This is a genomic window from Streptomyces sp. CB02261 (assembly GCF_001905665.1).
Classification (GTDB): domain Bacteria; phylum Actinomycetota; class Actinomycetes; order Streptomycetales; family Streptomycetaceae; genus Streptomyces.
In genome coordinates this window covers 384042-440827 of the sequence record NZ_LIVX01000005.1, presented here as the reverse complement: position 1 = coordinate 440827, position 56786 = coordinate 384042, and the positions used below count along the sequence as shown (strand labels likewise).

The following is a 56786-nucleotide window of genomic DNA, read 5'->3' as shown; positions in this document are numbered from 1 at the left end:
CGCCTGCCGCCGAAGGCGCAGCCTCTGTTGCGGCTGCGCCCAGCCTCGTCCTCCCCGCGGCCTCGGTCAGCGGTGTCACGATCACGCCGCGGCAGGCCGGCGACAGGTGGACCATCACCATCGAGTACACCTTGCGTTTCAGCTCATTCGAGACGCGAAACCAGTTCCCATTCGAGACGTGGGTCGACCTGTGGGAGCAGGACAGCGATGATGACGACCTCATCCTTCGCGGCAGACACGTCAATATCAGCCCCTCAGCACAAACCCGCACCGCGACGTTCACGACAAGCAGTGAAAGGCTCCACACCGAACTGGGCGCCGAGGAAATCTACGCGAGAGCCTTCGTCAAGAACAAGGAGACCGGCCAGCAATTCCAGACGAACAGCCTTCGCGTTCAGATCGGGGTCTGAACAGGGGCATGATGGTGCAGGGCCGGAGCGCAGCCAAGAGCCACGGCGCTGCACCACTTGCTGTCCTCTGACCGACTGATGGCGGGGGCCAACCGTCCTGCGCCCGGTGAGCCGACCGGTGCACTGATGTCCGGGCGGGACACATGGGACATGGCCCGGCACCCGGCTCAGGTTCCGGGGAGGATACGGCGCGTCTCGTAGGCCCACATCGCGATCTCGACCCGGTTGCGGGCGCCGAGCTTGGCCATCAGGCTGGCCAGATGCGTCTTCACCGTGCTGAGGCTGATGTGCAGTGCATCGGCGATCTCGGTGTTGGTCAGCCCACGAGCGACGGCGAGGAGCACCTGCTCCTCGCGGGCGGTGACGGGAGAGACCGGCTGGGCCACGGGCCGGCCGGCGGGCAGGTCCGCGAATGTCTGGAGCAGACGGACGGTGACGCTGGGCGCGATGAGCGCCTCACCGTGGGACGCCGACCGTACGGCCTGCGCCAGAAGGTCCGGTCCCGTGTCCTTGAGGAGGAATCCGCGGGCGCCGGCACGCAGTGAGCCGTAGACGTACTCGTCGAGGTCGAACGTGGTGATGACGACCACGACCAGCGGGTCGACGACGCCCGGGCCGGCGACAAGCCGGGTGGCCTCGAGCCCGTCGAGTACGGGCATGCGGATGTCGAACAGGCAGACGTCGGGGCGCAGTTCCCGGGCCAGACGCACCGCTTCCCGCCCGTCGGCGGCCTCGCCGACCACCTCGATGCCGGGCTGGGCGTTCAGCATGATCCGCAATCCGGTGCGGATGATCGTCTGGTCGTCAGCGACGAGGACGCGAATGGACACCGCTCTCGCTCCTCGCTCTCGGCAGTTCGGCTTCGACACACCAGCCCCGGTCGGTACCCGGGCCGGCTCGTAGTGTGCCGCCGAGCAGGGTCGCGCGCTCGCGCAGTCCGGTAAGTCCGTATCCGTCACGACCGCGACCGGTGCGCCGGCCGTTGTCGCGCACGCTCACCCGTACCGTGTGCGTTTCCGCTGCGACCCGAACGACGAGCTCGGTCGCGTCGACCGCATGACGCAGCGCGTTGGTCACCGACTCCTGCACGATCCGGTAGACGGCCGCGTCCACGGCCGGTGGCAGCGCGTCCAGTTCGCCGTCGAGCCCCAGGTCGACCCTGAGGCGACCCCCCGGAGTGCGCACCAGGCGCTCCAGATCCGCGACTCCGGCAGGGGGCGCCAGCTCGGCGCCGACCCCGCGGTCGCGGAGCCCGGCGACCATGGCGCGCATTTCCTCCAGCGTGCGCGCCCCTTCCTCCTCGACCCCCTCCAGCGCCTCGACGGCGGCGGACGAGTCGGTGCCCGCGAGCACCCGGCCCGCCTGGGCGATGATCACCATGGCCGACACGTGGTGGGCCACCGTGTCGTGCAGTTCCCGGGCGAGCTGCTCGCGCTCGCGGGAGCGCACCTGCTCCAACTGCCGCTCGCGAGCGGTCACCCGGAACCGCACGGCAGCCCCGACCACGCCGGGCAGCAGCAGGAAGACGAAGCCCACGACCTTTTCGACGACCGGGGTGTCGTCCGTGACGACACACAGCGCGCCGGTAGCGAGGATCACCGCGCCGCCCAGCACGATCTCGCGTCCCGATCCCCACCGGGGCAGCGCGTACACCAGCACGAGCACGACCGCGCCGGTGTTCAGGCCGACGGGTTCGGGCGGTGCGGCGACGAGCGAGGCCACCGGAAGCACGATCACCGAGCCGAAGGCCAGTGTCACCATCGCCAGCGGGCGGGTCCGGCGCCACAAGAGCAGCAGGCACAGCCATACGGCGAGCACCACCGCCACCGGCCGCCACACGACGTTCTCGCGCAGGGTGGCCTCCAGGGCCACACCGGCAAGGCCCGCTGCGAGCAGCGCCCAGTCCCGCCGCACGCGGGCGGGCGCGTCGGGCGGCCGGGGTTCGGTCCACAGGGTTCGCAGGTCGTCTCGGAGCACGGTTCTCAGCCTAGGGATTGCGGCGCGCAGCGCATCGGCCGAAAGGACGGGGCGTCACTCCGCCCCGAGGCCGATGGATCCGCGGCCTGCGGGCCGATGCCTCGGAGAGCCGTAGCGACGAGTCTCGGCATCGGCGGCCGTACAAGGACGGCCGACGAGGTGGTTGGAGGACCCGATGCTCTCGAAAGCCCTGTTGCGCCTGGGCGCAAGCGCCGCCCGCCATCCCTGGCGGGTGATCGCGGCATGGCTGGTCGCCGCCACGCTCGCCGTCCTCGCCGCCGTCGCCTTCGGCGGACGGAATGTGGATTCGATGACCGCTCCGGGACTGGACTCCCAGCGGGCCGCGGAACTGATCGAGCGGGCCGGCACCGGCCAGGAGGGGATGACCGCCCAAGTGGTCGTCACCCCCCTCGACGGCACTGCGACGTTTTTCGGCGACGACGGCGCGCGCGCCGCTCTCACGCGGCTGCAGACCGAGGTGAAGCGGCTGCCGCACGTCCTCGGCACGAGCGATCCGGCGGGGGCACTCGACGCGGGCGGGGACACGGCCGTGCGCGGCGGCCTCGTCTCGGCCGACGGGCGGATCGCCGTCGTCCGGGTGCAGTACCCCGACCAGAGCCGGCTGTCGGCCGAAGACCTCGACGCCCTCGTCGATCTCGGCGACCGGCTCCGCGCCGAGCTGCCGTTGCGCATCGAGATGGGCGGGAACCTCTTCTACGCCTTCTCCGATCCCAACGGCGGCACGAGCGAGCTGATCGGTCTCCTCGCCGCGGCCGCGATCCTGTTCCTGGCGTTCGGTTCGCTCGTCGCCGCCGCGCTGCCGATCGGTATGGCGGTCTTCGGGCTGACCGTCGGGGTCGCCACGATGACGGTACTGGCGGGGGTGACAGAGGTCCCCACCTTCGCGCCGGTCCTGGGCAGCATGGTCGGGCTCGGAGTGGGCATCGACTACGCGCTGTTCGTGCTCGCCAGGCACCGGGAGTACCTCGCGCGCGGGCTCGATCCACAGACGGCGGCCGGACGAGCGGTGGCAACGGCGGGGCGGCCGGTGGTCTTCGCCGGCGGCACCGTCGTCGTGTCGATCCTCGGCCTGGCGGTCGCGAACGTGCCGTTCATGACGGTGGGCGGGGTCGCCGTCTCGATCGTCGTCCTGACGATGGTGCTCGCGTCGGTGACGCTGCTTCCGGCCTTCCTCGGCGCGGCGGGCCCGCGGCTGGCCCGGGCCGGCCGGATCGGCCGGGCTCTGCAGACCAGGAAGCCGGGCCGACTCGCACGGCGGCGGGACCCGGCGGCAGGCGCCGCCCACGCCGCCGGGTGGCGTCGCTGGATCGGGCACGTCAGCCGGCACCCGGTGCCGTACGCGGTCGGCGCGGCGGGGCTGCTGCTGATCGCGACGCTGCCCGTGCTCGGCCTGCGCGTCGGCCTGCCCGACGACGGCTCACTGCCCCACAGCCGTACCGAGCGCCGGGCCTACGACCTCGTCGCCGAGGGGTTCGGCCCGGGCACCAACGGTCCCCTCGTCATCGTCGCGGACCCCACCGGTGATCCGGGAGTGCTGGACCGACTCGTCGCGACGGTCGCGGCGGATCCGGGCATCGCGTCCGTCGCGCCGACGCACATCGATCGGGCCACCGGCATCGCGACCGTCGTGGTGTTCCCGACCACCAGTCCTCAGGACAAGGCCACGGCCGACACCATCGCCCGGCTGCGCAGCGACGTGCTGCCCACGGCGATCGGGCACGGCCCGGCCAGGGCCCACGTCGGCGGCGCCGCCGCGAGCCTGTCCGATGTGGGCCGACGCACCAGCGACCGCCTGCCGCTGTTCGTCGCCGCCGTGCTGGCGCTCTCGTTCCTGCTGCTGATGCTGGTCTTCCGCTCGATACTCGTACCGCTCAAGGCGGTACTGCTGAATCTGCTGAGCATCGGCGCGGCCTACGGCGTCATGGTCGCGGTCTTCCAGTGGGGCTGGGGAGCCGCACTCATCGGGCTGGAAGCGACGGTTCCGATCGTGTCGTTCATCCCGATGTTCCTCTTCGCCATCCTGTTCGGCCTGTCGATGGACTACGAGGTGTTCCTCCTCTCCCGCGTACGCGAGGAGTACCTGCGCACCGGCGACAACGGCACGGCGATCGTCGAGGGCGTATCGCGCACCGCCCGGATCATCACCTCGGCCGCCCTCATCATGGTGGCGGTCTTCCTGTCCTTCGCCGTCGCCGAGGACCCCTCCACGAAGATGTTCGGGCTCGGCCTGGCCACCGCCATCTTCATCGACGCCACGGTCGTACGCATGGTGCTGGTACCGGCGACCATGACCCTCCTCGGCCGGACCAACTGGTGGCTGCCGAAGTGGCTGGACCGGATGCTGCCCCGCGGCCCGGTGGGCACCGACGACACCGAGGGCACCGAGGGCACCGACGGGGACTCCATGGGTGAGGCCCCGCGTCCACGCCCGGTTGCCCGTTGACTCAACTCCTGCCCGCCCTTGGCGTCCGGCACCTGCGCGTGTCGCCTGGGGCGCTTTCCCGCGACTCAGCCGCCGTGGCCGAGGTGGGCGTCCGGGTGCGGGCAGTACGGACTCGTGCGACGTTTCGTTGCGGCGCTCCTCGGCCCAGACGCCACAGCGCATCCCCTTGGCCGCGGGTCCGTCGGCACACACTCGGCGGTCGGACGTCCGACCTGGCACCGCCGGGCCGCCACCGCAACGCCGCCGCACCGTCTCTTACGGCGCAGTACACGAGGTAGACGGCGACCCGGACGTCCTCAATGCGGCCTGGCGTTCCCGTGTACGGGTGCTGGACGCCGCCCGTCGCGGTGTCCTCCCTCGGATCATGCGCCCAGGAAGCGTAGATCGTTCCCGCAGGAAAGCACATCGGGGGCGGGTGGCCACCCGGGCAGGGCGGTCACCCGCGCATGCTGCTACAGGCTGAGGTAGAAGCGCACGGTGGTGCCCTCATCGCTGGTGTGCACGCGCACCAGATCGGACACGTAATGGACCAGCATCAGCCCCCGCCCGCCGAGCTGCGCGTGCGTCCGCGGGCGGCGGCCGGCCAGAGGATCGGTCAGTCGGCCCGCGTCACGGACCTCGCACACCAGCTGTCGCTGCTCGGCCCAGATGGCCAGCGTCCCGCGGCCGCCGCCGTGCACCACGCTGTTGGTCGTCAGCTCCGCGACCGCCAGCTCCGCATCCATCAGCCGCTCTCCGCTCAGGCCCAGCCGCAAGGCCTCATCGACGGCGAACTTCCGGACCGCGGGAAGCTCCTTCTTCCCGAAGGAGAAGAGCGACGCATCTGGGGCGGGCGCCAGCGCCTGGTTGTACCGGCCGACGACCGCTTTCCAGTCGTAGGCGTCGCTGACCGCCTGGCGGCCGTCATGGCTGATGACCGTCGGGTGAGTGGCCTTCGCGTCGGCGATCACCGTCTCGTCCAGGCGCGTCTCGTCGTACGGGCACAGGATCGTCGCCGCCCTGCCCTCGAACGCGGCGTTGATCAGCGCCTCGTGCTGCGCGCACGCCGGGTACTCCACTGCGCTGCGTCCGGCCCAGATCGGCTCGCCGATGATCCGTACTCGATCCTTCGGGTGGGCGTCGGCGAATCCGCGCAGCACCTTGGGGATGATCCGTCCCGGGTTGCGGCCGGCTTCGGTCATGTCCAGGAACAGGATGCCCTCGGCGTCCGCGCCCAGCCCGGACTTGATCAGTTCCAGGTTGGGGCCGGGTACCGCGACGGCCATCGGCTCGCCATGGGCCAAGCCCTCGCGCAGGAACGAAACCGTCTGCTGAACGTAGTCCTGTTCGGTGCGGTAGAACAGGGCCGGGTGCACGAACCCCTCGGGGGTGGCCACCGTACTCATCGCGACGCCACCTCGATCCGGTCCAGGCCCGGCCAGAACATCTCCAGGACCCGCGGCAGCTGCGGCGGGGGATGCTCGACCACGACCCGCCCGTCGGGCAGGTTCATGGCGGTGACCGCCAACGCGCTCACGCCGGCCACGTCGACGAACGCCACATCCGACAACTCCACGTACGACACGTCCGCGTGCAGCCGGGTCAGCTCGGACAGAGCCTGTTCCCACGACGGACGAGTGAGGGCACTGATCTCACCGCGGACACGTATCCCGCAACGACCGGACAACGAGCTCACCTCCAACGCAGCTCTCCCGGGCAGCGCATGTGGGGCATCCACGCGCGGACTCCTTCACATCAAGCCACCTGCCGGCGTCCCCGTCACATCCCGGCCAGGAGGAGGGCTCTTCCCGACGGGGCAGTCTATCGGCTCGATCGGGCGGCACGGGACGGCCGATGTGTCGCACGGCACGTCGCGGGCCTGGGGGGCCGATGGGCCGCTCTACGTCACCACCCCCTGCTCTCCGTCACCACGCCCCGCCCTACGTCATCCCCCGCCGTCGTCGCACTCGTCACCGCGCTCGTCACCGCGCGTCCAGGGGAATGCGGGCCGTGATGCGCTTGCCGACCGGTTCCTGCTCGATGAAGAGTTCCTCGGTGACCGCCTTGATGATCTCCATGCCGTGCTGACCTACACGGCCCGGGTCCGCGGCCCGGGCCGCCGGAACGGCGGGGGCGCTGTCCCACACCACGACGTCCACACGGCTGGCGCTGATGCGCAGCTCCATCAGTACGGGGCCGGGGGCGTACTTGTGGGCGTTGGTGACCAGCTCACTGACGACCAGTTCGGTGAGGTCCTTCGCGCGTTCGGAGACCGGTAGCTGATGCTCGGTGCGGGCCGCCTCAAGGAAGGCTGTGGCATGGTGGCGGGCATGGGCGATGCAGGCGCCGTCGCCGTCCAGCGTGTAGCCGACGCGCATCAGGTGCCCGTCCGGACGGGGTTGGGCCCTGTCGTCACCGTCGGCATGAGATCGCACTGGACTCGCCCTCGTTTCCGTTCATAGGGGCCGATTACCCCCTTTGGGATCACTGAAGCGACGAGGGCTGAACCTGCCGCCGGCCGGGTGTGTCCTGCCCGGGCGGTGGGGCAGAATTGCCCTTGCACGCCTGACCCCCGGGGCGAGCCTGAGCGCAGTCGAGGAGACAATGACCGTCAACGATAGAGCGGACCTGCCGGACCGGCTGTCCGTTGTGCACCGTACGGTCGATGGTGTCCGTGTCGCCAGCCTGCGAGGCGAGATCGACCACACCACCAAGGACCTCCTGTATGACGCCCTGCTGCCTCAGGACGAGGCAGCGCCACCACGCGTCGTTGCGGACCTGGGCGGCGTGACCTTCCTGGACTCCAGCGGCATCAACGTCTTCATCACCGCCCACCAGCACGTGACAGCCGCACAGGGCTGGCTGCGCATCGCCGCAGCCCAGGAGTCCGTCCAGCGTGTCCTGGCACTGGTCGGAGTCGACACCGTCATCCCTTGCCACCCCGATACCGAACAGGCCCTGAGCGCCTGACGCGCACCTCCTCTACGCACCAAGCGGAGCGGCCACCTCACTTGGCTTGGACTCCAGATATGCCGACCGCGACGAGGCCCTGTCGAGCGGCAACCGCGCGTATCCTCGCCGACCTGCTCGGCTGAGCTAGAGGGGACCGGGCTCGTCGTGGACGGTCAGTGCTCCGGCGAGGTCGAGGTCGGCGACGGTGCCGTGTGCGCCGGCGCGGACGAGCAGCACTGCACCGAGCGCGGTGCTCCAGAACGTCCTGGCTTCCACGTTGAGCGGTCGACGGGCCTTCCAGCCGCGACTGTCGATGAGCCGGCTGACGAAGCGCTCGGATTGCCGGAACAGCAACTGGAGGTGCTGGTCGACCACGGGGGCGAGTTCGGGCTTGGAGATCCCGGCGGCGAGTGCTCGCGCGACTGACGGGAGCGAGGGCATGGCCAGAACGGCGCGGGCGATGTTGCGCCGAAAGGTCTCCGCATCGGGGGCTTGGCGACCGATGCGCTCAATTCGCCGGGCATCGTGCAGCAAGCCGAGAAAGGCGGCGTGCACGAGGAGCGCGTCCTTGGAGCCGAAGTGGTAGGTGACCTGGTTGGGGAAGACGCCTGCCGCGTTCGCGATCTCCGCGACGCTCACCTCGGCGCCGGGCCGTTCCATGCAGAGTCGTGCGGTCGCCTCGATCAGCCGGTGCCTCGTCGCGCGACCGCGATCACGCGACCTGGTCGTGGTCACTCGGGCTTCGGTTCGCTTCTTCTCCACCCCGAGATTGTATGTGATACAACAACGACATGCGCTTGTATCGCATACAAGAAAGGTGGAAGGGCATGGACCGGACTGAAGTCGTCGTGACCGGACTCGGCGCGATCACACCGTTGGGGCCAGACGTGCCGTCCACGTGGGACGCACTGCTTGCCGGCGAATCCGGCATTCGTGGCGGCATCAATGGCGGCATCCTGCGCGGCCACGAAGATGCCGGTCTTCCCGAGACGGTCGCGGGGACGATGGCGATCGACCCCGCCGAGTTGTTGCCGCGGGTGCAGGCAAGGCGGCTCGACCGCTCACAGCAGGCGGCCTTGGTCGCAGCAGCTGAAGCCTGGGCCGATGCCGGTGCCCCGGAGGTGGACCCGGACCGGCTCGCAGCGGCGGTCGGCACGGGGATCGGCGGCGTACAGACGCTCTTGAAAGAGGACGACGTGCTGGAGGCGACCGGGTCTCGGCGCGTCTCGCCACGCACGGTCCCGATGCTCATGCCCAATGCGGCGGCGGCGCTGATCAGCATCGAGTACGGTGCGCAGGCCGGTGTCTACACGCCCGTCTCGGCCTGCTCTTCCGGGGCCGAGGCGATCGCCCTCGGAGCCAGGCTCATCCGCGCGGGCGAGGCGGACGTGGTCATCGCGGGCGGGACCGAGGCCGCGATCACACCGATCACCGTTGCCGGCTTCGCCCAGGCACAGGCACTGTCGCGGCACACCGGCGAACCCGCCTCCGCGTCCCGGCCGTTCGCCGCGGACCGCAGCGGATTCGTGCTCAGCGAAGGCGCGGCCGTCGTGGTGCTGGAAAGCGCCGAGCATGCGCGCGCCCGGGGCGCGCGCGTCCACGCGGTGCTCGCCGGCGCCGGCATCGCCGCCGACGCTCACCACATCACAGCGCCCGCCGCAGACGGCTCCGGTCAGATCTCCGCGATGCGGAAGGCCCTCGCGCAAGCCGGTTCGACTCCCGAGCGGATCAGCCACATCAACGCGCATGCCACCGGCACTCCGGTCGGCGACATCGCCGAGGCGCGTGCGATCAGGCAGGTCTTCGGCCGCGCCACCGTGACAGCCCCCAAGGCGGCACTCGGCCACCTCTTCGGCGCCGCCGGCGCGATCGAAGCACTCATCGCCATTCTCAGCGTGGAGCACGGCGTCATCCCACCGACCCGGAACCTCACCTCGGCGGGTGTCGATCCCGACATCGATCTCGACATCGTCGCAGAGCGCCGAGACGACCCCCAGGAGGCGGTGCTCAGCAATTCCTTCGGCTTCGGTGGGCAGAACGTCTCTCTCATCGTCACCTGCGCACGACCCCATGCGTCCCGTCCCGCCTCGACGACCCCATGACTGAGGCGCACACGAACGCACCGTGCCCTGGTGCTCCACGGCCGCAGCCGCCGACGGTACGCAGTGACGGGACGGCCTGCTGCGCAGTTCACCCTCATGCAGGCCGCTCGAGCCGAGGCGGTGCTCCCAGCCCGCCGGGCCAGGCGACCGATGCGGGTGGCCCGAGCGGCCGTGATGGCGGTCGGAGAGGTCGGATGCCTCGAACCGGCTGACGTGACCGCCCTCGGGGAGTCCGGGGTGGGTGATGGGAAGCCTGCCGGATCTGGCCGGTGCGGGCCGATGGACTCCGCCGCTCGGACCGCGGACCATACTGGTCGAGCACTGATCACCCACCTGGACGGTTCCATGGCCAAGAGCAGCTCTTCATCGACCACTGTCCCCGACACCGTGTGGCTCGGGCGTGGGCGTCACCTCGGGCCCGAGGCCGAGCGGGACGTGCGGCGCAACCTGCTCGCCCTCAAGGCCGCGGGGGTGATCGATGACTTCCTGGACCTCGACCCGGTCGAGGCGGCCCGCTCGACCGATCTGTTCCCTCGGGACGAGTCCGCCGATGCGGGCCCGTCTGCCCGGCGCATCTTCGAGGCCCGCTGGCGCGTGGCCGACGGTGTCACCGTGCGCGCTCAACTGACCACGTACGAGCCGGAGTCCCGCCGCGTCCAGGCCGAGGGCGTCACCTGGGTGCTCGCCGCCGAGGCGGAGCGGGCATGGGAAGCGAACTGGCCCTCACCCGCCACCGTGTTCTGGCCCGACAGTGACCAGGTCGCCTGGGATCACGAGTGGGTGCCGGGCGTGCGTCTGCGGAGGACGAACCACCTTCCGAAGGAAGACGGCGAGTTGCGGCGGCTGCTGCGGGAATGCACCCGGCAGAGCTGGTCCATCCATGTCGTGGTGCACGAGGCGATGACGCCGGACGCGCGGGGGCGGCGGCCGATCACGGCGTTCCTGCCACCGAGCCTGCGGCACCAGGTGGTCGAGCACCGGGCCACGCCGGAGCAGGCGCTGATCGTCGACTTCGCGATGAAGCGTGAGCTGGGCGTGGGGCTACCGCGCGGAGGGGCCGTCGTTCTGCCCTCGATGCCGCAGGTCCCGGGCTACGACGCGGAGCGCTTCACCGTACGCGATGTCTTCCTGGACGGTACGGAGCCGACCGAACTCCTCCAGACGATCGTGCAGTTCGCCTCGCTGCCGCGACCGCTGTCGCCCGACGCCGAACAGGTCCTGACGCGACTGCGCCAAGGCTGGCACCTGCTCACCCCGGACGAGGAGCTCGTCCACGCACGGGCCATGGTCACCAGGTACGCCAAGGCGCTTGAGGCCATGACGGAATCCTGTGACCTGTACCGTGAAGCGGCCGAGTCGGCGCTCGCCGCGCTCGCCGAGACGACCAGCGGCAGCGACGCGGGCCGGACACCGACGCCGGCTGCGGCCGAGCAGGGGACCTCACCCCTGAAAGGCCTCACGAAGACGCTCGCCTTCTTCCGCAGTCCGAACCGATAAAGGACCGGACATCTCGCGGATGCCACCACCGGAGTAGAGGGCTAGAGAGGCTTCGTGCCGGTACGCGGCCAGGCCGCGCCGGGAACGCGCGACGCCGACCCGATCGCGTTGCCGTCGGCCTCCACCCACCCCGTCCGCACTCCTCGGCTTCTTCCTGATCCCGCCGACGCCGTCTCGCGCGTTCCGCGCCTTCCGGCGCCTTTCCGCGCCGACTCAGGGAAGGATCGGGGTATGGGCCGGCCTGGCAGGGCCCTCGTGGGGCTGGAGGGTTTCGGCCGTGGCGACGACGATCAGGGTGTCCTCGCACGACCAACGGCGCGCTCCGGTCTTCGGCGGGTTGAGGAGCGGGACCCGGGAATCGCCGGGGCGGTAGCCGAGGGCGGTGGCACCCTGCCGTCCGGCGGCCTCGATGAGCATGGCGAAGGGCGCCTCGGTCCCCTCGGGGACGTAGTCGGTGGCGGGGCGGAGGCGGACCGCGTTGCCCGCCGGGGAGAAGAGCTCGTCGAAGGCTGCCGCGAGTTCGGCGGTCTGGGAGACCTGCGCCATGAGCAGGCCGACGAGCCATCCGCCGACCACGAGGTCCGTGTGCGGGCCGGCCGGGGCGAGGGGGCGGTGGTGGGCGTCCGTCAGTTCGGCGACGGTGAGGGTCCGGCGGCCCGCCTCATGCTCGGCGGCGCGGAGCCGGAGAAGGGTGACCAGGGTGTACTCGTCGGGGTCGGGGTGGTCGTCGGGACCGCCGAGGACGAGGACGCGGTGGGCGGGATCAGGGGCGGGAAGGCTCTCCTCACGGACCGTCTCCCAGCCGTTGCGGGCGAGGCCGTCGACGATCTCCGGGCCGCGCCGGTTCCAGCCGAGGACGAGGACGCGGCGGGGGGCGGCGCGGATGTCGGCGGCGGTCGGGGCCTTCGCGGGCGAGGGCGGCGGGAGCGGTGGCGCCGGGGGTGCGTTCCAGGTCGGTGGGGTCTCGTCCTGGGTCGGAGGGGTCGCGTTCCAGGTCGGTGGGGTCTCGTGCCAGGTCGGTGGGGTCTCGTCCTCGGCCAGGACGATCACGGCGTCGCCGGGGCCGAGGACGGTTCGCGGCGGCGGGTTGAGGAGCGGCGAGCCGTCCGGGCGTACGAGGCCCACCACGCATGCGTCCGCGCAGGCCGCCCGCAGCTCCGCGAAGGTGCGGCCGCAGAGCCCGGGGACGCGGTGGACGTGCAGCTCGGCACCGGCGAAGTCGAGCAGATCCTCCAGGACGCGCGACAGTCCGGGTTCGAGGACGCACTGGACGAGAATCCGGGCCGCGATGCCGTCGACGTCGAGGACGACCGCGCCGGGCCCGGCCGCGAGCCGGGCGGTGGCGACGTGCCGGGTCTGCCGGACCGCCGCCACGACCCGTACCGGGCGCACGTCACCGACCACGGCCCGCAGCGCGAGCAGCGTCTTGACGACCTGGGTGTCGGCCTCGGGGGTGTCCGGCGGCAGCACCACGACGGCCCCGGCGGCGGCCGGGCTGACGCGGGCGAGAGCCGCCGGGTCGGCGGGGCGGCCCCGGCGGCAGAGCAGCCGGACGCGCCGGACGCCAGCGGCGGTGACGACCGCCCGCAGCTCCCGCTCCATGTCGAGCTTGTCGCGGTCGGCGAGGACCACGACCGCGCTGTTCCGCCGCTGGGCGTGAGCGGCGAGCAGCTCGGCGACGAGCGTCGGGGTCTGCTCGGACCAACCGAGGACCAGTGAGTGGCCGCGCTCCACGACCGTCGACTGGCCGCGCTGGAGCTCGGACAACCGGTCGGTGATCGCGGTGGTGACGAGGCCGACGAGGGTGGAGACGTAGAGGAGGGAGACGAGGGCCAGCAGGACGGAGAGGACGATCCGCAACGGCGGGCCGACCTCGCCACCGAGCCGGAGGGTCTGGCCGACGGTCCGCCAGACGGTCGCCATCTTGCCCTGGACGGTGTCGGGCGAGCGGCTGTCGGTCCAGACGAGGAGTGCGCTCGCCGGTGCCACCACAGCCAGGCAGACCAGTGCGAGCCAGCCCGCGACCGTGGTCATGCCCTTCACCACGGTCCGGTCGACCCAGTACCGCGTCCGGTCCCGCAGCGACGGCGCGGGCCGGTGCCGGGGCGGGCCGGGGGTAGGCGGGGCCGGGACGGCCACGGGATGGGACGGCCGCTGGGGCGGGACCCTGTATTCGAGCTCCTTGCGCACGTCAGCAGGGTGACGGCAGCACCGGGGCGAAACGCCGTCGACGGGCGCCGTTCATCCTTTCGGGCAGGCGGCCGGGAGTCAGGCGTTCGACCCACGGGCGCCGCCGCGCTCCCCCGTACGCCCGGCGGCGGGTCGGGCCGCGGTTCCTCAGGTGCCAGGGTACGAGGCCCCTCCGAGGCCGAGGACGATGCTGGGCTTGTTCGGCGGCGGGTGAGGCGAGCCGGACGCCAGGGCAGCCTCCTCGGGCTCGGCGACCAGGCGACAGCTGTCGTGCGTCGGCTCACTGGGCCGTCTCCCTGAAGACGTCTGGGCGTCGACTGCAGCTCGAACTCGACGTGCCTGCTCGATGTCGGTCAGCTCGGCCGTGAACGCGTCGGCCGCCTCGCTGGAAGGAGTCCCCTCCCAGGACGTCGGCCGCCGTCTGCTGGAGTTCGCGGTCGATGGCGCCGGTGTCCCGGGCGTCGAGGAGGCGGGCGTTGCGCTCGGGCGGGAGGGCGAGGGTGAGGTGGCGCGGGAGGGCGCCGGCGGTCGTGTCCGGCGCCACGGCAAATCCAACCGGACCCGGACGTCCGCCAGGAAGCCGGCCGTCGCGGCGGCGGCCTTTCGTGCCTTGGCCCGAATCTGCGGCTACCACCGCCGCCGTATCTCGGATGCCATCCGGTCGGCCCGCGACGCTCGGGCAGATTCAGCGTGTGCCGCTCAGGTCGGGCAGGTGCCCGAGCCGAGGAACTGGCGTGTACGGGTGTACTCGTCGTCGATGGCGAGCGGAGCGTGGCGCAGAACGGCCGCTCTCCTGTGACGCGAGCCCCTCGCCGAGCCGGCATCCGGCTTTCGGGGGCGTCTCCGGTTCGCCCTGCCTTTGCCCGCCCTAGGCTGTGGGGGTGATCATCGAACGCGGCTTCCACCCGGCCGTCATGGCTCGGCCCGCCCTCACCTCCCGCGATCCCGAGCGGGGCTGACCTGTGGAGCGCGCGCCGACCCCCGTACACGCCCTCGCTCACTGGCCGCTGACCGCGGCGGCTGTCGCCGAGCTTCTGGCTCTGCCTGCTGAGCCGCAGGTTCCCGACGACGTAGTCGAGGCGGTGGTCCGGCAGCGCGGGTGGAGCTGGGAGCACTATCTGGTCTGTGACTCCCTGCGCACCGGGCACGGGCATGTGCTGTGCACCGAGGGCTACATCCCGTTCGGCCACCCGGACGTCCGGCACTTCCTGGTCTTCGGCGAGGTCTACCCCGTCGATCCGGATGACGACGACGGGCACACGGGCAACGGGCCGTGGCTGTACGGCCTCATGGACGACTGGCAGAAGCTGCCCGGCTGGAGCGGCTGCCGGCCGGGCACCGACCTGGACTGCGAGGGCGTGCTCGCCCGAGCGGCTCAGGCCGTGACCGAGTGCCTCGGTTCAGGTCCGGAGCGCACGATCGTGTCCACCGCGGCCGTGGTCACCGGCCCCGCGCTGACACACCGTGTCTGGCGCACCCCTACCCACGCGCTGGTCCTCGGACCGGCGTCGGACAACGGCCCGTACGGCTACCTCACCCACCTCCAGCTGTCCTTGACCCCGCTCAGCTGCGGACCTGAGCTGCCGCCCGAGGAAGACGAAGACGGCCTCGCGAGATGGATCACCGCGCACGTCGACTGGTGATCCACGCGCGCCGGTACGCCTCGCAGGAGGGGGTCCTGCGAGGGCAGGACCGCGACCTGTTGACGCAACCCCCGGCGTCGAACTCCCCCGTATGCGACCTCCAGCCCGCCGACACCCGCGCAGTCGACCTCGGGAGCCTCGACTGCACGAGCCACGAAGGCCAAGGGTGACAACCGTCATGACGGAGCGTCGCATTCGCACCATGCCATGCCCACGGGCACCTGCCCCACAGCGTCCTCGCGCCGCGCGCCCACACCAGCAGTGGTGGGGGCGCGCGGGTCCCGGGCCGTACGGGAGGTCGTCAGCCGGCGATCCTGCCGAAGAGGTGATTGGCAGGAGCGTCCGGGTCGTTGCCGTAGAAGAACTCCGTCACGGCCTGGTGGAATTCGGCGCGGTCCAGCGCACCGGAGCCGTCCCGGTCCAGTGCGGCGAAGACCGCGGCGCAGTCCTCACCGGGAACGCCGGCGACCGAGTCGAACATCTGCTGGAACTCCGCCTGGTCGATCTTGCCGTCTTCGTTGAGATCGACGAGGTCGAAGAAGCAGTTGGTCACCGGTTCGATCTGTTCCGGGTACTGGGCGGGGTCGATCAGGACCCGCATGAACCCTTCGGTCATCTCCCGCAGATCGACCTTCCCATCCCCGTCCTGATCCATCGGGGCGATCACGTTCGTCCAGAACCCGTCCATCCCCTCGGTGAGCATGCGGGCGGTCGCGGAGTCCGGCGCGCTGCCTCGGGCGGCGATGTAACGCTCGCTCATCATGCGGACGTCCCGCTGGGTGATGAACCCGTCGCCGTCGACGTCGGCGCCCCTGAACCATTGGCCGTACTTGAGGTCTTGAAGTGCAGTCACGACTACGCACAGTATTCACGCCATTACGTGCGCGCAAACAGGCAAGTGAGAGCCTCTCGACGCCCGGGCCGGCCCGCTACGCGCTTGACGATTGGCGTCATACGGAGACGTGCCGGACGAGGGAGAGAACGTTCGCGTCACTGTTCGAGATTTGGTGGCGTGAAGGCGAGCACGTCAGGAAGCGGATCGCTGTACAACTCGACGTCGACCAGCGCACTGAGGGCACTCGGTCCTTGCGACAGGCGCGAGCACGGTCGATCGGCCGTGAGAACGTTCGGATTGCCGTGGCGGTCCAATGTTCCGCTCAAGCCCGGCTGGACCGGATCCCACCACGCGCCCGTGGACAGTTGTACGACGCCTGGCATGACGTCGTCCGACAGGACTGCGCCCGCGAGACAGCTGCCGCGGTCGTTGTGGACGCGTACGATCGTGCCGTTCTCGATGCCGCGCGACGCGGCGTCCAGCGGATTGATCGTCACGGGCTCACGGTCACGGATCTTCGAACTGAGGCTGTGGCCACCGTTGTCGTACTGGCTGTGCAGGCGCGAGGCGGGCTGATTCGAGATCAGGTGCAGCGGGAATCGGTCCGCCAGATCAGCGTGAAGCCACTCCACCGGTTCGAACCACTTCGGATGCCCGGCACAGTCGGCGTAGCCGAACGAGTCGATCTCCTCGGAGAAGATCTCGATCCCGCCCGACGGCGTCGGCAGGGGAAAACGCTGCGGATCCGAGCGGAGCGCCTCGAAGCTGCCGGGAAACGGTCCGGTCAACGCCGGCAGCTCAGCGGTGGAGCTTCGCCAGAAGTCGTCGAAACTCGGCAAGGCGGCGGCGTCGCCGAGCTCGCTCCTCGTCTGCTCGTAGAGGTGCCGGACCCATTCGAGTTCGGAACGCGCCTCCGTGAACTCCTGCTCGTATCCGAGGCGGGAGGCCAGGGCGGTGAAGATCTGGTGGTCGGTGCGCGACTCGCCCTCCGGCTCGCGGACCTTCGGCATCGCGACGAGGTGGGGATCCGAGAATCCGGCGGCGAAGTCGTCGCGCTCCAAGGTGGTGGCGACGGGGAGGACGATGTCCGCGAACTTGGCCGTGGTGTTCCACCAGGCTTCGTGCACCACCACCGTGTCAGGTGTCTGCCAGGCTCGGGTCAACCGATGCAGGTCTTGATGGTGGTGGAACGGGTTGCCGCCGCACCAGTAGACCAGGCGGAGTTCGGGCAACGTGAGGCGCCGGCCGTCGTAGTCGATGGTCCTGCCCGGATGCAGCAGGGCGTCGGCGATCCTGGCGACCGGGATGAAGTCCGGAACGGGGTTGTCGACCTTCGGTACTGTCGCCACGGAGGGGCGGCCCTTGGCGACGCCGGTCGCGTCCATCGTCGCGTAACCCGCGCCCCAGCCGCCGCCAGGCCGGCCCATCGAGCCCGCCATGGCGGCCAGCACGACGGACATCCAGATCGGTTGTTCGCCGTGGTCTGCCCGTTGCACCGCGTAGTTGACCATGATGAGCGAACGCTGGGTGGTGAGGCGGCGAGCGAGATCGGTGATCGCCTCGCGGCTGATGCCCGTGATCTCCGCTGCCCAGGCGGCGTCCTTCGTGACGCCGTCGAGCTCGCCGACCAGGTAGGAGGCGAAGCGGTCGAAACCGACGCAGCACCGGCGAAGGAAGTCCTCGTCGTGCCACCCGTTGACCAGCATCGTGTGGGCGATGCCGAGCATCGCGGCGGTGTCGGTGTTGGGGATGACGGGCAGCCACTCGGCGTCGAGGAAGCCGGCGACGTCGCTGCGGATGGGGCTGACGTTCACGAACCGCACCCCGGCCTCATGGCACTGGCGCTGCAGGTCCTGCGTCTGGTGCCTGGCCAGCCCGCCAGGGTTGATCTGGCTGTTCTTGAGGGCCAGCCCTCCGAACGCCACCACAAGCTCGCAGTTCGCGGCGATCTCGTCCCACATGGGCATCCGGGACTGGTAGCTCCACGGATGCCCACCGATCACATGCGGGAGGATGACCTCCAGAGCCGCGGTGCTGTACGTGTTGCGGGAGTCGGTGTATCCCCCGCCCAACGCCAGAAACCGCTGGAGTTGACTCTGCGCGTTGTGGAACCCGCCCGCACTCGCCCAGCCATAGGATCCGCCGAACACGGCGCTGTCCCCGTGCTGCGAACGCACTCGACGCAGTTCGTCACTCACCAGCGTGATCGCTTCGTCCCAGCTCACTTCCACGAAGGCGTCCGCGCCTCTGGCCGTGTCGTAGGCGCGCGGCAGGCCGTTCAGCCAGCCCTTGCGCACCGCGGGGCGTAACACGCGCGCGCTGTCGTCGGCGGCTGTCACCATTCCGGGGCCGATGGGCGAGGGTGCGGGATCGTCGGCACTCGGCTCGATGCGCACCAACCGACCGGAATCGACCACCGCGACATAGCTGCCCCAGTGCGTCGCGACGGACATGCGTCGTTCCACCATGCATCGGCTCCATCCCTGAGGTTTTCCCTGATCTCGGACGACGGCTGCTCACGTCACAGGGGCTTCCCTCCGGTCGACGGTCCGCGGGACGGAGACTTCCCCTGTGTCCTGCTGCCCAACCCCGTCGGTGCGCGCGACTGCCGACGCTTTGCCGCGCGGTCTACCTTGTCGACACCTCCAGACGCATCCTGGGCAAGTGGTTCCGACGCTGTTGCGTCGCCATCGGGGGTTGAGCGGCGCCCGCCCCGTCCGCCGTGACATCGTGGCGCCATGACCATCGTGGTTCGCCCGGCATCAGTCTTCGAGGACGTCCGTACCCTGGTCGGTCCGAAGTCACCCGAGGCCAATGTCTGCTGGTGTCTGAGCTACCGGATCCCGTCCAAGCTCAACAACGAACTCCGCGGGCCGGCCCGTGGTGAGTACGTCGCGGAGCTGTGCCGGACGGCACCCGCTCCCGGGGTGCTCGCCTACGACGGTGACGAGCCGGTCGGATGGGCCGCCGTGGCACCGCGTTCGGACACCTCCTTCGCGCGCAGCCGTACGATCCCGCACGTTGACGCACTGCCGGTCTGGTCGCTGTGGTGCATCCGTGTACGCCCCGGTCATCGCAAGAGGGGGATCTCGCACGCCCTCATCGCCGGCGCGGTCGAGTTCGCCCGCGCCCACGGCGCACCGGCGGTAGAGGCGTACCCGATCGACAACGGTGAGGCCAAGGTCGACGCGACGATGGCGTACGCCGGGATCCGTAAGAACTTCGAACGCGCCGGGTTCACCCACGCCGCCGACACCACATCGGTACTGGCCGGCCACCCCCGGGTCCTCATGCGGCTCGACCTGCGCTGACGGCTCCGCCCCGAGGGCACTGCAGATCGTGCTCGGCGATACGGACGCGCAACGGGTGATCGACAAGGCGCTTCCGTGGCGTGAACACGGCTCAGAAGCGCCGGATCGTGGTGTTCAGCGGCAGGTGCGCACCGGCCGGACGGCGAGGCCCGTCGGCGTGTTCAGGCCGGTGGCCGGGAGGGTGGTCTGGCCACCGCCTGTCTCCAGGACCCGCACCACGCGGTTGTTGAAGCCGTCGGCGATGTACAGGTCGCCGCAGCCGTCGACCGCGAGACCGAGCGGGTTGCTGAGACCGCTGGTGGGGAGGGTGGTCTGGCCGCCGCCACCCGCCGCGATCTTGACCACGCGGCTGTTGCCGCTGTCAGCGATGTACAGGTCCCCCGCCGCGTTGAGCGCCAGTCCGGTCGGCTGGGAGAGGCCGACGGTGGGGATCGTGGACTGGCCGCTCCCGTCACCGGCCACCTTGACGACGCGGTCGTTGACGAAGTCGGAGATGTACAGGTTCCTGGCGGCGTCCAGCGCCAGCCCCCAGGGGTGCAGCAGCCCTGTGGTCGGTACGGTCGTCTGGGTACCGCCGGCCAGGGACACCTTCACGACCCGGTCGTTGAAGCTGTCGGCGATGTAGAGGTTCCGCGCTCGGTCCAGGGCGAGCCCCAGGGGGCGCGACAGGCCGTCGGTGGGAACGGTGGACTGGCCGCTCCCGCGCGCTGCCATCACGACCACGCGATTGTTGCCGGTGTCCGACACATAGAGGCGCCCCGCCATGTCCGCGACCATGCCTGTCGGCCGTACGAGATCCTCGAATGGCACGGTCGTCTGATCGCCGCCCCTCGCGGGCAGAGCGACGACCCGGTTGTTGCCGTAGTCCGACACGTACAGGGGCGCACGCGCGGAGGGCCGGCCGTCCTGCGCCGGGGTCGCGCCCGCCGTCGTCGTGGGCAGCGTGCACAGCGCCACGAAACCCACCGCGGCGGCGAGCCGACGGGCCCATCGGCGCGAGGCACTCCCCTTCGAAGGCGCGAGCGTCACCGTTCCGGTCCCGGCCGTCGTACCAGGCATGGCTCCCCATCAGATCCGAGTGGCCGGCCCGCTGCCGCGCCTGCCCCGACCATAGGAAACAGCACCGGCCAACGCAGGAACCACGCCGCTCACCCGATCCCAAGCCACCCCAACGTCCCAGACACCGGCCTCAACGGGCTGCCGTCACCAGCGGCGCCGTTGGCGGTCCGGTGTCGTCCGTCCGGGTGTCCTCCGTCCGGACCGTCCGTGGGACGGGTGAGGCGGGTGGGGGAAGGGCTGATGGGGCATCCGAGCGCCGCCGCTGTAGAGGAGTCCGAGTATGGCCCGCACGCTCGCCCTGGTCCTGACCAGCGTCACCGCGATCGCCGTGACGCCCGCCGTCGCCGGATCCGAGCCCGGCAGGGCGGCAGCGGACAAGGCGGTCACCTATCGGGTGACCGCTCCGTACCAACAGCACGCGAACGGTGTGCGGGCCGGCTACAAGCCCGATCAGTACTGCGTCTTCGACCGGGCCGGTGGCACGGGCGCCCTCGGCTACCCGCACTTCAACCACGCCCACGACAACTCGACGGACCCCGCGAGGCCCACCGCCCTCCTCTACGAGGACGACGGCAAGGGCGGCAAGCGTCTCGTCGGCGTGGAGTGGCTGGTCTACGACCGCGACCAGAACCTCAAGACGGACGACGACCGGCCGAGCATGTTCGGGGTGCCCTTCAAGGGCCCCAACCGCGGCAACTACCCCGGCCAGCCCGTCCACTACGCCCTGCACCTCTGGCTGTGGAAGAAGAACCCCGAAGGCCAGTTCGCCACATACAACCCAGCGGTCACCTGCCTCCCCGGAACGACCCGCCCGCAACCCCGCCCGTCATCCTGACACCCGACCGGTCTCTCGTCCGAAGCCATAGCCAGGCCCCTCGACCACCCCTACGGGGTGACAGGACTGACCGCGGCCCGTACGTCGTCGTCGCGGTGCGGAGTCCTGCTGGCCTGCTGGCCTGCTGGGGCGGAACGGGAACCTCAGGGGCGCCCTCGGTGGGCGTCGGCGCAGGCGTACCGGTCCCCACGTCGCACCGGCCACACCAGCGCGATCAGGGCGCCCACGGCATTATCGAGCTTGTCGATGCAGGGACCGGGGCGTACGACGACCAGCACCTCGCGGGCCGCGGCTGCCCCCGGACACATATGCCAGTGGCCGGGTCGTGCACGACTCTGGCGTACCCGGCCGACCGGTGGCAGGGTGAACGGCACGCGGCCCTCCGCACCGCTCTCCTGCGGACCTGGCCGCCGGCCCGGCTCCGCGTCGCCCGCGGCAGTCATGGCCGCGCCAGCCTCCCGGCTCCCCACGGGAGGCCACAGGCGCGCGGGGAGACAAGCTCGCTACGCGGCCGGCTGAGAGGCGAACGTGCGGGCGCTGGGACGCTCTGGGCGCGGCTGCTCGCTGCGTTCTTGGCATACGACCGCCCGCTCAGGGAGCCGGTCGGGCCACGGCGTGATGCCCGTCCAGCGTGCAGGTGCGTACGCCACAGCGAGAACGCCGACACCGTCTGCGTGTCGAGCCTCGGCTCCAGCCGTGGCGAGGACCGTTGCCGTATCAGCCGTTCCGGCGGGCGGTGAGCAGCAGGTACTCCCACTCCATGGCCCCGTCCCGCAGCGCGCCGCCCGCCAGGTCGGCGAGGGCGGCGTCCAGGGCGGCGGTCCGCTCGGGGTCGTCGGCGATGCTTCGGTAGACGGTGATCGTCGGCCCGTAGGCGGCCTTGAAGAACTCGCGGAAGTCCTCTGGTTCGCTGAACATGTCCACGCGGACCGACTGCCGACGTGCCTCGACATCGGTGACGCGGTCGCCGAGCAGCTCCCGTACGTGTTCCTCTCGCCCCCACAACGGCGGCGGCTGCGCGCCGGGGGGAGGCGGCGGCGCGTACGGCTTCATGGTGGCGAACATCTGCCCGATGAAACCCTCGGGGGTCCAGCTCAGCAGCCCGATCGTGCCGCCTGGTCGGCAGACCCGCACCAGTTCGTCGGCGGCGGTCTGGTGGTGCGGAGCGAACATGACCCCGACGCAGGACATCACCACGTCGAAGGTTCCGTCGTCGAACGGCAGTGCCTCGGCGTCCGCCTCCTGCCAACTCAGTACCGCGCCGCGCTCCTCGGCCTCCTTCCGCCCCACGGCCAACAGCTCGGGAGTGAGGTCGGAAGCCACCACGTCGCCGCCGGCCAGCGCGGCCGGGATCGAGGCGTTCCCCGACCCGGCGGCCACGTCCAGCACCCGGTCTCCGGCCTTGACCGCGCAGGCCTCCACCAGAGCGGGGCCGAGAGCAGCCACGACCTGCCTGGCGACGGCCGGATAGTCGCCGAGCGCCCACATCGTCCGGTGCTTCGCCTTGAGCGCGCGGTCGGCCTCGCGTGCGTCCGCCGTTTCAGTCATGCCGTCCGCCTCCCTCTCTGTACGGTGCCGATGGCCGTCCTCCTTAAAGCGTAGGAGCCAGGCGGGCCCCCGGCCCGGCGAGCGCCGCCCGGTGCCGGATCGAGGCGAAGAGCTCCCGCCGGTCACCGGCTGGTGCCGGTGTCGTTCCGCGTCCACTCCAGGCAGGCCTCCAGCGGCCTCGGCCAGCCGGACGACGAACGGCTGCGGGACCTCGTGGGGTGCGGCACGTGCCGGGCTCGACACCATGCTCGGTGATCTCAGAAACACCCGGCACCGGCACAAGCCCGCTGACGGGATGCCGGGACGGCACCCCGCCGCCCGCCCCCGATGACGCCGCATGTGCGGTCGGTCGTCCGAGGCCGCGTGGCCGACGGGGCCTGCCGTCTTCGCGCGGAGCACCGCTCGGCAGGCGACCGGGCCCGCGGGTGGCCCCGTCCGCCCGACGGGCTGCGCCACGGCCGAGCAAGGACGACAACAGGACCGAGCTCAGGACCTGGCGCGGATTCCGGCAGCGGGCCTGGGTCGCGCGCGGCGTGGAGCCGGCGGCCTCCCCTCGAACGCCAGGTGGTGTACGTCGAAGAGGACCGCCGCCTCGACACCGAGCGCGGAGCCGCCCATCCGAGCCGCCCAGGTCAGGAACGGGCGGGGTTCGAAGCTCTGCTCCCCCAGCCCCCTGGTGTATTCGACGTGGGCGGACAGCGAGGCGATGCCGCGTTCCAGGGGTTCCCCGGTGACGTCCACCGCGTGGGTGGGGCGTTCGGGGCCGGCCATGCACACGAGGCGGACGTCGCCCCAGGGCTCGAGGCCTTCGTCGGCCAGTTCCGGGAAGATCCAGCGGTTGCCCGCGTCCCTCGCGGCGTCCAGGGCCGCGAGGCCGACCGCGCGGTGATCGGCCTGATGGGTGACACCGGCGACCATCCGAACGCTGAACGCGCCCGTCACCACCACCTCGGGCCGATGCCGGCGCATCGCGCGCACGATGTCGCGGCGCAGGTCAAGGCCGTACTCCACCACTCCGTCGCGATGGTCGAGGAACTCCACCGTGTCCACACCGACCTCGCGGGCTCCGGCCCGCTCCTCGGCCTCGCGCAGCGGTCCGGCCTCGGCGGGGTGCAGAGCGTCGATGCCCGCCTCACCACGGGTGGCGAGCAGATACGTCACGCGCTTGCCCTGAGCCGTCCAGCGGGCGACGGCCGAGGCCGCACCGTACTCGATGTCGTCCGGATGCGCCGCCACGACCAGACATCGCTCCCAGTCCTCCGGAAGCGGCGGCAGCGGGCTCTGCGGGCCGAACGCGCCCGTTTCCTCTCGCGTCGTCATGCCCCGATAGTGGCTGTCCGTATTCCCTGATCCGCAGAGGCGCGCGCGTCGTCGCCGATCCGCGGCGGCGCGCGTCTGCGCCGATCCTCCCGCGCGCACGGGCGCCGGTGCGCAGCCGCGATGGGGCGTTCCGGTCGAGGTCGATGGGAAGAGGAGCCATCTGCCCATTCAGCGTCGGGTTAGTTTCCCCCGCCACAGCATGCCGCGTCACGGCCGGGGAGGCGTCTTCGGGAGGGGACTCTCACGTACTGGCAATTGCTGATTCAAGAGCAGCCAAAGACGCGCTGCGCGTTCAGTAATCCAACGCTGTGTGCGGTCTTTGGCACGTACGTTCCCACTGTGACTTCCACTTCTGAACCGAACATAACCGACGCCGGACCCTCGGCCGCGGCATTCCCCATGCGTCGCACGCTGCTCCGCGCCGCGCTCACGGGAACTGCCGTCACGGCAGGGGCGTGGGCTTTCGACGTCCCGGCCGCATCGGCCAGGGAGTCGTCCTCGACGGAGCGGCCGCGGCCTGCCACGCCCGGAGCAGCTCTGAAAGAGCTCAACGCAGGGAATCGGCGCTGGCGCACCTTCCGCGAGAAGCACCCCCACGAGACGCATGCCGTCCGGCGTGAAGCGGTGTCCGGGCAGCATCCGTTCGCGGTCGTCCTCGGCTGTATCGACTCCCGAGTACCGCCTGAGCTGGTCTTCGATCAGGGACTGGGCGATCTGATGACGGTGCGCTCCGCCGGTGAGGTTCTGGACGAGGCGGTCCTGGGAAGCGTGGCGTACGGCGTCCTCGAACTGGGCATCCCACTGGTTCTGGTGCTCGGGCACCAGTCGTGCGGCGCGGTGTCCGCAGCCGTCCGCGCGGAAGAGTCGGGCGAAGAGCTGCCCGCACACATCCAGTACATCGCTGACCAGATCAAGCCCGCGATCGACCATTCGGTCGTGGGCGACGCCCGGATCGACGCGACGATCTCCGCGCAGGTACGGCTCGTGAGGGCCCGGCTCGCCGCAGAGCCCGACCTGGCCGCGAGGATCACGGCAGGGAGGCTGGCGATCGTCGGCGCGCGGTACGAACTGACCAACCAGCTCGTCCACCAGATCACCTGACCACGACCTCGTCCGCGGACGGGACGCGTCACTGGGAGCCTGCAAGGTGCCTCTTTCGGCCCAGTTCGCGGTCGTGTTCACGCTGTTTCGGCCGGTAGCAAGGGAGCGTGGGGAGCGGAGTTCGCCCGGGAGTCCTTCGCACGTCGACCGGGCGAACCTCTTCGTCGTCCCGGCTCGCCTCTCGACTGCCGGCGCACCGTGATCGCGGAGGTCGGTTCGTCGGGCTCCCTTTTCCCTCTGTCCCGGTCCTGCCCGGCCGCCCGTCTTGGAGCCGGTGAGCGAGGGCGCCAATCACAACCACTTCCATACGCGGTGGTCACCGGAGAGCGGTGAGGTCGCCGCCTGAGACGATCCGACGCCGAGGCGGCTGGCCGCTGTCGGCGAGGAATCCCTACGCCTCCGGCCGCGCCCCGGGGGCGACGCGGTCGTGCTCAGGTACGGCCCCTCACCCGACCGCAGCCGGTCGGAGGAGCCGCCGTTCAGGCACCCTCGTCGAAACGGCCCGCCTCCACCTGGAGGGCGAGGGTCTGCAGCACTTCGGCCGAGGTGACGTCGATCCGCCCCTCATCGTGCGCCATGGCGAGGCTCGTGAAGGCCAGGGTGAACCCGGAGACCATGGTGTAGAGCGCGGGTCCGAGGGCCGTGGCGAGCAGGTGGGCCACATCCTGCGGAGTGGCGTCTGCAGGGACCCTGATATGGGGCAGCATCTCGTTCAGCATCTGGGTGACCACCCGGGGTTCGATCTCCGACGCGGACTCCAGGGCTTCCTCGTCCTCGACCCCGTTCTCCACCGCCCGCCGAATCTCCTGAGCCTCCGTCAGAATGCCGATCACTCTCTTCAGAACCTCAGCTCGCTCCATCCGAGGAGCTTAGCCCCAGACCGACATGCGCATCTCGCCCAGCCGCCCACTCCACACCCACCAGGACCGCTCGGTTCCGGGAAGGGAGTAGCCCGTTGCGGCGTCGTCGCGCGTACCAGGCGAAACCACTCGTAACGGGGCTGCCTGCGGGTTGGGGGAGGAAGCCCTTCACGCTGGTGTCGATCGGCTGTGCCGCTTCGGGATCGGGATCGGAGCCGTAGGTTCAGACAGGGCGTGGCAGGTGCGGTCGACCTCGGTCACCGCTCACTCCGCAGCTGCTGCAGCACCCGCGCGGACTCGGCGGTGAGTTCGTTCACTCCGGACCGGTCCTCCGGGGTCAGGGTCTTGCGCCGGGCGGCCCAGATGCCCTGAGCGGTGGTCAGCTCGGCGGCCCGGTCAGCGTCACCCGCCTTAACCGCCCGGGCTATCAGCCCCGAGTAGGCGCCCACCACGTGCGGGAGCAGGCGGCCGCCTGTGCGTGCCAGTGAGGCGACGGTTCGAAGAAGCCGAAACGGGCCCATGAAGTGGGTGCAGGGCCGGGTTCAACCTATCGTGGCCCTATGCGGCTGCTGCTGATGTCCGACACCCATCTGCCGACCCGTGCCAAGCGGCTGCCCGAGGCACTTCTCGCCGATGTCGACACGGCCGATGTCGTCGTGCATGCCGGGGACTGGACCGACGAGGCCACCCTGGACCTGCTCGAATCCCGGGCCCGCCATCTGGTCGGGGTGTACGGCAACAATGACGGGCCAGGCCTACGGCAGAGGCTTCCAGAGGTCGCACGGGGTGAGTGGGGCGGGCTTCGGTTCGGGGTCGTGCACGAGACAGGAGCCGCCGCCGGACGCGAGCAGCGCTGCGCTCACCGCTTCCCGGACCTCGACGTTCTCGTGTTCGGACACAGCCACATCCCCTGGGACAGCGTCGCCCCCGGCGGACTGCGCCTGCTGAACCCCGGCTCCCCCACCGACCGCAGACGCCAGCCGTACTGCACGTACATGACCCTGACCGTGTCAGGCGGTGCACTCCACGACCTCACCCTGCACCGCCTCCCGCCGAGGTCTTGAGAGGTATTGCTCCCCACGCATCTTCGCCCGAGACCCCGCCCTTCGAGGACGGGCTACAGGGAGGATGCGTCAGCGCGCCGTGTTCTTCTCCCACTCCCGGCCGATCGACCGCATCAGGGCCGGGTAGACCCCCAGGTACCGGAAGGGTTTGATGCCGAGCATGTACAGCGAGCCGAGACGGCCGTTGGGCTTCACCAGGACGGCCATCTGGCCGCGGTAGCCGCCGTTCCCGTCGAGGACCCAGCCGATGTGCATCACCCCGTGCATGGTCTTGTTGGCGTACTCGGCGGCCCACTCGTCGTGTGTCTGGAAGACCGACGTGAAGGGCGCCTCGCTGAGGTCGGGCCCCTGCGGTCCCTCGCGCAGGTCGTCCGGCAGCCGGTCGCGCAGCGTCGGCACCCGGCCGCCGACACCCGAGTCCGGCTTGTCCCATCCGAGCAGCGCGCCGAGCTTCCAGCGCACCGCGAAGAGGAACCGCCCCACGGGGTTGCCGCCGTCCGGACCGTCCTTGCCGTCCGCCATCTGCTGGACCAGGAGATGCAGGTCGTCCGGGCCGCCCGGCGTCGGCAGTGCCCACAGATCCTCGAGCCGGAAGTCGCCGGCGATCTCGTGGATCCGCCAGGGGCGAGACGTGTGGTCGGTGGCGGGAAGGCGCAGATCGCTCATGGCAAATCCCTGTCTATACGGTGGCGTATAGATCGAGCATAGACCCATGCATACGGCTCCGTATACTTGACTGGGACATGTGAGGGGAGACACGCATGGGCACGATCCGCACACCGCGGGACAAGTGGATCGAGGAGGGGCTGCGCGCCCTTGCCGCAGGCGGCCCTGAAGCTGTCCGGGTCGAGGTCCTCGCCCAGTCTCTCGGCGTCAGCAAGGGCGGTTTCTACGGTTACTTCCGCAACCGTGCCAGCCTCCTGGAGGAAATGCTCGACACGTGGGAACGCGGGGTCACCGAGGACGTCATCAAGCGGATCGAACGCGACGGGGGCGACGCCCGCGAGCGGCTCGGGCGTCTCTTCGACTTCGTAGGGTCGGGCGGGACGCCCGTGACCAGTGCCGGGGTCGAGCTCGCGATCCGCGACTGGGCCCGGCGCGACGAAGCCGTCGCGCGCCGCCTCCGCCGGGCCGACAACCGGCGCATGGACTATCTGCGCGAGCTCTACGGAGCCTTCTGCCCCGATGAGGGCGATGTCGAGGCCCGCTGTCTGATCACCTTCTCCCTGCGCATCGGCGACCACCTCATCGCAGCCGACAACGGCCCGCGCAGCCGCACGGAAGTCCTCGCCACGGTGAGGAACCGGCTGTTGGCCACGAGTCCCTGACGGAAGCGGTTGACGGTGTGACCGTCGGCTTGGACGCTCGTCGGTCCCGCCGCCGCGAAGAGGAACTCCCGGCCACCGATCCCCAACCACCCCGCGCGCGGCCGGGACCGGCCGCGTCCCCGACCACCCGCGCCCGGCCGGCGGCCGGGCAGCGGGCATGTACCGGCGGGGCAGGACGGCACCACGTGACAGCCCGCCGCTCACGGTGCCCCGTCCGGCCCGGCCTGGTTGGCCGATTCCCCGAAGCAACGGCCCTAAAAGCCGCCACCGAAGCCACCGCTGAAGCCGCCGCCGCTGTGCCCGCCACCGAAGTCCCCGCCGGCGCCGCCGTAATCGCTGCCCGAGTGACCGCGACCGTCGGCCGGACCGGGTGAGGACGAGGAGGGCGGGGGAACCTCACCGGGCGACCGCCAGCGGCCGCCGACGACCTCGGTCCACCATTGCCCGAACCGCACCGGGTCCGCCGGCGTCGAGCATTCGCTGACCACCCTCTCGCGGGCAGCCGTCTCCCACCGGACGGAGACGAGCCCTTCCCCCTGTCCGAGTTCCTCCAGTTCCCTCGCCAGCGCGTGGCAGCGCCCCGAGCGCGCCAGGCATACCCGCTCTCGCTCCCTCCTCTGGGCTTCCCTCGCCGCCCAGCGGCGCTCGAGTTCCTCCCGTTCCCGGCGCGCCTCCTCCTTGGCGAGGGCAAGGCGGCGCCGGATCTCCGCTCGCACCGGGGCGTAGCGCCCCTCAGCCGAGGCCCATGACATCCCGGAAGCGTTCCGCAGCACGCTCCTTCCGCCGCAGGGCCCCGGCAGGTGACGGCCCATGCCCTGCCGGGTGGCGGCGTGATACACACCCTCCGCCTCTTACACCGAACGGCGGAACAGCTCGCCCGCCGCCCGCCACTCGTCGCGTTCGGCCGCCGTGCCCCAGACGGCGTCCCAGCCGAGCAAGCCGCCTCACCCGTCACCGACCGGATGGAACGAGCAGCCGGCCTGCCCGAGCGGCTCCGGGCAGAACGTCAGCTCCCCCACTCTGACCACGATCCGCTGTTCCATCTCACCAGCCATGGCGTGACCACCCCCGACGTCCAGCATCCGCCTGCCCGCGCGGTCAGGGAAGCGCGCGGGCCACACCGGTACCAGGACCCGGGCTCCGAGCCCCGACCCCTGCGCCGGCCCGGCACCGCCCGGTGCATCGCCCGTGTCACCCACCGCCGCAGCGGACAGAACTGGCGGCGAGCATCCCTGCGGCGGACACCCCGCGGTTCATTGGGTCGCCCCACGGGCACGAAGGTTTCCGCATCGAGACGGAGCAGGTCGCCGTCGCTCGCGATGGAACTCGTGGGCCGTCCGCGTACACATGAATGACAAGAAGCTGTCACGAACGAACCGGAATGCGGCACCGACGGACGGTGGTTTTCGCAGACATGACAGTAGGAGTAGCGCTCAACGCATCCGACGCGGAGAACCAGGTCGACGCCTCCGTCCGGCTGGCCCGGGAGGCCACGGAGGCCGGCCTGCGTTCCGCCTGGTTCGGGCAGACCTTCGGCGCCGACTCACCGCAACTTGCGGCCATCGTGGGGCGCGAGGTGCCCGGTCTCCAGGTCGGCACCTCCGCGATCCCCGTCTTCGGTCGACACCCCCTGCTCGTCTCCAGCCAGGCCCAGACCGCCCAGGCGGCCACCCATGGCCGCTACCACCTCGGGCTGGCGCTCGGGACCAAGCTCCTCACCGAAGGCGGCTTCGGCCTGCCCTTCGAGCGGCCGATTGCGCGGCTTCGCGAATTCCTCACGGCACTGCGGCAGTTGACCGAGTACGGCGCTGCCGACTTCCGCGGCGAGCTGCTCACGGCCGTGACCCCGCTCCCGGCACGCGTACCGGGCGCCGAGGGTGGCGTGCCCTTGCTGGTCGCCGCGATGGGACCGCAGGCGCTGCGTGTCAGCGGTGAACTGGCGGACGGGATCCTGCCCTACCTGGCGGGCCCGCGCGCACTCGCGGAACATATCGTTCCGGCTCTGGTCGCCTCGGCGGAAGCCGCAGGCCGTCCCGCACCCCGGGTCGTGGCGCTGGTGCACGGCGTCGTCACGGACGACGTCGAAAGGGTACGGCGCAAGGCCACCGAACAGCTCGCGTTCTACGAGCAGATCCCCTCCTACGCCAGGGTCGTCGAGCTCTCCGGGGCCCGGCGTGCCTCGGATGTCGCCGTGATCGGCGACGAGAAGACGGTCGCGGCCGAGATCCGGCGCTACCGGGACGCCGGGGCGACGGAGGTCGTCTTCTCCGGGACTGAGATCGCCGGCGAGGAGGACCGGCGGCGCACCTGGGCGCTCCTCGGCGAACTTGCCGGCTGAACTCCCGCGGCAGACCTGCCGCCGACTGCCCCCCCCCTGCGGCAGACCCGCCGCCCCATCCGCACACCGCAGCGAGGCCTGGACCTCGCGGGACGAAGGAGTATCCATGACCGCACAGGCCACGAACAAGGACCTGCAGGCCTTCACCGAGGAATGGTCGGCCTGGCACCGTGAGCAGGAGGAACGGCTCGCCGCCCCGCACGGCTTCCTCGCGATCACCGGTCTGCACTGGCTCGACGAGCGGCCGCAGCGCTTCCCCGACGCCCCCGGCACCTGGCGGACCGGCGCCGACGGCGTCACCGTGACCCTGGCCGACGGCGAGGAACTGGTGGTGGACGGAACGCCGGTGCGCGGCGAGCACCGCTTCGGGGTGCTGCCCGAACGCGGCGGCGTCGACGCGGTCTGGGGCGACGCCGTGATAGAGGTCGCCAGGCGCGGCGGGAACGACATCGTCCGGCCCCGGCATCCGGACGCCCCTCTGCGCACCGCCTTCACCGGCACGCCCGCCTACGCGCCGGACCCGCGGTGGGCCGTCGAGGGACGCTACCTCGCCTTCGACAAACCGCGCCCGACCACCGTGGGCGCCGCCGTCGAGGGCCTGGAGCACGTGTACGAGGCGCCGGGCCGCATCGAGTTCGCGCTCCAGGGGCGGACGTTCTCCCTCACCGCGTTCCCCGGATCCACCCCGGATCGGCTGATGGTGCTGTTCACCGACGCGACCTCAGGTGTCACGACCTACGCCGCCAACCGCGTCCTGACGGTGGAGAACGCCGCCGACGGCAGCGTCGTCGTGGACTTCAACCGGGCGGCGAACCTGCCGTGCGCCTACACGGACCTGGCCACCTGCCCCCTGCCGCCCGCGGAGAACCGGCTCCCGGTGGCCATCGAGGCGGGTCACCGCATCCCCCGCGAACGGGGCGGCGCCGCCTGAAGTCCCGCGGCCCGGCGGCGTTGCGCCGGTGGGGCCGCAGGACGGTGGGGAGTCAGGTGATGGTGATGGCGAGGGTGATCGTGATGGCCTGACCGAAGGTGGCGACGGTCAGGAAGCCGGCCCAGCCGCGCCAGATCGCCCCGCGCGGAGTGGCGTTGTCGGCGCGGTGGACGAGGGGGTTTCCGCCGTCGATCTGCCAGCAGTACAGATTCTTGTGCTCGGTGCCTGCCCAGACGAGTAGGCCGTCCTTCTTCCAGTCGGTCCACGGTTCCTGGTTCAGATGGACGTACGCATCGAAGGCGCCCTCTCCGAATGTCTCCACCATGCGCTTGTAGTCGCGGGGAAGAGGCACGCCCATGCGCTCTTCGATCTGCGCCCAGTCGACGTCCGGCCGCTGGGGAGGCAGGTTCCAGCCGGTGATGCCGATGTGCCGCTCGACCCGGTCTTCGTCCTGTTGGGCGATCCCCGCAGGAAGCGTCTGAGCCTGCCGCGGGACGGTCGCCAGCACCGGCACGATGTCGCCCTGCGCATCCAGTGCGGTCCCCGCGCCCAGCCACTGTCCTGCATGGGCCCAGGCCACTACCGTCTCGGCACGGCCTTCGAGGAGGTCGAGGAGACCCGTGCCATGACTCTCGCTCACGCCCGGGTTCGTGGTGCCGTCCAGGATCAGGGGCCGTGGTTCCCCGTGGCGGGCAGCCAGGTTCTCGACCAGCGCGTGGGGGTCCTGCGAGAGGCACAAGACCCCGCTCGGCCGGGGGATCCGGTCCAGCAGGTCGTTGAGCGTCGAGTGAGGGAACTCCATGAAGGACAGGAAAGCGCACTCCACTGACAAGAGCCGAGATTCGCCTTCGATGACCATCGGTCCACGTTCTCTGGCCGAGCGTTCTCTGGCCGAGGGCAGTTACCGTGCGACGGCATTCGGGCAGCGGACCACCCACGACTCGGCTCCCCTGCGTGATGGCGCCATCCGGTGAGGACGAGGTTGTGCAGGCGGGCGATGTCGTGCATCGCGTGCTGCACTCCATCACCTCTCGGGTGGCAGTCGTCCAGGATCTGCCAGGGCTTCATCCAGGCGAAGGTGTGCTCGACGCGGGCGCGAACCTGCTTGTGGGACCTGTTGTGTTCCTGTTCCGAAGTCGATCGTCGCGTCGCCGACGACGGCGGCCTCAGCCGACCACCCGGCCTTCTTCAGCCGCGTGCCGTCTCCGATCCGGTCGGGGATCAAGCTGAACGCCCGGGCGGGGAGCGCACGGACCTTCGGCGCCCAGCCGGTACCGAAGCCGGAGTCGATGACCTCCTGCGGCGAGGCGAAGTTGACCCGCGCGCCACCGATGATCGCGGCGACGGGCGAATTCCACAGCCGTCGGTACGCCGTTGGCGATGCCCTGGATGAGCGAGCCGTCCGGCGGGATGTCGGCATGGAACTCGTTGAAGACACGGCTGGGGATCGCGCGCACCTTCTCTCGCCAGTTCGCCCCGTACCCCGTCTCGACCACTTCCTCGGGCGAGGCGAAGTTGATGCGCGACCCGGCCACGAACATGGCCACCGGTGTCGAGGCGCCGCCGCCCGTGCCCTGGACGAGCGCGCCGTCCGCCGGGATCGTGCCGAGGTTGTTGAACGCGTAGTCCGACACGATGACGACCTAGGACTTGTCCGGCCGATCATGTGACTACTCCATGCCCGAGTCGTTCCTGTGGACATGGGGCGGGGCGATCTGAGCGATGCCGAGTGGGAACGGCTGCGGCCATTGCTGCCGGTCAGCAACGGGCGTTGTGGCAGGTGGCGGGATCACCGGCAGGTGCTCGACGGGATCCTGCACCGGGTGCGGACCGGAGTGCAGTGGCGCGATCTTCCCGAACGGTTCGGTCCGTGGAAGACCGTCTACGAACGCCACCGCCTGTGGTCGGCTGACGGAACCTAGGAACGCCTGCTCCAGCAGGTCCAGGCCGCGGCGGATGCCGCGGGCGAGATCGACTGGGACATCTCGGTCGACTCCACCATCGTCCGCGCGCACCAGCATGCGGCCGGCGCCCGCACCGACCCACCGCCGACCCCGGGATCAAAGGGGGCCGCAGGGATGGAACACCAGGACGAGACGCCGTGGCAGAGCCTTCTCGCCCACCTGGTGGAGGTGGTGCGGGAGGTGAGGGCCTGGGCCGCTCGCGGGGCGGGTTCACCAGCAAGCTCCACCTGAGTGCGGACGGCCGCTGCCGCCCGCTGTCCCTGATCGTCACGCCAGGACGACGGGCGGACTGCACCCAGTTCAAGCCGGTGCTGGAGAACATCCGCGTCCCCCGCGTCGGGCCGGGAAGGCCCCGCAGGAAGCCAGACAGCCTGGCGGCTGACAAGGCATACAGCAACAGGCCCTGCCGCGATTACCTGCGACGGCGGGGCATCCGGCACACCATCCCGGAGAAGACGGACAGCCAGGCCGCCCGTCTGCGCAAAGGCTCACGCGGCGGACGGTCACCCGGCTTCGACGAGAAGCGGTACAAGAAGCGCAACACCGTCGAGCGGGCGATCAACCGGCTGAAGCAGTGCCGGGCGGTCGCCAGCCGTTACGACAAGCGCGGGTACGTCTTTCTCGGCACGGCCACAGCAGCAGCTCTCGTCATCTGGCTCCGTGCCCGAGCCGGAATGGATCCTCAAAACCCCGGATCGGCGGGACGCTGGTGCCCACACGGAGCCGGGCTGCCGTTCTTGTCGAAGACCTCGGAATCGCTGGCCGAATTCACCCACACCGTGATGCCCTGGCTGTGAACGACGACATTGAACGGGGACTCCTCGGGCGCTGTCTGCGTCACGACGGTGAACTCCTCACCCGGACGCATCCAGTGATCGGTTCCCCACGGCTCCACCCACAGGCAGAGCATGCTGTCCGTCTCGTTACTCACGCTCGTCTTCGCCACGCCAGCACCCTAACGATCAGCATGATCGGCCGGACAGCTCCTAGGTTCAATGGCAAGGAAGCCGAAACGACTGGGTTCGCTGTCAAGCGCCCCGATTAGGTCCTGTCCGGGCGGTCATGGCGCTCTCGACGGAGTCGGATCGGGTCAAGCGAGCAGGTTGTCGCGGAACGGCCGGGGTCCGGCAGCGAACTGCGCTGCCGGACCCCGCCCGTGCTCGGTCTGCCGTCAGTAGCAGGTGACGTACAGGTCGACGCCGTGCGACGTGTTGTTGCCAGTCGCCTGGACCTGCCAGCCGTCTCGGCCGCCGCTCTCCGCAGCGGTCAGGGGCCTGCTGGTCACCAGTGTGTCGTCGTACCCGGTGACAGCCGCTCCGCCGCCGACGACCTTCTTGTCAGTGGCGCACTGCAAGACGCCGCCGGCGACGTCGTCGGAGGTCGTGTGGGTGTAGCGGGTCGTCGTCAGACCGGCGATGGGATCGGCGCAGATCGCGTAGCCGTCGACCCGCAACTGCTCCGCATGGACGTCGTAGCCGGAGACGATCCACTGGTTGGGACTGGCGCTCCCGGCCGGGCCGGGGTACGACTGGTTCAGGTTCCGGGTTCCGCCGTAGACCGTTCCGCCGCCGCCGAACGCAACCTTGCCGGTGGGGCAGGTGGTGACGAGCGGGGCGTTGCGGTCGATGGTGAAGTGGTACTGCTCGGCCACTTCGTAGCCGGCCGGGGCGTAGATGCACACCGCGTGGACCGTCACGGTCAGCGGCTTCGGCCCGCTGCGGGCCGCCGCGGTCCAGCCGTAGGCCCCCTGGGTGTTCTGGGCGGGCATGCTCTCGACGAGGGCCACCATGTTGGAGTACAGCGGCTGGCCGACCGTCGCATAGGCGCCACCGGAGATGGGGACCTGCCCCGGGGGGCAGCTGACTGTCACCGCCTGGTCGTCGCCCACCGAGGCGGTCTTCTTCACCATCACCATGCCACGGAAGGGACCCGACGCCGGCGGTGTACCGTCCGCCACCGTCATTGCGTGCGAGGCAGGGGCACCGGTGACCACCGCCGTTAGCGTGCCGGTCACGACCGCCATCGCCGTGATGGCCGACCTCAGCCTCTTCAAGGTGCGCATGGAACGTCCTTCGCGTGTACACAAATACATGACAGAGAGTGATTGTTCCATAGCGCGCTGTGCTCAGCTGACGTTTCACCGAAACCATGATCGGCCGGACAAGTCCTAGGAGGCCCAGTCCGTGCCGTGGCCCGTGTCGATGACCTTCTGCGGGCTGGAGAAGTTGAGCCGCGCCCCTCCGACGTTCTGCGCGACGGGAGTCGCTTTGCCCGCGTTCCAGCCCTGCACCAGGTTGCCGTCGGCCGGGGCGAGGTTCATGCGGTCACGGGCGTCGATCGACCAGTCCGAGATCTTCGGCGGCCGGCCGCAGTTGACGGGGGAGTTGCAGTGCGACTGGTGCAGCGGCGCACCGCCCACGTAGATGTAGATCGGCCGCGCTGGTCGATGGCGGACGAGCCGTTACGCGGTGTCTTCGGTCCCGCGTCGAAGACCGACTGGTACGTAGGACGGGGCTGGGAGTCGCAGATGCCGCTGTCGCAGGTGGCCTGCCAGACCGGTGCGCCACCGACCATCTTGTAGATGCGCTTGGTGTCCGTGGTGTTCAGGAACGTTCCGTCGGCGAGGCCGTGGACCGATGTCACCGGCTGCGGCTGCGGCGGACCCCGCGAGGACCGCCACGCGCAGCTGTACCAGGGCGAGATGAGGCCGGTGGCCGAGGCCCACAGCACGCTTTGGGGATGTCGTTGCGTAGGGCGTGGCCAAGGGCGGAATTGTTGCCCAACACAACACGTGCCACGCTCTCGCGCGTCACCAGACCCTGACGGGCCTGGGGGCCGGCTTCGCGTCGGTACCGCCGCCGCATCCGGTGGCCACCAGGCACACGGCACCGATCGCCGTGATGATCTTGATTCACATGGCCGTCACCCTACCGACCAGCAGAGTCCCTGCACCTGCCCGCCGTCGCCAGGGCTCCATCGTTGGTAACGGCGAGACTCCCCTCGTACCGCGCACGTGCTCGGACCGGTGGCGCGCCGTCGCCGGACAGCCGCGGCGGCCTGTGGACCTGTAGACGCCCGATTCCCGGGAAGACAGGTTGGTTCGGTGGGCCGACGGAAGCGGGTAACGTCTTTGTCATGTTCTTCCGGACACCCATTTCCGAGTGAGAGCGTGATGGGCGTCTGCTGACGTTCGTCGACGTCGCCGCCCGTCCCCCACCGATGACTCCGTAGACACCTCACCTCATGACCGGGAGAACCCGTGACCGACAGTAAGAACATCAACAACCCCGTGGGCCAGGGCGGCGGCCAGCGTAAGAAGCTGTCCCGCGCCGAACGGCAGAACAACGGTCCGCACCGCAACCTCGACCGCCAGAATGCAGCGGACAAGAAGGCGGAGCTGGTACGCAAGATGCGCGAGAAGGTAGGCGCAGACGAGGCCACGGGGCAGTCGGGCGACAGCACCGCATCTTGAGAGCTGGCTCGCGAAGGTTGCTGCACTGGCGCTGGCCATTTCGCGTCGGCACTCTCGCTAGCCTGATCGTCTGCTGCATGGAGGATCCATGCGCCCGGCTTTGCCCGTGCGAGGGCTTCCGAGAGAGAGCGATGAGGCTGCAATGAGTGAACTGACGAAGCCCGTGGTCGGCATTCCTGAGGGTGATGCTCCCAGCGAGCTGACCATCCGGGACCTGGTCGTCGGGGACGGAGCCGAGGCCAAGCCCGGCATGGTTGTCAGGGTTCACTATGTCGGGGTCACGTTCGAGTCCGGGCAGGAGTTCGATGCCTCCTGGGACCGGGGCCAGCCGTTCAAGTTCGCCCTGGGCGGTGGCAGGGTGATCAAGGGCTGGGACCGGGGGGTGCGGGGGATGAAAGTCGGTGGACGCCGCGAGATCATCGTTCCCCCGCGCCTCGGCTACGGCAAGCAGTCGCCCTCGCCGCTGATCCCGGCCGGTTCGACGCTGGTTTTCGTGGTGGACCTGCTCTCGGTCTGAGGCTTGCCTGCTCTTGACCGGACGGGCGATGGCGAGCGGTTGTCCTGCCGCCTGTGTGGCTCCCCGCCCTGCCGAGCCGGCTCAGGACGTCCTGGGCACGCTGGACAAGCCATTGCCCTAGTCCTGCCGAGGCTGCCGACCACCGGGCGGCCGACACGAAGTCCGCCCCGGCGTCCCAGCAGGTGGCGCCGCCGGGCACGAGCGGGAGGGTTCGTGGCCGGGCGGCACCCCTACTCCCGCCCGACGGGCCCGACAGGCCCGGCGCTGCACGGCCGGGCGGCGCAACGGCGCGGCACATCCGGGCGGCGCAGCCCACCGGCCGGCTCGGGAACGGCACCGATTGTCGCCGGCGTTCAGTACCGTACAGAGCGGCCGTTCCGTACCGTGCGGAGTGCCGGAAGGGGACTCACGATGGCCGGTCTGAGGCTGGGACCGCTCCTGCGACACGTGGACTGGGAGTCGGGCACGAGCGCGACGGTGTGGGTCGAGACCGATCGGGCGTGCACGGCGGAGGTCCGGTGTCCGGGCGGCGCCGGGGGGTCGGCTCCGACCTTCCGTGTCGCCGATCACCACTACGCACTGGTGGTCGTGACCGGACTCGCCCCCGGGTCCGCCACCGAGTACGAGGTGCTGCTCGACGGCGAGCGGGTGTGGCCGCTCGCGGACTCGTCCCAGCCTCCCAGCACCATCCACACACCGCCGATCCCTGCAACGGGCGCGGTGGTCGCCTTCGGGTCGTGCCGGTGGGCGGCGCCGGCTGTGGGCGAGTCCGATCCGGTGGGCCCCGACGTGCTCGACACCCTCTCCGCCCGGCTCGCCGCCGACCCGGAGGGCGAGCGCCCGGACGTTCTCCTCCTCCTCGGCGACCAGGTGTACGCGGACGAGACGTCCGCAGAGACCCGCGCCTGGATCGCCCGGCACCGGCGGTCCGCCGGCACCGGCTCCGCAGCCCCGCCGGACCAGGTCGCCGACTACGAGGAGTACACGCACCTCTACGACGAGTCCTGGGGCGACCCCGAGCTGCGCTGGCTGCTCTCGACCGTGCCCAGCTGCATGATCTTCGACGACCACGACGTCATCGACGACTGGAACACCAGCGCCGCCTGGGTGACCGACATGCGCGCGACGCCCTGGTGGCACGAGCGGATCACCGGCGGCCTGATGTCGTACTGGGTCTACCAGCACATCGGGAACCTCTCCCCCGCCGAGCTCGCCGAGGACAAGCTGTACGCGGCGGTGCTGGCGGCCGACGACGGCACGGAGGTGCTGCGCGCGTTCGCCGAGCGCGCCGACGCCGAGCCGGCGACGGTGCGCTGGAGCTATCGGAGGGACTTCGGTCGCACCCGGCTGCTGATGGTCGACACCCGGGCGGCGCGGGTACTGGAGGAGCAGCACCGCGCGATGCTGGACGCCGAGGAGGCGGCCTGGCTGCGGACACAGGCGTTCGACGACCCCGGTGGCGTCGACCACCTGCTCATCGGCACCTCGCTCCCGTGGCTGCTGCCTCCCATGCTCCACTTCGCGGAGGGCTGGCACGCGGCGCTGTGCCGGGGCGAGCGCGGGCCGCGCTGGGCGCGCTTCGGCGAGTGGCTGCGCCGGCGGGCGGACCTGGAGCACTGGGCGGCGTTCACCTCGTCGTTCGAGAGGCTGACGGATACGGTCGCCGAGGTGGGGAGTACCGACGCCGCCCCGGCCACGGTGTGCGTGCTCTCCGGGGACGTGCATCACGCGTACGTGGCGGAGCCCGTCTGGGCCACCGGGAAGCAGCCGCGCTCCCGCGTCTTCCAGTTCACCTGTTCACCGCTGCACAACTCGGTGCCCGCGGCCATACGAGCCGGATTCCGTTTCGGCTGGAGCCGGTTCGCCGCAGGGATCGGGCATCTGTTGGCCCGCCACGGACGGGTCGCGAGACCGGAGGTCCGGTGGGAGCGCACAGGCGGACCGTGGTTCGGCAACCAGTTGATGACGCTGACACTGCGCGGGCGTACGGCACGTCTGCGGCTGGAGAAGGCCTCTGCGGGTGCCGGGAAGCGTGGCCGCCGCGGGACGGACCGCGCGGGAGCTCGGCTCATCGGCGTCCTCGACCGGGACCTGACGGGTGGTAGGTGACACCCTCCGGACGATGGGCACCGACCCCTGCCTCTAGCTACCCGGGTGCGCTCCGTGCGGATCCTCGACCGTCGCGAACGGGTCTCCTCACGGACCCCTCCCTGGTCGTGTGGTGCGAGGTTGGTCGAGGTCGCCGTATCGGCGGGGGCAGCAGACCAGCTGCCCCCGCCGAAACGAGCGGCGCCCCCGTTACCGCCCGGCGTCAGCGGACGTATCCTCCGATGCGAGGCGGTACCGCTGCGCCACGGCGGGTACGCGGGCTGGGGCATCGGAACAGGCGGCGCTGGTACGGGTCGAACGAGGGGCCCGGGCAGCGCGCCCGCTTCGCACGACCACCCGCGCGCAACGGCACGGCGCAGCCCTCAACCCTCACCCACGCTCCGGGATCCCGGGTGCAGAGGTGGGGCGAGGGCGGGATCTCAGACCGAGTTCCGGGCGGCGGTGGCGCGCCGGCGCATCTTGATCAGGACGCCCGCGGCGGCGCCGCCGAGAAGCAGCGCGCCGAGGGCGTACGGGCTGCCGCCGTCTCCGCCATCCCCGCTGTCCGCAGCTGCTGCGGCGGCCCAGCCGAAGCCCGCTTCCACGGCACCCTTCGGCCGACCGGAGATCTGGTAGGTGACGGTCTGTTTGACGCGGGGCGGGCACTTGAGGGTCACGGTGTCCGTGCCGGAGGCGGCATCCAGCGGAAGCGTGAACTCACCCACGAGGACGCCCTTTCGGTCGCCCGGGAGGAGGTGGAACTTCCCGCCTGCCTCCGACTCGCCCTTGCCGTAGGTCTCCTCGCCGCAGGCGGTGGTGCTGACGGTGACGGTGGTGCCGGGGGCCGCCGTCCCCGGGCTGACCCGGGCATCACCGACCGGCGCCGCGACGGCGGAGGGCGCGGACAGGACGAGGGCGCCCAGGATGAGTGCGAGCTGGGAACCCGTACGTGCGAGACGCATGCTTCTTCTCTCCTTCGGCGGAGCTTTCCTGGCCGGCGGGTCCGCGCGGCGCCTGTGCTGTGCTCCGTGCACGAGAAGATCCCTGACCGGTGGTCACCGCAACGTGAATGCTGCGCGCAATGTCCCCCGGTCGGGCTCTTGATCGTCCTGTCCGGTGCACATCACCGCAGGTCACGGCGGACCGTGCGGTGTCCGGGAACGAACGGCGCCCTGAGCGCGAACGGGCTAGGCGTCTCCTTCGGACCATCCGATTGCCGGTCCGGTGTGTTCGGCGACTGACGCCCAGTGGGCACACATTGACCCATTGCTGACGGACCGGAGGCTGTAGCGGGGCGACGCTGCAGGCGGCGTCTGTTGGCTGTTCAAAGGCTTCGTGGCCGTGCTCGTGGCGGTACGTGGCTGCCCAGGTCACGCATCGCACGCGAAGGACCGCTCGGCGGGCTTCATGCGCGGTGGGTGGCCCACGATGACTCGGGCGGCCGGGACGCCTCAGTCCGAGCGAAACGCGACGCGCACGGAGCTGTCCGCCGGCACGACGAGCACGCCGCCGCCCGTTTCCGCCCAGTCCTCGGGGATGAGGAACATACGGCCTTTGACCTCCGCGAGGAGCCGCAGGCCCTCGTACCGGTACCGGAATCGCTGCTTGGCACCGGTGACCGGCAGGGCCGTTTCGCGTACCTGCCGAGGGGGGAAGTAGAGGCGCTCCGCCGTGTCGACGGTCACCGCGGGGCGCAGCCACAGATGCCGCGCCAGGTATCGGCCATCGTCGGCGCCGTGCCTCTTGGCGTACGCGTGCACCGCCCAGAAACAGGACAGGCCGACCAGCGCGGCCACCAGGGCGAGCGCCAGCCGCTCGCGTGCCACCGGGTAGTCGGCGCCGGTGAGCTTGAAGGACAGAGCCCTGCCGAACACGACGAGCGCCAGCCCCCCGCCGATCAGCAGCGGGGTGTCCATCGCTCCGGCACTCCACACGGCGAAACCGCCGAGCACACCGAGCACGAACATGACCAGGCCGCAGGCCGAGATCACATACGGCACCCACCGGCTCCCCGGCGGCAGGGGCGTGCCGCGGTGTCCCAGCGTGCGTGCCGCGTAGTAGACGAGTACGCAGGCCAGAGCGACGGTGAGCGCCACTCCCGCGGGGATGTAGAGCGCCCCGGCGCTGCGCATCGCGTACTCCTGCGTGGAGAAGCCGAGGGTCGCGGCGTCGACGCCGAAATACGCGTACAGGGCATCGGTGTAAGCGAAGCCGAAGTAGAGCAGGAGCGCGCCGATGAACGTGGTCGGGGCGGCCAGTGTGGCGAAGGTGACGACCCAGTCGCCCCAGGGGCGCCTTCCGTTGTCGGAGTCCGCTTCGTCCATGAGGCCCCCTTCGCTCGGGTGGGTTCAGCGGTTCCCGTCGGACCCGCCGGTTTCGGACGTGCCCCCGTCGGTGGTACCCCCGCCGGTGGTCTCGCCCGTCGTTTCCCCGGTTGTTTCCCCCGTGGTCTCGCCGGTCGTTTCACCCGTCGTTTCCCCGGTGGTCTCGCCGGTCGTTTCACCTGTGGTCTCGCCCGTCGTCTCTCCCGTGGTCTCGCCGGTCGTTTCCCCCGTGGTCTCGCCAGTGGTCTCGCCGGTCGTTTCACCCGTGGTGTCGCCGGTGGTCCCACCGGACGGCGACACGGGATCCGCGGAGATCGACTCGCTGACCTGGTCGGAGACCCCGGCCGCGTTTCGGAGCGTCGCGCAGACCTGGCGGGTGTGCTTCGTGTTCCCACCAGCCTGCGAGAACGCGAACTCCGGTGCGACCGAGCCCCCTGGGGGCACGTTCACGGTCTGGCTCGGCGGAATGGTGGGCCGGCTCGCCTCGCCAGGTGTGCAGTCCAGGACCTCGAGCGTGCCCCTGTAGGGCTGGGAAGACGGATTGGTGACTGTCTTCTTGTAGCTCTGCGGCCAGTGGCCCGAGAAACCGTCGGAGAGCCGGCCCGCCCGGCTGAAGCTCCCGTCGTCCTTCTCCTTCTGCCGGTTCTCCCGCTCCCGCTGTTCCCTGTCCTGCCTTTCCTGCTCTGTCTCCTGCTCCGTCTCCTGCCCGTCCCCCGCCGTTGCGGCGGTCACCTCGGTGTCCGAAGGCGGATTGGGGTCGTCGCCCGAGGTGCAGCCGGTCAACGGGGCTGCGGCGGCGCAGACGAGCATGAGCGTGAGGAGCGCTCGCCCCGGCCTGTTCCAGAGACGAGTCGTCCGGCCGCGCATGGAGCCTCCCGGTTCGAGTCCGATGGGCGAAGTGCTTCCGCTTCTCTTCCCGGGAGACTAAAACAGTGTCAGATCGGGATAAACCGCCGTTCGGGTAGCTGTCCGGCCTGACGCCGGGACATCCGGAGAGGGGCTCCGGTACGTCAGGATGGGCGGGTCCCTCACGCGCGCCGCGCGCGCCCGCCCGGCGGGACGGCGTCTCGCACACCTCGGTCCTCGCGCTGCATCCGGGCGGCCACCACTCCCCTGTCCCGAATCCATATGGGGCAGACCGAGGCGGGCATAGCGGATCTGATCCTCCCCCTGCGGCGCCGGTTGGCACTGGGACCGCCCGGCGCCGCACATGCTCTCGGAGGCGTCGGGGCTCAGACGCCGCTCGCGGTGGCGGGATCGCAGGTCCGCAGCCCCGTGGCGTAGTTGAACTGCGACCCGTATCCGGCGAAGGTCGCCCACGCGCCGGGCTCGATGACGCGGCAGGGGGCGGCCTGACCGTCGGTGTACTCGACCGTGACGGCGACGGTGAAGTCGCAGCCGTTCACGACATTGGTGTAGCGCCAGCCCGAGTGGTACTGCACGCACCCCGGAGCGGCGGCTTCGGCAGCCGCCCCGGCCGACGGGGCGGCGGTCAAGGCCATGAGGAGCGCGACCACAGCCGTGGCGGCGAGGGCGGCGGGGCGCATCGTGCGTGCCATGAGGTTTGTCATGGCACGCATCATTGGGACGCCTGCAGACTTGCGCAAGTTTCTGAATGGCTTTTCAGCCAGTCCGTGACGTTCAGCGGTAAAGTGCAGCTCAACTGCCCAACTCGGCACTGAAAGGCCTTGCACTACGCAAGATGGGTGGTGACTGTCAGCGAACTCACTCCTTTGGTTAGCAACGACCGCCTCACCGTCACGTCTCTCCTCTCGCACTGTTACGTAGAGGCACTCATTGAGCCAGGCCCTGGATCAAGGGGCCTCGTAGGACAGGTGACGGATATGCGAACTGAGGCCGCCAAGCGCGTCGAGCTGGTCTTCTCCCTCTTCGACGCCAACGACAACGGGGTCATCGACTCCGACGACTTCGACCTCATGACGGGCCGGGTTCTGGAGGCGGCGGCCGCGTCGGACGACGGTGCCAAGGCCGCCATCCGCGCCGCGTTCCGCCGCTACTGGACGACGCTGGCCACCGAACTGGACGCCAACGGCGACGGTGTGATCACCGTCGACGAATTTCGTCCGTTCGTGCTCGACCCCGAGCGCTTCGGTCCCACGATCACCGAGTTCGCCGAGGCGCTCGCCGCACTCGGTGACCCCGACGGGGACGGCTGGATCGAGCGCTCGCTCTTCGTGTCGCTGATGACGGCGATCGGCTTCGAGGAGTCGAACATCCACGCGCTGTTCGACGCCTTCGGCCCGGACGCCGAGGACCGCATCACCGTGGCCACGTGGGCCGCCGGCATCGAGGACTTCTACGCGCCGGACTTGGCCGGGATCCCGGGCGACCAGTTGGTGGCTGCCCGAGCGGTCTGACAAGTCCCGCCTGCGGCCGTCTCGTGGCGGGTGCGGCCCGTGACCGGGGCGGAGAACCGCGAGGGGTGAGCAGCGGGCGGCGGCCAGGGCCTGGCACGGAATGCCGGGCCCTGAGCGGGCGTCGTCGTGTGCGCGCTGCGGACGTCAGGCACGGGGCTTGTGCGCGAACACCCATCGGTTTCCCTCCAGCGCGTCGTTCGGCTCGGGGAGGGGGCCGCGTCGGTGCAGGCGGGTGAAGTCGAAGGGCGTGTGCATCGAGATCGACCATCCCCTGGCCGTCAGGTCGCCCGCGGAGTCGGGTCGTGGTCCCGTGTCGAAGAGACGGAGCAGGTCGATGCCGATCTGCTCTCTCGTCGCCGTGTAGATCGCGCTGTCGCGGTACGCCAGCAGGTCCTTCTCCAGTTTGGCCTCGAAGGCCAGAGCGCTGCCTCCCGTCGTCAGCCTGTCCACCGTGTCGATGAGGTACGTCTCGGCGGGACCCGGCAGGTAGAAGAGGAGTCCCTCGGCCAGCCAGACGCTCGGCGCGGCCGGGTCGAAACCGGCGGTGGTCAGCGCGCCGACCCAGTCCGCGCGCAGGTCGACCGGTACGAGGAGGCGCTGCACCCTCGGGGCAGCCGACAGGTCCGTCAGTACCTGCTCCTTGAAGGCCAGCACGCCCGCCCTGTCGATCTCGAAGACCGCCACGCCGGACGGCCAGTCCAGCCGGAAGGCGCGGGTGTCCAACCCCGCTCCCAGCAGCACCACTTGGCGCGCGTTCGTGCGGACCGACCGGAGGAGGAAGTCGTCGAGGACCCTGGTGCGCAGGCCGAAGTACCGGGCGAACCGGCCCCACAGCGGGTCGTCGTCCCCTGCCGGGACCTGCTCGATGCGTACCGGCCAGTCCGCGCATGCCGGAGCGGCGCGCACGAAGTGTTCCGCGTAGGTGTCCTGGGCCAGGCTGTCGTGGCGGTGGGTCTCGATCGCCCGTGCCGCGGCTACGAGGAGAGCGGTCAGTCCCACACCTCCGTCCACGCCTTCCATGTCTGTCTTCTGCGGCGTCGTGTGGGTCATGTCTCCTCCGTCGGCGGGAGTGGGGGGTGTGAGGTGTCCGCTGGTCGGACGTGGTGGGGCCGCGGTGCTGTGTGCCTCGCTCATCGGCTTGTCCCCTCCGGGAGGAGGACGGGTTTGACCACGCGGCCCGCGTCGCAGTCACGCTCGGCCTCGTTGACGTCGGCCAGCGGGTAGGTGCGGATGAGCTGGTCGAAGGGGAAGCGTCCTGCCTGCCACAGCCCGGTCAGCCTGGGTATCAGCAGTCCGGGTACGGCGTCCCCTTCGCAGATGTGGCGGATGCTGCGGCCTCGGTCGAGCGTGCCCGGTTCAAGTCGCAGCGCGGTGTGGAGGCGTGCCACCAGACCGAGGCTGCCGGTGGGGCGCAGCGACTGGAGGGCGTCGTTGATGAGCGGGGCCGAGGCCGTGGTGTCCAGGGCGTACTGTGCTCCGCCGTCGGTCAGCCGACGGATCAGTTCCGGCAGTCCGGCCGTTCCGGCGGGCAGGGGGATCGCGCCGAACCGTTCGGCCAGGGCGAGCCGTTGCGGATGCCGGTCGACGGCCACGGTCCGTACGCCGACGGCGGTGGCCGCCATCACCGCGGCCAGGCCCACGGCTCCGGCCCCGAGGACCGTCAGGGTATCGCCGGGGCCCGCCCCGAAGGTGTTCAGCACGGCTCCGGCGCCGGTGAGGAAGCCGCAGCCGAGGGGCCCGAGCAGTTCGAGCGGCAGCGTGGGGTCGACCCGGACGGCGTTGCGGGCCGGAACGAGCGCGTACGCGGCGAACGAGGACTGCCCGAACCAACGGGGGGCCAGTGCCTTACCGGTCGCGTCGGTGAACCGCGGCGGTTCCTCCTCGCGTCCTCCGAAGAGGTTGAGGGAGGCGAAGAGGTCGCAGTAGGCGGGGGCCGCGCCGAGACAGTTCCGGCAGCGCCCGCAGGAGTCGAAGCTCAGCACGACGTGGTCACCCACGTCGACCACGGCGTCGGGGCCCCCGCCCGTCCGCACCACGACCCCGGAGCCCTCGTGGCCGAGGACCGCGGGCAGGGGGCTGCGGCCGGCGGATCGCCGGACCGCGAGATCGGTCCTGCACATCCCGGAGCCTGCGATCTCGACCAGGATCTCGCCGGCGGCGGGTTCCGTCCGCAGGGTCACCTCCTCGACCGTGAACGGGTCCTCGTACGCGCGCAGTACAGCCGCCGGGAACTTCAAGGTCATGCCTCCTCCGGGCGGTGGACGACGAACGGCCGGAGGTTGCCGTAGAGCCCCCACGGGCCGCCCGCGACGCCGACTCCGCTGTCCTTGACACCTGCGAAGGGCTGGGCGAGGGACAGTTCGGCGTGGTGGTTGATCCAGGCCGTGCCGCATTCGAGCCGTTCGGCCACTGCCTCCGCCCGGTCGAGATCGGTGCCCCACACGGAGCCGCCCAGTCCGAAACGGGTGCCGTTGGCCGCGTCGACGGCATCGTCGAGGTTCCGGTACGGCAGCACCGGCAGCACCGGTCCGAACTGCTCCTCGGTGACCACCGCACTGTCGGGTCTGACGTCGGTGAGGATCGTGGGAGCGAAGAAGTACCCCGGCCCGTCCAGGCGGTGGCCGCCGGAAGCCGCCCGGGCGCCGTCCGCCAGTGCCTGTTCCGTGACCTGTACGACCCGGGCCAGCTGCGGGGCGTTGTTGACCGGTCCCAGGCGCGTCTCGGGGTCGAGGCCGGGTCCGACGGCGATGGTCTTCGCGCGCTGGGCGAGCGCTTCGACGACCTCGGCGTGCAGGCGGGCCGGTACGTAGACGCGTTTGACCGCCATGCAGACCTGCCCGCAGTTGCGGAACGCGGCCCGGAACAGCCGGTCCGCGATCCGGTCCACGTCGACGTCGTCCAGCAGGACGGCGGCGTCGTTGCCGCCGAGCTCCAGGGTGACCCGCGCGAGCGAGGCCGCCGCCGCTCCGGCGACGGCCCGCCCGGTGGGCGGCGAACCGGTGAAGGTGACATGGCGGATGCCCGGGTGGGACGCAAGGCGGGCACCGAGGGGTTCGCGCCCGGTGACGACCGTCAGTACGTCCTCCGGCAGGACGGTGGCGAGGACGGAGCCGAGCATGCGGGTGGCGAGCGGAGTGAACGGCGACGGTTTGAGGACCATGGTGTTGCCCGCGGCGAGCGCGGGCGCGAACTTCGCCGCCGCGAGCTGGAGGGGGAAGTTCCACGGCACGATCGCGGCGACGGGTCCGAGGGGGCGCCAGCGGATCTCGCTGCGGACGGGCCGGCCGTCGGCGATCCGGCGGGTCCGGGGCGTCAGGTCCGCGAAGTAGCGCAGGCGGGCCGCCGTACGGGTGACCTCCGCGTACGACTCGGCCAGCGGCTTTCCCTGTTCCCGGGTGAGCAACCGGGCCAGGTCGGCGCCGGCCGCCTCCACGGCGTCGGCCGCGCCACGCAACGCGGCGGTGCGGGCGTCGGGGTCGGCGCGCCAGCCGTGCCAGGCTCGCCGGGCGCGGGCGACCACGTCGTCCAACTCGCCCGGCTGCTGGTCGGGGGCCTCGTCGAAGGTCTCCCCGGTGGCCGGGTCGACGACGGGGAAACGTACGGCCCGGCGTCCGGGGACGCCGGCGGCCTCGGGCGTCGGCATGCCGGCGGTCAGTTCGCGGCGGGGACGCCGACGGCGTGCTGCCGGGCCTGCCGGTCCATCTCCGCCCGGAAGGCGGCCACCAGATGCGGCTGAATCCGCCCGGCGTTGCGGTCGCCGCCCTCGCATACCGCTCCCCGCACGCCCACGATGTCGGTGCCCATGCGTGTCAGCGGACCGAGGTCGGCCTGCGTGACACTGCCCGCGAGAGCCGCGAGCCGGTCGGAGGCGTGGGCCAGTCGTACGAACTCGGCACAGATCTCCGGAGGGACGTGGTCGAACAGGCGCGTCCCGTCCTTGATGGCGGTGTCGAGCATGGCCGCGTCGGCACCGGAGCGGGCCGCGATGTCGGGTACGGCGAGCGGGTTGACGCAGCCGATGCGGTGAGCGTCGGCGTAGCCCGAGGCGACGACGAGCGCGTCGGGGCGGTGGTCCTTCACCGCCCGGACGACGGCGCGCATGACCTCGATGCCCTGATCGGGCGTCGTGCACCCGTAGAGCCCGACCTTGATGTACGTGGCGCCGGAGACGACTGCGCCGAGCGCTGCCTGCGCGACCGTGCCCGGCTTGTACGGGACGTCGCCCACGGTGGCGGACACCGGCTTGTCCGCCGGTACCGCGTCGCGGATCGCCCTGATGACCCAGGGGAAGTTGGCGCCGAGCGAGCCCTCGTCGGGCTTCTTCACGTCGACGATGTCGAGGTGCTCGGCCGCCTTCGCACAGTCGAGTGCTTCCTCGACGCTGTCCGGGGAGATGAGAAGCAACACCATGAGCTCCTTCCGCCGCATGTCCACCTGCCCGAGGGACAGGGGTGCGGATCATCTGGTTCATGTGCGGTGCGGTCATCATTTCCGTCACCCGTGGGCACCGGTAGGGCGCGCAGAGTAGCGATGGGCGCTCATGACGGTGTGCGGTGCGCCGTGCGTTTCCGATCAGACCGGCCCGAACGGTGATGTTTCGTCCGGGCGAGCGGCGGGAGGCCGTGGTGGAATGCCGCGTACCACCAGGCGGTTGCCTGGATGAGCAAGTGCTCATCGCTGTGCTGTCGTCGAGAGGAAGACCGTGGCAGAAGCATTCTCGGTACCCGTCGTCGTACGCGGATACGAGACCGACACCCAGGGCCACCTGAACCAGGCCGTCTATCTCCAGTACGCGGAGCATGCCCGCTGGTCGCTCCTGCTGAAGAGCGGGATCCGGCAGGCGGATCTGCTGGAGCAGGGAGTGGGGCCGGTGGCCCTGGAGGTGACGGTCCGCTACCAGCGTGAGTTGCGGGCCGGCGACGAGGTCGAGGTGACATGCGCCTTCGTCTGGGGTGAGGGCAAGACCTTCCGTATCGAGCAGACGATCCGCACGACGGACGGCACCGTGGCCGCCGAGGTGACGGGCGTCGGCGGCCTGCTCGATCTGAAGGCACGCAAGCTGGTGCCCGACCCCCGAGCGGTTTTCCGTACGCTGGCCGACTCCCCCGAGGTGTTCGGCCTCTGACCGCCGGGTCGGCAGGTCGGCGGGGCCGGCGTCCGCTGTGGCGCGTGGCGGGGCTGCGGCCGATGTCGCTGTGACGTTGCCGTGGCGGCGGACTTCGGAGAGGGTCCGTGGATGGAATTCTTCTGCTACCACCGCGATCGCGCCGATTCGATGGCTCTGCGCCAGGAACTGATCGAAGAGCACTGGTCCTTCATGGACCAGTACGACAGGAACATGATCGCCCGGGGCCCGACCTTCGGCGAGGACGGCGAGACGCCCAGCGGCAGTGTGCACATCGTCGACCTGCCAAACCCCGCCGCGGCGCGCTCGTTCGCCTTCGACGAGCCCAACTACCAGGCCGGGGTGTACCGCGACGTACTGGTGCGCCGGTGGCAGAACACGCTGGGGCGCACCATGTGGGACTTCCCCGGCGGCCCGACGGGCGGTAACCGGTATCTGGTGCTCGGCCTCGGCGCGGGCGAGGCCGCCGACCTCCCGGTGCCGCCCTGCAAGGACATGCTCGTCGCGTACGGGCCGCTGCTCTCCGACGACGCCACCACCTGGCTGGGCACGGTGGCGCTGGTCCAGGCACCGGACGCGCCCACGGCACGCGCCGTACTGACCCCGGGGCGGTACGCGGACATCGAGGTCCACGAGTGGACGTTCGGCGGTCGGAGGTGAGCGCCTGAGGGGGCTTGCCCCGGGCGAGGGGCCGACGCGCGCTCGTCCCATGGCCGGGGTGGCTCGGGCAGGCGGGTGAGGCCCGAGGGGCGCCGGCCCGCCTGCCGTATGAGGAGGAGTCAGGGCTTGTTGGCAAGGGCTCCGAGGTACTGGTTCACCTGCTCCAGTCGCGCGTCCATGCTGCCCGTCCTCTCGGACACGGCCCGCAGTTCGTCGCAGACCGCGAGCAGCGCCAGCGCCACCGCCCTCGCGCCGGGGTCGGACACCTCGTCCAGGGCCGAACGGGCCGCGTCGACCGCCGAGACGGGTCCGGATACCTGTGCCATGGCTGCGCCTCCTGCCCGGCCGCCCATCGGCCGTTCCTGTACGTCTGCCCCGAAACGCTCCGTCCGTACAGCGGCGGACAAGACTTACCGCAACGGCCCCTGCCGCGAGCCCTCGCGGCACGCGATGGCTGACGCCCGTACCCGTCCTCAGTCACGCAGCGGGAGTCGGCAACGCGCCCTGGCCTCCACCGCCCCGGCAACACGGTCGGCGAAGTCCTCCCACGGTCGCGGAGCGACGACCGGCACGCCGGCCGCCCGCGCCTCGGCGGCGAGCCACCGGCCGTACAGCACGCTGACGCGCGCGCGATGGTGCTGTGGTCCGGCCTCCGGTTCCCGGCGCAGGTAGTTGGCCGTCACCTGTGCCTCGTCGTCCTCGTGGAGGAAGACGGCGCGGACCTGACCTCCGGGTGTCGCCGGTACGGGCAGGACGTAGTCCCCTTCCAGGATCACCGGGGTGTCGGTGCCCACGTGGTTGGCCACCACCGCCTCGATCGCCGGCGCCAGCGCCCGGGCGATCGCGATCTGCCGCTCGACCACCGACTCGGGCGCCTGGCGTGCGGCCTCGGGGTGCGTACGCCAGAAGTGGACCTCCGGCAGGTGTTCGGGCCGTGTCACCGCGAGGAGGGCCTCCACGATGTCGTCGGCCTCCACGACGGGGACGTCGTACCGTCGCGCCAACGCCCGGCAGACTCCGGTCTTGCCCATTCCCGACGCACCCCCGATGACGAGCACCCTCCAGTCGGCAGTCCTCCGCAGCACATCCGTATCGTCCACGCGGGCACTGTAACGAGGGCACGTTCCGGGTGCCGGTGCGGGGCGGCGCCTGTGCAGGAGCGCGCGGGTTCATCGTCGGCGGGGTTCCCGCCCGTCGTCCTGCCGGCCCGCCAGGGTGATGTCGGTCCTGGAGGCGGCGTTCAGCTTCCGCATGATGCGTGCCACGTGGTGCTCGACGGTCCGGGTGGAGAGCACCAGGCTTTCGGCGATGTCCCGGTTGGCGCGGCCCTGGACGACGAGACGGGCGACCTCCTGCTCGCGCGGGGAGAGCTGGTCGCCGTAGCCGAGGCGGCCCCGGCGGTGGGTGGTGACGATGTCGTGGCGGCGGAGCAGCCGTTGGCAGCGGGCCACGTCCCAGCGGGCGCCCAGCCGCCGGTAGACCTCGACCACCTCCTGGATGTCGGCGACGGCCGTCTTCCCGCGCGGGCCGAACAGGCAGCGTCCCCGTGCCTCCGCCGCGCGGGCCGCGTCGAGGGGGCGGCCGAGCAGCTGCCATCGCGCCTCCGCGTCCGTCAGCAGGTCGAGGGTCTCGTCCGGTCGGCCCGCCGCCTCCGCGAGCAGTGCCCGGCACACCGTCAGGGCGGTGCGGGCGGCGGGCGCGTCGCGGCCTTCGATGCCGGCCGCGAAGGTGGACACGAGCCGGTGGGCCCGCGCGGTCTGGTCGCGCCCGTGGAGGGCCTCGACCGCGACGGGCAGCACCTCGGCCGCCCACACCCAGCCGCCGGTCCGTTCCAGCCGGTGCAGGACCTCCTCCACGGCGTCGCAGGCCTGTCCGGGTCGTCCTGCCTCCAGGTGGACCCGGGCGAGGGCGGCGGCCGAGGCGGTGAGGATGAAGCCGGTGTCGTAGCGGGTGGTGCGGGCGGCCTCCGCGAGGTCGTGGCGGGCCCGGGGGACGTCGCCGAGCACGTGCAACGCGGTCAGACCGCGGACGAGAGTCGCCTCGGCGGTCAGGTCGGGTATCTCCTGGTAGAGCCGGGCGGTGCGGTCCGCGGCCGCGTGCAGCTCGTGCCAGCGGCCGCCGTGCCAGGCGAGTACGAGGCGGGCGGTCTGGCCGAGGCCCTCCAGGTAGGGGCTGCTGGTGTCGGCGAGTCCGTCGGCGGCCCGGTCGAGGAAGGCCACGGCCCGCGCACCGTATCCGAGGGCGCTGGACGCGTGCGCGAGGTTGGTCCAGCCCCGGGCGTGGTGAGCGGCCTCCATCGGGGACCCGGCCGGACCGCGCAGGGCTTCCGCGGCGGTCCAGGCCCGTGGGTCGCCGAGCAGCATCAGTGCGGTGGCGCGGTTGGCGGCGATCGCGGCCCGGGCGACCGGATCCGTGACCGTGGCGGCGAGCGCATCGCCGCGCTCCAGCCAGTCCTGGTGCCGTGCGACGGGCCATCCCTGGAGGGAGGGGATGGCGGCGACGGCCATCGCACGGGCGGCGGTCTGCGGGTCGGACGCCTCCAGGTCGGGGATGGCGCGGGCGACCTCGTCGAGGCTGTCCAGCGCCCCTCCGCTCTGGTTGCGCAGGACGACACTCAGGTGCAGGCGGATCTCGCCGCGCAGTTGCGGCGGGGGGTCGTCCTCGTCGAGGACCGTGCGTACCGCGGCCACCACCTGCTCTCCGGCGCGGGCCAGTTGCGCGGTCCGGGCCAGTTTCGCGGCGGTCCGGACTCGTCCCCCGGCCCGCGGGTCGTCGGCGACGGCCTGTGCGTAGAGGCGGGTTGCGGTGGCGTAGTCGCCGGTGGCGGCCGCCCGGTCGGCGGCTGCGACGAGGCAGCGGAGACCGTCGCGCACTTGTCCGGCGGCCGTGTACAGCCGGGCCAGGTCGGTCAACGGCAGCGGCCCTTCCCCGTCGCGGTGGAGAGCCCGCGCGGCACGGAGGCTCAGCCGGGCCAGCCTCGGCCCGGGTATCCGCGCCAGCGCGGCCTCGCGGTCCAGCGGATTCCGGAAGGCCGGGTACGGCCCCTCCGCCCGCAGCGCGGAGTGGCGCAGGCACGCGTCCACAGCCGCCCCGGCCCGTCCGGCCGCGACCTCCGCCACCTCGGCGAGGATCCGGAGAGGGACGGGTCGTTCGAGGACCGCAGCCGCCTCGACGATGCGCCGCCCGTCCTCGGTGAGCGGTGCGGACCGCGCGGCCGACTCCCGCCGCAGGCGGGCGGGCACCCCCGTGTCCCGTACGGCGGCGAGCACCGCACCGGGGCGCTCATCCTCCGCTGCGCCTGCCCGCAGCCGTTCGCCGACCTCTGCGAGGAGGGCCCCGGCCGCTCCGGGCAGTCCGGCGGACAGTTCGTGTACGAGCGCCGCGAGCTCCTGCCGCTCGTCCGTCCGCACCGACCGGTGGGTGGCGAGCCACGACCGGACGAACTGCGCGGTCTCCTCGGGCGTCCAGCATCGTACGCCGATCTCCTCGAACCGCGCCCCGCGCGGAAGGCGGAGGCCGAGGACCGGCAGCCCGGGTGCGGTGTCCTCGGTGAAGACCAGCCGCAGCCGGGCTGGCATCGTGGCCGCCAGGTGGCGGATCAGCTCCAGGGTCGCGGGGTCCGCGTGATGGACCTCCTCCAGGACCAGCACGGTGTCGCCGAGCGACGCGAGCAGAGCCCCGACCGCCCGCGGAAGCAGCCCGCGCCGTACCTCCGGGTCGGCGCTCGCCGCGGGCGGTCGCGGCAGCAGGTCGGCGAGCTCGGGTGCGAGGAGGCCGACGACCCCGGTCACCTGCGGCAGGCGGTCGGGGAAGTCGGGCCGGTACGGCAGCCGGGCCAGCGCGTCGGCGACGGACCCGAGCGGCACCGGGTCCACTCCGCCGGGGCACGCGCCGCGCACATGGGTCCACTCCGCGAACTCGGTCCCGCCGAGTACTTCGTCCACCAGCCGCGACTTCCCTGCCCCGGCCTCTCCCTGTACGACCGTCAGGCTCCGCCCCTGACGCAGGGCTTCCCGCAGTCGCCGCGCCTCTTGGTGCCGCCCGACGAAGGCGCCGGGGCGGACGAGCTCGTCCTGGGGCCGCGTGACGAAGGTGTCCGCGCCGACGGTTTCGTCCTCGTGCCGCGTGACGAAGCCGCGCCCGCTGACGGATTCGTCCTCGTGACGCCCGACGAAGCCGCGTCGGCCGACGGTCTCCTCGCCGCTTCGCGTATCGAAGGAACGTCTCTCCACGGCTCCGCCTCTCGCCGAACACTCACCCGGAGGGCCCGCCGTTCGTCTCGGGCGATCTTTCCGGCCGGGCCCCGCGGCCGGTCGCCCGGCACGAACAGGGCTGCCTGGTACGGACCGGGCCGCGGTACCCGCTGGGCAGGTGGTCTACCCGCAGGAGGGCCGAAGTCGCAATAGGGGACGACCACCTACGGAATTCCGCCGGTGCGCTCCCGGCATCGCCCGGCGATCGGCGCGCTCCACGAGCACCCCTGCCCCGTGCCCACTCTTTGGGTAGCGCTACGGATTGCTGGGTCGCTCCCCCGTGGCCGAAGCTCTGGGCGGTCCGGTGACGCCGTCCCCGTACGCCGCGGTCCCCCGAGGACGGACGTACGGGGTGGCCGTACCCCACGCGGTCGCCCGGCGTGACCGGACTTGTGTGGCACGGAGCCGACTCCGCGCGGCACACCGCTCCACCCCACCGCCGTCGGCGCCGGCACCCGAAGGCGACCGTCCGCACGTCCGCCCCGACCGGGCGGACAGACGGGCGATTGTCATGGTCTCGACATTCATCGATGTCCCGGCCGTCCGGCGGCCCTTCCGGACGCGCTCCTCCCCACCCCGGACGGAGCGCGTCCGGAGCTCAGCGCGCCACCCATGCCCGCCGACCGGACCCCGAGCCGGGTCCGGACACCCTCATGAGAGAAGAAGACATGGAGTTCGACGCTCGTCCCCTCCGGCGACTGCTCGCCGTAGGCGTCAGTGCCGCCCTGCTCGCCGGGGCCGTCTCGACCGCCGCGGTCGCGGCCCCACCCCCGCCGCCGGGCGGCGGCGAAGGCCGCATCGTCGGGGCCGACCGCCCCGGCGCGGTCGCAGGCTCCTACATCGTCACCTTCGAGGACTCGGTCGCCAGGGCCGACGTGCCCGCCTCCGCGAGGGCGCTCACCAAGCGGCACGCCGGCAGCCTGCGCTACACGTACACCGCCGCACTGCGCGGCTTCGCGGTACGGATGACCGAGAGCGAGGCGCGGGAACTGGCCGCCGACCCGTCGGTGGCCCGCGTGGAGGCCGACGCGGTGGCGTACGCGGTCGACACCCAGCCCACCCCGCCCTCCTGGGGCCTGGACCGCGTCGACCAGCGCGACCTCCCGGTGGACAAGAGCTACACCTACGCCACCACCGCCTCCAACGTGAACGCGTACATCGTGGACACCGGCATCCGGATGACCCACCGTGACTTCGGCAACCGCGCGGTCAGCGGCTACGACTTCATCGACAACGACTCCAACGCCTCCGACTGCCAGGGGCACGGCACCCACGTCGCCGGCACCGTCGGCGGCGGCTCGTACGGCGTCGCCAAGGGCGTCAAGCTGATCGGCGTCCGGGTGCTGAACTGCCAGGGCACCTCGGGCGACACCTGGGCTCCGGTCCTCGCGGGCATCGACTGGGTCACCAAGAACGCGGTCAAGCCGGCCGTGGCCAACATGAGTATCGGCGGCGGCAAGACCCAGTCGGTGAACGACGCGGTGGCGGCCTCCATATCCTCCGGAGTCACCTGGGTCGTGGCGGCCGGCAACAACAACGCCGACTCGTGTTCCTACTCCCCCTCCTCCACCCCGTCGGCCATCACGGTCGGCGCGACCAACAGCCAGGACGCCCGCGCCACCGGATGGTCCAACGGCCAGGGCTCCAACTACGGTTCCTGCCTGGACATCTTCGCGCCGGGCGACAGCATCATCTCCACGTCCAACGCCGGTGACACCGCCTCCCAGTCGATGAGCGGTACCTCCATGGCCGCCCCGCACGTCGCCGGCGCGGCGGCCCTGCTGCTCGCCGGCAACCCGACGTGGACCCCGGCCCAGGTCCGCGACAAGCTGGTCGCCGACGCCACCCCCGACAAGGTCGGCGACGCCCGCACCGGCTCCCCGAACAAGCTCCTGTACACGGGCACCGGCGACGTGACTCCGCCGCCGACCGGTAAGAAGTTCGAGAACACCGGCGACTACCAGATCCGCGACAACTCCACCGTGGAGTCGCCCGTCACGGTCACCGGCACCGCAGGCAACGCCCCCTCGAACCTGGCCGTCACCGTCGACATCCGCCACACGTTCCGCGGCGACGTGAAGGTCGAGCTGGTCGCCCCCGACGGAGGCGTGTTCCTCCTGAAGAACTACAACTCGTCCGACAGCGCCGACAACATCCAGGGCACGTTCACGGTCAACGCCTCCGGCAAGACCGCCAACGGCACCTGGAAGCTCCGCGCCACCGACAACTGGGTCAACGACACCGGCTACATCAACGCCTGG

Annotated in this window: 50 protein-coding genes and 2 pseudogenes (2 of these 52 cut by a window edge); 21 read left to right on the top strand and 31 right to left on the bottom strand. The window is 71.0% G+C overall.

Annotated elements, in window-relative coordinates; genetic code table 11:
• Positions 1 to 410, top strand: partial view of a hypothetical protein gene (locus tag AMK29_RS19470; RefSeq protein WP_073814522.1) — the 3' portion only. 85 nt of this gene lie to the left of the window's left edge; 410 of the gene's 495 nt are visible here — the last part of the coding sequence; the start codon falls outside the window, past its left edge; it ends in the stop codon at positions 408 to 410.
• 167 nt (positions 411 to 577) lie between these two features.
• Here the strand turns inward: AMK29_RS19470 and AMK29_RS19465 are convergent, their stop codons facing one another.
• On the bottom strand, positions 578 to 1240 hold the full coding sequence (locus AMK29_RS19465; protein ID WP_073814521.1) for a response regulator transcription factor: 663 nt from the start codon (positions 1238 to 1240) through the stop codon (positions 578 to 580).
• The gene (locus AMK29_RS19460) at positions 1215 to 2387 is read right to left on the bottom strand and encodes a sensor histidine kinase (protein WP_073814520.1); all 1173 of its coding nucleotides are present in this window, start codon (positions 2385 to 2387) and stop codon (positions 1215 to 1217) included. Before AMK29_RS19460 ends, AMK29_RS19465 begins: the two co-directional genes overlap by 26 nt.
• 175 nt (positions 2388 to 2562) lie before the next feature.
• Between AMK29_RS19460 and AMK29_RS19455 the strand changes: the two genes are divergently transcribed.
• Positions 2563 to 4851 carry an MMPL family transporter gene (locus AMK29_RS19455; protein ID WP_073814819.1) on the top strand — a complete coding sequence of 763 codons (2289 nt, stop codon included), beginning with the start codon at positions 2563 to 2565 and terminating at the stop codon, positions 4849 to 4851.
• 452 nt (positions 4852 to 5303) lie between these two features.
• Here AMK29_RS19455 and AMK29_RS19450 read toward each other — a convergent pair whose 3' ends face one another.
• The 3 genes from AMK29_RS19450 to AMK29_RS19440 all read right to left on the bottom strand — a co-directional run bounded on the left by AMK29_RS19450 (position 5304) and on the right by AMK29_RS19440 (position 7208).
• Positions 5304 to 6236, bottom strand: coding sequence for an anti-sigma factor RsbA family regulatory protein (locus AMK29_RS19450; RefSeq protein WP_073814518.1), 933 nt, complete (start codon positions 6234 to 6236; stop codon positions 5304 to 5306).
• Entirely contained in the window at positions 6233 to 6526 is a 294-nt protein-coding gene (locus AMK29_RS19445) for an STAS domain-containing protein (RefSeq protein WP_241845509.1), read from the bottom strand. Before AMK29_RS19445 ends, AMK29_RS19450 begins: the two co-directional genes overlap by 4 nt.
• Positions 6527 to 6812: 286 nt before the next feature.
• Positions 6813 to 7208: an ATP-binding protein gene (locus AMK29_RS19440; RefSeq protein WP_079196971.1), complete on the bottom strand. Its 396-nt coding sequence runs from the start codon at positions 7206 to 7208 to the stop codon at positions 6813 to 6815.
• Positions 7209 to 7434: 226 nt separating this feature from the next.
• Between AMK29_RS19440 and AMK29_RS19435 the strand changes: the two genes are divergently transcribed.
• A complete protein-coding gene (locus AMK29_RS19435) occupies positions 7435 to 7800 on the top strand; it encodes an STAS domain-containing protein (protein ID WP_073814514.1) in 366 nt (121 codons plus the stop codon).
• A 126-nt stretch (positions 7801 to 7926) separates the two neighbouring features.
• Here AMK29_RS19435 and AMK29_RS19430 read toward each other — a convergent pair whose 3' ends face one another.
• The gene (locus tag AMK29_RS19430; protein WP_073814513.1) at positions 7927 to 8544 is read right to left on the bottom strand and encodes a TetR/AcrR family transcriptional regulator C-terminal domain-containing protein; all 618 of its coding nucleotides are present in this window, start codon (positions 8542 to 8544) and stop codon (positions 7927 to 7929) included.
• A gap of 65 nt (positions 8545 to 8609) precedes the next feature.
• Here AMK29_RS19430 and AMK29_RS19425 point away from each other — a divergent pair, with 65 nt between their 5' ends.
• A complete protein-coding gene (locus tag AMK29_RS19425; RefSeq protein WP_073814512.1) occupies positions 8610 to 9884 on the top strand; it encodes a beta-ketoacyl-[acyl-carrier-protein] synthase family protein in 1275 nt (424 codons plus the stop codon).
• 345 nt (positions 9885 to 10229) lie between these two features.
• Positions 10230 to 11381 (top strand): hypothetical protein, encoded by a 1152-nt coding sequence (locus tag AMK29_RS19420; protein ID WP_073814511.1) that lies wholly within the window; start codon positions 10230 to 10232, stop codon positions 11379 to 11381.
• A gap of 213 nt (positions 11382 to 11594) precedes the next feature.
• Here AMK29_RS19420 and AMK29_RS19415 read toward each other — a convergent pair whose 3' ends face one another.
• Positions 11595 to 13571 carry a CASTOR/POLLUX-related putative ion channel gene (locus AMK29_RS19415; RefSeq protein ID WP_241845507.1) on the bottom strand — a complete coding sequence of 659 codons (1977 nt, stop codon included), beginning with the start codon at positions 13569 to 13571 and terminating at the stop codon, positions 11595 to 11597.
• A gap of 962 nt (positions 13572 to 14533) precedes the next feature.
• On the opposite strand from AMK29_RS19415, the gene AMK29_RS37205 reads away from it, so the two are divergent.
• A complete protein-coding gene (locus AMK29_RS37205; RefSeq protein WP_241845505.1) occupies positions 14534 to 15214 on the top strand; it encodes a hypothetical protein in 681 nt (226 codons plus the stop codon).
• Between the two features lie 301 nt (positions 15215 to 15515).
• Here AMK29_RS37205 and AMK29_RS19400 read toward each other — a convergent pair whose 3' ends face one another.
• Positions 15516 to 16067, bottom strand: coding sequence for an EF-hand domain-containing protein (locus AMK29_RS19400; RefSeq protein ID WP_073814508.1), 552 nt, complete (start codon positions 16065 to 16067; stop codon positions 15516 to 15518).
• A gap of 137 nt (positions 16068 to 16204) precedes the next feature.
• On the bottom strand, positions 16205 to 18517 hold the full coding sequence (locus tag AMK29_RS19395; RefSeq protein ID WP_073814507.1) for a molybdopterin-dependent oxidoreductase: 2313 nt from the start codon (positions 18515 to 18517) through the stop codon (positions 16205 to 16207).
• A gap of 270 nt (positions 18518 to 18787) precedes the next feature.
• On the opposite strand from AMK29_RS19395, the gene AMK29_RS19390 reads away from it, so the two are divergent.
• Positions 18788 to 19360 (top strand): GNAT family N-acetyltransferase, encoded by a 573-nt coding sequence (locus tag AMK29_RS19390; protein WP_073814505.1) that lies wholly within the window; start codon positions 18788 to 18790, stop codon positions 19358 to 19360.
• A gap of 114 nt (positions 19361 to 19474) precedes the next feature.
• Here the strand turns inward: AMK29_RS19390 and AMK29_RS19385 are convergent, their stop codons facing one another.
• Positions 19475 to 20419 carry an SMP-30/gluconolactonase/LRE family protein gene (locus AMK29_RS19385; protein WP_079196970.1) on the bottom strand — a complete coding sequence of 315 codons (945 nt, stop codon included), beginning with the start codon at positions 20417 to 20419 and terminating at the stop codon, positions 19475 to 19477.
• Positions 20420 to 20699: 280 nt separating this feature from the next.
• On the opposite strand from AMK29_RS19385, the gene AMK29_RS19380 reads away from it, so the two are divergent.
• The gene (locus AMK29_RS19380) at positions 20700 to 21254 is read left to right on the top strand and encodes a hypothetical protein (RefSeq protein WP_073814501.1); all 555 of its coding nucleotides are present in this window, start codon (positions 20700 to 20702) and stop codon (positions 21252 to 21254) included.
• 717 nt (positions 21255 to 21971) lie between these two features.
• Here AMK29_RS19380 and AMK29_RS19375 read toward each other — a convergent pair.
• Positions 21972 to 22802: a class I SAM-dependent methyltransferase gene (locus AMK29_RS19375; protein WP_073814499.1), complete on the bottom strand. Its 831-nt coding sequence runs from the start codon at positions 22800 to 22802 to the stop codon at positions 21972 to 21974.
• Between the two features lie 486 nt (positions 22803 to 23288).
• A complete protein-coding gene (locus tag AMK29_RS19370) occupies positions 23289 to 24122 on the bottom strand; it encodes a PIG-L deacetylase family protein (RefSeq protein ID WP_073814497.1) in 834 nt (277 codons plus the stop codon).
• Between the two features lie 399 nt (positions 24123 to 24521).
• On the opposite strand from AMK29_RS19370, the gene AMK29_RS19365 reads away from it, so the two are divergent.
• Positions 24522 to 25223: a carbonic anhydrase gene (locus AMK29_RS19365; RefSeq protein WP_073814495.1), complete on the top strand. Its 702-nt coding sequence runs from the start codon at positions 24522 to 24524 to the stop codon at positions 25221 to 25223.
• Positions 25224 to 25702: 479 nt separating this feature from the next.
• Here the strand turns inward: AMK29_RS19365 and AMK29_RS19360 are convergent, their stop codons facing one another.
• Positions 25703 to 26056 (bottom strand): hypothetical protein, encoded by a 354-nt coding sequence (locus AMK29_RS19360; protein ID WP_338012735.1) that lies wholly within the window; start codon positions 26054 to 26056, stop codon positions 25703 to 25705.
• A 284-nt stretch (positions 26057 to 26340) separates the two neighbouring features.
• Entirely contained in the window at positions 26341 to 26535 is a 195-nt protein-coding gene (locus tag AMK29_RS19355; protein WP_143202912.1) for a hypothetical protein, read from the bottom strand.
• A 108-nt stretch (positions 26536 to 26643) separates the two neighbouring features.
• Between AMK29_RS19355 and AMK29_RS19350 the strand changes: the two genes are divergently transcribed.
• Positions 26644 to 27147, top strand: a complete 504-nt coding sequence (locus AMK29_RS19350) for a metallophosphoesterase family protein (RefSeq protein ID WP_073814489.1) — start codon at positions 26644 to 26646, stop codon at positions 27145 to 27147.
• A 69-nt stretch (positions 27148 to 27216) separates the two neighbouring features.
• Here the strand turns inward: AMK29_RS19350 and AMK29_RS19345 are convergent, their stop codons facing one another.
• Complete coding sequence (locus AMK29_RS19345; RefSeq protein ID WP_073814487.1) at positions 27217 to 27813, bottom strand: DUF2867 domain-containing protein; 597 nt, start codon at positions 27811 to 27813, stop codon at positions 27217 to 27219.
• 95 nt (positions 27814 to 27908) lie between these two features.
• Between AMK29_RS19345 and AMK29_RS19340 the strand changes: the two genes are divergently transcribed.
• From AMK29_RS19340 to AMK29_RS19325, 3 genes are all read left to right on the top strand, one after another.
• Positions 27909 to 28475 (top strand): TetR/AcrR family transcriptional regulator, encoded by a 567-nt coding sequence (locus AMK29_RS19340; RefSeq protein WP_073814485.1) that lies wholly within the window; start codon positions 27909 to 27911, stop codon positions 28473 to 28475.
• Positions 28476 to 29889: 1414 nt separating this feature from the next.
• A complete protein-coding gene (locus tag AMK29_RS19330) occupies positions 29890 to 30813 on the top strand; it encodes an LLM class F420-dependent oxidoreductase (protein ID WP_073814481.1) in 924 nt (307 codons plus the stop codon).
• 106 nt (positions 30814 to 30919) lie between these two features.
• Positions 30920 to 31744, top strand: a complete 825-nt coding sequence (locus AMK29_RS19325; protein ID WP_073814479.1) for a DUF1684 domain-containing protein — start codon at positions 30920 to 30922, stop codon at positions 31742 to 31744.
• Positions 31745 to 31796: 52 nt separating this feature from the next.
• Here AMK29_RS19325 and AMK29_RS19320 read toward each other — a convergent pair whose 3' ends face one another.
• From AMK29_RS19320 to AMK29_RS36195, 3 genes and pseudogenes are all read right to left on the bottom strand, one after another.
• Entirely contained in the window at positions 31797 to 32603 is an 807-nt protein-coding gene (locus AMK29_RS19320) for a hypothetical protein (RefSeq protein ID WP_143202910.1), read from the bottom strand.
• A gap of 107 nt (positions 32604 to 32710) precedes the next feature.
• Positions 32711 to 32926: pseudogene (locus AMK29_RS19315) on the bottom strand (transposase); the annotation flags it as partial.
• Positions 32911 to 33378: a hypothetical protein gene (locus AMK29_RS36195; protein ID WP_143202909.1), complete on the bottom strand. Its 468-nt coding sequence runs from the start codon at positions 33376 to 33378 to the stop codon at positions 32911 to 32913. The pseudogene AMK29_RS19315 and the gene AMK29_RS36195, both read right to left, overlap by 16 nt.
• Positions 33379 to 33444: 66 nt before the next feature.
• Here AMK29_RS36195 and AMK29_RS36745 point away from each other — a divergent pair.
• Positions 33445 to 34370, top strand: a pseudogene (locus AMK29_RS36745) (IS5 family transposase); the annotation flags it as partial.
• Positions 34371 to 34879: 509 nt separating this feature from the next.
• Here the strand turns inward: AMK29_RS36745 and AMK29_RS19290 are convergent.
• Both AMK29_RS19290 and AMK29_RS19285 read right to left on the bottom strand, forming a co-directional pair.
• Complete coding sequence (locus AMK29_RS19290) at positions 34880 to 35770, bottom strand: hypothetical protein (protein WP_143202907.1); 891 nt, start codon at positions 35768 to 35770, stop codon at positions 34880 to 34882.
• 105 nt (positions 35771 to 35875) lie between these two features.
• A complete protein-coding gene (locus AMK29_RS19285) occupies positions 35876 to 36127 on the bottom strand; it encodes a hypothetical protein (RefSeq protein ID WP_073814470.1) in 252 nt (83 codons plus the stop codon).
• Between the two features lie 840 nt (positions 36128 to 36967).
• Here AMK29_RS19285 and AMK29_RS19280 point away from each other — a divergent pair.
• The 3 genes from AMK29_RS19280 to AMK29_RS19270 all read left to right on the top strand — a co-directional run bounded on the left by AMK29_RS19280 (position 36968) and on the right by AMK29_RS19270 (position 39806).
• Positions 36968 to 37180: a DUF6243 family protein gene (locus AMK29_RS19280; protein ID WP_073814468.1), complete on the top strand. Its 213-nt coding sequence runs from the start codon at positions 36968 to 36970 to the stop codon at positions 37178 to 37180.
• Between the two features lie 142 nt (positions 37181 to 37322).
• A complete protein-coding gene (locus AMK29_RS19275; protein ID WP_073814466.1) occupies positions 37323 to 37697 on the top strand; it encodes an FKBP-type peptidyl-prolyl cis-trans isomerase in 375 nt (124 codons plus the stop codon).
• Between the two features lie 411 nt (positions 37698 to 38108).
• Positions 38109 to 39806, top strand: a complete 1698-nt coding sequence (locus tag AMK29_RS19270) for an alkaline phosphatase D family protein (protein ID WP_073814464.1) — start codon at positions 38109 to 38111, stop codon at positions 39804 to 39806.
• 419 nt (positions 39807 to 40225) lie between these two features.
• Here the strand turns inward: AMK29_RS19270 and AMK29_RS19265 are convergent, their stop codons facing one another.
• From AMK29_RS19265 to AMK29_RS19250, 4 genes are all read right to left on the bottom strand, one after another.
• The gene (locus AMK29_RS19265) at positions 40226 to 40747 is read right to left on the bottom strand and encodes a sortase (protein ID WP_073814462.1); all 522 of its coding nucleotides are present in this window, start codon (positions 40745 to 40747) and stop codon (positions 40226 to 40228) included.
• 489 nt (positions 40748 to 41236) lie between these two features.
• Complete coding sequence (locus tag AMK29_RS35705) at positions 41237 to 42109, bottom strand: hypothetical protein (protein ID WP_073814460.1); 873 nt, start codon at positions 42107 to 42109, stop codon at positions 41237 to 41239.
• A gap of 24 nt (positions 42110 to 42133) precedes the next feature.
• Positions 42134 to 42976, bottom strand: coding sequence for a hypothetical protein (locus AMK29_RS36740; protein WP_198942280.1), 843 nt, complete (start codon positions 42974 to 42976; stop codon positions 42134 to 42136).
• Between the two features lie 365 nt (positions 42977 to 43341).
• Positions 43342 to 43680: an alpha-amylase gene (locus tag AMK29_RS19250; RefSeq protein WP_241845503.1), complete on the bottom strand. Its 339-nt coding sequence runs from the start codon at positions 43678 to 43680 to the stop codon at positions 43342 to 43344.
• Between the two features lie 273 nt (positions 43681 to 43953).
• Between AMK29_RS19250 and AMK29_RS19245 the strand changes: the two genes are divergently transcribed.
• Positions 43954 to 44487, top strand: coding sequence for an EF-hand domain-containing protein (locus AMK29_RS19245; RefSeq protein ID WP_073814458.1), 534 nt, complete (start codon positions 43954 to 43956; stop codon positions 44485 to 44487).
• Between the two features lie 144 nt (positions 44488 to 44631).
• On the opposite strand, the gene AMK29_RS19240 is transcribed toward AMK29_RS19245, so the two are convergent.
• The 4 genes from AMK29_RS19240 to AMK29_RS19225 form a co-directional block, all read right to left on the bottom strand.
• Positions 44632 to 45507 (bottom strand): class I SAM-dependent methyltransferase, encoded by an 876-nt coding sequence (locus AMK29_RS19240; protein ID WP_107422647.1) that lies wholly within the window; start codon positions 45505 to 45507, stop codon positions 44632 to 44634.
• 110 nt (positions 45508 to 45617) lie between these two features.
• Positions 45618 to 46730, bottom strand: coding sequence for an NAD(P)-dependent alcohol dehydrogenase (locus AMK29_RS19235; protein ID WP_198942279.1), 1113 nt, complete (start codon positions 46728 to 46730; stop codon positions 45618 to 45620).
• A complete protein-coding gene (locus AMK29_RS19230; protein WP_073814453.1) occupies positions 46727 to 48130 on the bottom strand; it encodes an aldehyde dehydrogenase family protein in 1404 nt (467 codons plus the stop codon). The genes AMK29_RS19235 and AMK29_RS19230 overlap by 4 nt, the downstream gene beginning before the upstream one ends.
• 8 nt (positions 48131 to 48138) lie before the next feature.
• A complete protein-coding gene (locus tag AMK29_RS19225) occupies positions 48139 to 48894 on the bottom strand; it encodes a (5-formylfuran-3-yl)methyl phosphate synthase (protein ID WP_073814814.1) in 756 nt (251 codons plus the stop codon).
• Between the two features lie 295 nt (positions 48895 to 49189).
• On the opposite strand from AMK29_RS19225, the gene AMK29_RS19220 reads away from it, so the two are divergent.
• Positions 49190 to 49612 carry an acyl-CoA thioesterase gene (locus tag AMK29_RS19220; protein ID WP_073814452.1) on the top strand — a complete coding sequence of 141 codons (423 nt, stop codon included), beginning with the start codon at positions 49190 to 49192 and terminating at the stop codon, positions 49610 to 49612.
• Between the two features lie 111 nt (positions 49613 to 49723).
• Positions 49724 to 50272 carry a YciI family protein gene (locus AMK29_RS19215; RefSeq protein ID WP_073814450.1) on the top strand — a complete coding sequence of 183 codons (549 nt, stop codon included), beginning with the start codon at positions 49724 to 49726 and terminating at the stop codon, positions 50270 to 50272.
• 119 nt (positions 50273 to 50391) lie between these two features.
• On the opposite strand, the gene AMK29_RS19210 is transcribed toward AMK29_RS19215, so the two are convergent.
• From AMK29_RS19210 to AMK29_RS19200, 3 genes are all read right to left on the bottom strand, one after another.
• A complete protein-coding gene (locus AMK29_RS19210; RefSeq protein WP_073814448.1) occupies positions 50392 to 50598 on the bottom strand; it encodes a hypothetical protein in 207 nt (68 codons plus the stop codon).
• A 147-nt stretch (positions 50599 to 50745) separates the two neighbouring features.
• Complete coding sequence (locus AMK29_RS19205) at positions 50746 to 51372, bottom strand: hypothetical protein (protein WP_241845501.1); 627 nt, start codon at positions 51370 to 51372, stop codon at positions 50746 to 50748.
• A 69-nt stretch (positions 51373 to 51441) separates the two neighbouring features.
• The gene (locus AMK29_RS19200; RefSeq protein ID WP_079196967.1) at positions 51442 to 54504 is read right to left on the bottom strand and encodes a LuxR C-terminal-related transcriptional regulator; all 3063 of its coding nucleotides are present in this window, start codon (positions 54502 to 54504) and stop codon (positions 51442 to 51444) included.
• 689 nt (positions 54505 to 55193) lie between these two features.
• Here AMK29_RS19200 and AMK29_RS19195 point away from each other — a divergent pair.
• Positions 55194 to 56786, top strand: the 5' portion of a protein-coding gene (locus AMK29_RS19195) for a S8 family peptidase (protein WP_073814445.1). 15 nt of this gene lie beyond the right edge of the window; 1593 of the gene's 1608 nt are visible here — the first part of the coding sequence; the start codon lies at positions 55194 to 55196; its stop codon lies beyond the right edge, outside the window.

What these genes read in the sequence shown, in the direction of transcription:
- AMK29_RS19265 (WP_073814462.1), bottom strand. Translation starts at nt 40,747, where the DNA reads ATGCGTCTCGCACGTACGGGTTCCCAGCTCGCACTCATCCTGGGCGCC.
- AMK29_RS19375 (WP_073814499.1), bottom strand. Translation starts at nt 22,802, where the DNA reads ATGACTGAAACGGCGGACGCACGCGAGGCCGACCGCGCGCTCAAGGCG.
- AMK29_RS19270 (WP_073814464.1), top strand. Translation starts at nt 38,109, where the DNA reads ATGGCCGGTCTGAGGCTGGGACCGCTCCTGCGACACGTGGACTGGGAG.
- AMK29_RS19420 (WP_073814511.1), top strand. Translation starts at nt 10,230, where the DNA reads ATGGCCAAGAGCAGCTCTTCATCGACCACTGTCCCCGACACCGTGTGG.
- AMK29_RS19395 (WP_073814507.1), bottom strand. Translation starts at nt 18,517, where the DNA reads ATGGTGGAACGACGCATGTCCGTCGCGACGCACTGGGGCAGCTATGTC.
- AMK29_RS19245 (WP_073814458.1), top strand. Translation starts at nt 43,954, where the DNA reads ATGCGAACTGAGGCCGCCAAGCGCGTCGAGCTGGTCTTCTCCCTCTTC.
- AMK29_RS19390 (WP_073814505.1), top strand. Translation starts at nt 18,788, where the DNA reads ATGACCATCGTGGTTCGCCCGGCATCAGTCTTCGAGGACGTCCGTACC.
- AMK29_RS19230 (WP_073814453.1), bottom strand. Translation starts at nt 48,130, where the DNA reads ATGCCGACGCCCGAGGCCGCCGGCGTCCCCGGACGCCGGGCCGTACGT.
- AMK29_RS19275 (WP_073814466.1), top strand. Translation starts at nt 37,323, where the DNA reads ATGAGTGAACTGACGAAGCCCGTGGTCGGCATTCCTGAGGGTGATGCT.
- AMK29_RS19340 (WP_073814485.1), top strand. Translation starts at nt 27,909, where the DNA reads ATGGGCACGATCCGCACACCGCGGGACAAGTGGATCGAGGAGGGGCTG.
- AMK29_RS19215 (WP_073814450.1), top strand. Translation starts at nt 49,724, where the DNA reads ATGGAATTCTTCTGCTACCACCGCGATCGCGCCGATTCGATGGCTCTG.
- AMK29_RS19380 (WP_073814501.1), top strand. Translation starts at nt 20,700, where the DNA reads ATGGCCCGCACGCTCGCCCTGGTCCTGACCAGCGTCACCGCGATCGCC.
- AMK29_RS19250 (WP_241845503.1), bottom strand. Translation starts at nt 43,680, where the DNA reads ATGACAAACCTCATGGCACGCACGATGCGCCCCGCCGCCCTCGCCGCC.
- AMK29_RS36740 (WP_198942280.1), bottom strand. Translation starts at nt 42,976, where the DNA reads ATGCGCGGCCGGACGACTCGTCTCTGGAACAGGCCGGGGCGAGCGCTC.
- AMK29_RS19365 (WP_073814495.1), top strand. Translation starts at nt 24,522, where the DNA reads ATGCGTCGCACGCTGCTCCGCGCCGCGCTCACGGGAACTGCCGTCACG.
- AMK29_RS19235 (WP_198942279.1), bottom strand. Translation starts at nt 46,730, where the DNA reads ATGACCTTGAAGTTCCCGGCGGCTGTACTGCGCGCGTACGAGGACCCG.
- AMK29_RS19240 (WP_107422647.1), bottom strand. Translation starts at nt 45,507, where the DNA reads ATGGAAGGCGTGGACGGAGGTGTGGGACTGACCGCTCTCCTCGTAGCC.
- AMK29_RS19385 (WP_079196970.1), bottom strand. Translation starts at nt 20,419, where the DNA reads ATGCCTGGTACGACGGCCGGGACCGGAACGGTGACGCTCGCGCCTTCG.
- AMK29_RS19440 (WP_079196971.1), bottom strand. Translation starts at nt 7,208, where the DNA reads ATGCGCGTCGGCTACACGCTGGACGGCGACGGCGCCTGCATCGCCCAT.
- AMK29_RS19325 (WP_073814479.1), top strand. Translation starts at nt 30,920, where the DNA reads ATGACCGCACAGGCCACGAACAAGGACCTGCAGGCCTTCACCGAGGAA.
- AMK29_RS19345 (WP_073814487.1), bottom strand. Translation starts at nt 27,813, where the DNA reads ATGAGCGATCTGCGCCTTCCCGCCACCGACCACACGTCTCGCCCCTGG.
- AMK29_RS19370 (WP_073814497.1), bottom strand. Translation starts at nt 24,122, where the DNA reads ATGACGACGCGAGAGGAAACGGGCGCGTTCGGCCCGCAGAGCCCGCTG.
- AMK29_RS19210 (WP_073814448.1), bottom strand. Translation starts at nt 50,598, where the DNA reads ATGGCACAGGTATCCGGACCCGTCTCGGCGGTCGACGCGGCCCGTTCG.
- AMK29_RS19290 (WP_143202907.1), bottom strand. Translation starts at nt 35,770, where the DNA reads ATGCGCACCTTGAAGAGGCTGAGGTCGGCCATCACGGCGATGGCGGTC.
- AMK29_RS19350 (WP_073814489.1), top strand. Translation starts at nt 26,644, where the DNA reads ATGCGGCTGCTGCTGATGTCCGACACCCATCTGCCGACCCGTGCCAAG.
- AMK29_RS19450 (WP_073814518.1), bottom strand. Translation starts at nt 6,236, where the DNA reads ATGAGTACGGTGGCCACCCCCGAGGGGTTCGTGCACCCGGCCCTGTTC.
- AMK29_RS19455 (WP_073814819.1), top strand. Translation starts at nt 2,563, where the DNA reads ATGCTCTCGAAAGCCCTGTTGCGCCTGGGCGCAAGCGCCGCCCGCCAT.
- AMK29_RS19435 (WP_073814514.1), top strand. Translation starts at nt 7,435, where the DNA reads ATGACCGTCAACGATAGAGCGGACCTGCCGGACCGGCTGTCCGTTGTG.
- AMK29_RS19320 (WP_143202910.1), bottom strand. Translation starts at nt 32,603, where the DNA reads ATGGTCATCGAAGGCGAATCTCGGCTCTTGTCAGTGGAGTGCGCTTTC.
- AMK29_RS19330 (WP_073814481.1), top strand. Translation starts at nt 29,890, where the DNA reads ATGACAGTAGGAGTAGCGCTCAACGCATCCGACGCGGAGAACCAGGTC.
- AMK29_RS19425 (WP_073814512.1), top strand. Translation starts at nt 8,610, where the DNA reads ATGGACCGGACTGAAGTCGTCGTGACCGGACTCGGCGCGATCACACCG.
- AMK29_RS35705 (WP_073814460.1), bottom strand. Translation starts at nt 42,109, where the DNA reads ATGGACGAAGCGGACTCCGACAACGGAAGGCGCCCCTGGGGCGACTGG.